This is a genomic window from Xanthomonas sp. WHRI 7945 (assembly GCF_035026585.1).
Map to the genome: position 1 here is coordinate 55126 of NZ_JAYIQP010000013.1, position 55918 is coordinate 111043.

The following is a 55918-nucleotide window of genomic DNA, read 5'->3' on the forward strand; positions in this document are numbered from 1 at the left end:
ACCGCCGTCTACAACAACCTGTTCGGCATTGATTGTTCCGTGGCATCGGCTGGCCCGGTTGTGGACAGCTACGCGCTGCGCGTCGTCTGCTATGCCAACCCGAATCAGACGGGCACGCGCTACGGCGTGAGCATCGTCGGCGTGGAGCGGAATTACTTCCAGGGCTACACCCTGTTTGATGATTTCACGTCGTCCACAAGTCCAAGCACAGGCGCAATTGTCACTAGCGGTGGACTCGGTGTCGGCGGCAACGTCAATGTCGGATTCAACATCATTGCAGGCGGTGAGATCCGATCAGGGAACTACATCATCCCGAACGCGCACAACGCCTATTCGCTCGGCCTGTCATTCCTTGCCTGGACGGAAGTCTTCGCGCAGAACCCGGTCATTAGCCCGTCGGACGCTCGGCTGAAAAGCGCCGTGCGCGAGCCGGCGCCGACAGAGATAGCCGCATTCGCCACGATCGCCCGGCTACCGTCGGTGTGGCAGTGGTTGCACCGAATCGACAGCGAAGGCGACGCCGCGCGGTTGCACTCCGGCCCCACGGTGCAGGCGGCCATGGCGGTGATGGAAGCGCACGGCCTGGACTGGAAGCGCTACAGCTGCTTTTGTTATGACCGGTGGGAAGACCAATACGACCAAGGGGGCGCCCTGCTGGCGGCAGCCGGCGATAGGTACAGCTTCCGCCGGGAGGAATTGCTGTGGTGGGTCATGCGCGCTCAGTTCGCGCAGCTGGACACGCTGGAAGGGCGCGTGGCCGCCCTGGAGGCAGCCCGCACGGTCTAAGCTTCTGCGACGGGCAGGCTATAGCGTTCCCGTCCCAGCTCAGGAGCGCGGCCCATGACGATCAGCATTCCCGTATTCAATGGTGGCCCGGCGAGTAAGGTACTCGACGCCGTGCGAGAGTTTGGATTAGTAGTGCTGGACACCACACGGCCTGACGCCGCCAGCATCTTCGCCAAGGTGCGGAGCGGCTTCGGGCTGGACTCGGGCCGAGAGCATAATGGGGTTCTACTGCACTTGGCCGCACGGGTGGACCATGAAGAAGGCCCCAGTTGGATCGACTACATCGTCTATTCCGGCGCATTCGACGGGGACCCGCTCAGGGTAGATGAGCTGGTGGCACGGGCGCATGCACAGTTTGTGGCCGCTCGCTGGCCGGATGGCTTTATCGCCAAGGTGCCAAAGCCAGTTTGAATCCGTGCCACTGGACGCCGGCATCATACCTGCCATGGCCAAGACTCGATGCAGCGGCAAAGCAAGTCTGGGCGCGCATCGGATTTTCTTACGTCTTGCGGCGGCTCCTTCCTATGCCGCCAAGCCGGCGCCGACGGCAATCTATGCATGCCGGACGGGGAACCATAGGTCGCCCATCCGGCCGCCCTTGAGCAGGCGCTGAATTTTCTATATATCCGAGCCGGGCGTTTTCGAGCCCCCAGTGAGGAGCCGTGCGCCTCGATGCCAGATCAGCATTCTAACTCACCATAATTGCTACTTGGCAGGCACACCAATTTTTAAAATTATCGCTTTGTGATCAGAAGGATTTGTATCACCTGTCGGCTGATAATCATCTTCATCTTTTGGTTTATTTGCGTCCCCCCTAGGGACATAGGCGTTGATTTCGGGGTCTAAACTTATGTCTACAATTGCCCAGTCGAGCGTGCCGCCTCTATGGGTTGCCATTTCAGGTATCGCGTGCTTTAGGCGTCGATTTGATGACGTCATCATGCGGGAAATAACACCTAAATTTTTATTCTCCCGCGCATCGATGTTCATGTCGCCAATTATTATGTGTGGCGGCGCACGGCTTTGGCCCAAAAAATTATCGAGGCCTGAGATGCACTCCTTAATCTGTTCCAGTTGCACCGAGATGTTGCCTGGATGTGAGTAGCAATGAAGTGCTGAAATAATATATGACTTGCCGCCATGCAATTTTATATTTACACGCAAGGGTGGTCTTAGGGATGTTGGCCTGATAGGCTTTTTCCGCAATGGTGGAGCGTGCTGGTCACTTTCTGTATGTTCCCCATGAGGGTACTTCAAATAGTCTTCGCGGCTTTTTTTATAGTCGGGTGGACTAACTGGTGAGCGGTATTCGGCAGATATATCCTCAATGCTTAATCGGTTGTAAAGTAGTGTAAAGCCTAGTTCGCTGTCTGTGGGGCGTGACGGAAGTCCGTGCATCGTGTATCCGTTTGGACAAGAATGGCTTAATGCCCTTTGCGCAAAATTCTGCGACTCACATATGATAAATACGTGAGGGGCGTGGTCAATTGCGATCTTCTGCAAATAATCGGATATGTTGTCCGTCTTTACGGCGTGGAGGCTTTTTGCAGCATGCTGTACATTCCAAAAGGCTACGCAGACCATGGTGGGATACATGAGATTTGGCAGCATAGATTTATGCGTGCCCTGATCACGATCCCGTCATTTCGTCTCACTGTCATTCATTCAATTGGAAAGTGTGATTGGCGACTCGGTTGAGTTGACTAAGGTGAATCTTCGGGTGTTCAGTGCATCCCGACCACGGTAGTTGCCACGTCGCAGCCTGGTAGCTGATGTGGCCAGCCGAGACAAGCCCCTCTGTCTGAGTGCTTAATTAGCGCGTCTCACTCTATGCGCGGCGCGGTCGTAGGATCGCCACCATGCGCTATGACTTGCCGCCCGATATCCAATGGGATCCTACAGACCAGTGGGGCCGGGACTGGCTAAAGTGCGGCCATAAGATCGTTGCCAGCGTGAGCCAGACCGCAATTCGCGGAATATGGATCGCCAACGTGAACAGGCATGACGAGGTTGCGTCGTGTCCCTACGCCTACTTCCGTACGCGCCGCGCCGCCATGCGCTCAGTTGAACGCTGGGCCTGCGCTCACGCGCAGCGCTTGCGCAACGAGATTGCCGCCGGTGCCCGAGAGAAGGCGCCGGTTGTGCCCACGCGCGAAGAGAAGAGGATGGCTAGGGCGATGCGGGGCTGACCACAACGCCCGAAGGCTCTAGCGGCTATGTAGCTTGGTGTACCACTTGTTTGGGTGCCATTCTTCTGATCGATAGCCGCTAGTGGGCTGGGGGGGATTGGTGCTCTGCGCTGGCTGCGTCTTCGGGGCTGTTTCGTCCCTGCCCTCGGTTGGCTCCGGCGCTTTGCCAAGAAACGCCTTGGATTTCACAGGGTCGATGGAGTCGGCCTGTTCCCGAGCCCAGGCGGCCCAACCCTGCAGGTCTTTGTCGGAAACGGGGTGTTCGTCGTTCTCGTTCGCGGAAAGCACTTCGTCTATATACCCGCGCAGGTCTTTTGCTAGTCGATATGCAGCGGCATCACTAAATAGCTTATCGAGTTGTGCTTTCCGGGAGCGCTCCAGGCGCAGCCTCTCTTCTCTTATCTTGGCTTCTTGCGCGGCTGCCTCTTGCTGACGACGGGTTTCCCGCTCTTCAATCATAAGTTCATGCTGCTGTATCTTCCAAGTTCGGAAGCTCATCTCTACGGCAATAACAATGCTTGCCACTATATCGCTAACGTCCTGTTCAATTTGATGATCTTTTTTGTCTTCCCATATTACTTGCAATCCCGGTGGGATCTCCCAGTACCACTTAATCTCAAGCCTAAGTTTTTCACTCGCAGCCCGGTTTTCCATAGCTGGTCGAATAAAGGTATCTCTGTCTTTGGTGGAGGGGTGGTCGAGCTGAAAGCTTACTTGGGACCCGTTGCGTGCAGCTACCGAAAAATCCATCGGATTTTGCCCTTTTGCATGCACTCGCAGGTTTGCCCTCTCTACCCCGTTGAAGATGGCATTGAGTATGCGAAATCTTCTCTTTTCAAAAGGAGATGAAAAGAGGTCGCCTCGTTCCCACGAGTATGGGGAGTCCTTTAACCTTTCTCGCCTTGCGTCGTCGCTCTTAAGTAGCGATTCAATTACACGGTGGGGTTTCGATAATGTCTTCGGCAAGGCAATGTTCCCGACCGCAGTTTTTGCGCGCTCGGCAAGTTCCGTGAAGCTTTCGCGGAATTCAGGCTTTGGTGGCAGCTCTTCTAGAATCGTGGGGCGTTCTTTGCGCACTGCCCAAGATTCTTGACCCACGGTCACCATGTCACTTTCCCCAAACCCTCGCGGTGGCAATTGAGGCTTGGGAGGTAGTCTTGTTCCTGCTTTTAGCTTGGCCCAATAGCCGCGCCCTGGCATTGCGATGCCAAGTTGCCGGCAAATCTTGCCAAGTGCAACGTCGGATATCCCAAAGTCTGGTGCCAGATCCTTGATCGGTTTTGACCAGATCAGGTCGTAGAACTCTTCGCGCGTGAACTGCTGTTCCATCTGCAATGTCCCGTAGCTCTAAGGGGGCGGGATGGCTTCATCCGTTGTCGGGATTCTATGCAAAGATTCCGGCCGCAGCTGGGTGTAGCGCTTGAGTTCGGTCCACGACTCATGCAGCGTCACTGAGGCGACCTCCGGGATGTCGTACCCCTGTTCAAACAGGCGGGACGTGCCTTCGTGTCGCAGATCGTGAAAGTGCAGATCCTCAATTCCCAGCTTGGCGCAGGCGCGCGTGAACGCGGTGCCGATTGACTTGGGGTTGTACGGAAAGATGCGGTCCTCGTCCTTCGTCCGCGGCTGCCGCTGCACAAGCTCCCAGGCAGCGCCCAGCAGGGCGAAGCGCTTGTGGTTGCCCTCCTTATGCCGCGGATGCTTCGCGTCGCGCAGCAGCGCCGTGCGCGTGCTGGCTTCTAGGTCGGGCCAGAGGAGTCGGGTAATCTCGCTTTCCCGCTTCGCCGTCATGATGGCGAAGTCGATGATGTCGGGCATGGGGATCTCGGAGCGCCAGGCCGCGGCCTCAAAATGAGCGCGCAGGCGCTCCAGTTCGTCCGCCGTCGGGCGTCGCTCGCGCCGTTTGGACTTGCCCACCAGCTTCAGCAGGCGCAAGACGGGGCGCGCTTCCGCGACCGGATCGACGGCCAAGCGCACTCCGAGCATAGGACCGGCCAGCTTCAGCAGCTCGGACAGGTAGCCGAGTTCCACGTTCATGGTCGCCGGGGCGCACGCCGGGATCAGCTGGCCGTTCTCCATGACGTGCCGTCCCTCGACGCGACGGCGCGCATGCTCGATCACGTCATTGGCAGTCAGGCGCTGGGCGACGATCGGCCCGAGCCCTTCGCGCAGCCTGGTCATGTTGCCGGCCTGGGTCTTGCTGATCGCCTTGACCCCGCCAAGCTCCTTGGTCCGCCAGTCGATCAGTTCCGCGATTGTCATGTCGCGGCCGGCCTTCTCGCCGCGCGCGTCCAGTTCCGCCAGCTCGCGCTCAATCCGGTCGGCCCAGGTCTTGGCCGCGGTCTTGGTAGGGAAGGTCTTGGTTTGGGCGGCGTGGCCCTTTCGGCGCACAATGGCGCGCCAGCGCTTGCCGCGGGGTTGCAGTGTAGCCATGGTGTACCGTCCGTTGTACCAGTCTGCAGGGTGGTACACCTATGGTACTCGCAGCAGGGAAAACGCAGGAATTGCGGTGTTCGTACAGGCAAAGGCGGGATAGGTAAGTGATTGAGTTGGAAGATAAATCGTTGATGCGCAAGGCTTCCCGTCTTTCCGTGGCCCCCATGATGGACTGGACCGATCGCCATTGCCGCGTGTTCCACCGGTTGCTGGCGCCGTCGGCGCGGCTGTATACCGAGATGGTGCATGCCAATGCGGTGGTGCTGGGCGATCGCGCGCGCTTGCTGGGCTTCGATGCGGTCGAGCATCCGCTGGCGCTGCAGCTGGGTGGCAGCGATCCGGCGCTGTTGGCGCAGGCGGCGCGGATCGGCCAGGAGTGGGGCTACGACGAGGTCAATCTCAATTGCGGCTGCCCGTCCGACCGGGTCCAAGCCGGGCGCTTCGGTGCCTGCCTGATGCGCGAGCCGGCGCTGGTCGCCGAGTGCGTGGCGGCGATGGTGCAGGCGGTGGACATCCCGGTCACGGTGAAGTGTCGGCTGGGCGTGGACCAGGACGACGACTACGCTGTCTTCCTCGCCTTCGTCGACCAGGTCGCCGCCGCCGGTTGCGGGCTGTTCGTGGTGCATGCGCGCAACGCGTGGCTGCAGGGGCTGTCGCCGAAGGAGAACCGCGAGGTGCCGCCGCTGCGCTACGACTGGGCTCACCGGCTCAAGCGCGAGCGCCCGCAGCTGCGGATCGTGCTCAACGGCGGGCTGGCCGACATGGACACGGCGCGGGCGCAGCTGGACGCGGTCGACGGGGTGATGCTGGGCCGGGCGGCCTACCACGATCCCTATGTGCTGCACCGGCTGGACGCGGCCCTGACCGGCACCACGCCGCGGCCGCGCGCCGAGCTGCTGCGCGCACTGCGGCCCTACGTCGAGGCGCGCCTGGCCGATGGAGTGGCGCTCAAGCACATCGCCCGCCACCTGCTCGGCCTGTTCCACGGCCAGCCGGGCGGCCGCGCGTTCCGCCAGGTGCTCAGCGAGGGCGCGCACCGGCCGGGCGCGGACTGGGCGCTGCTGGAACAGGCGCTGCAGCCGACCGAGGGTGGAGCGCGCGCCGCGGCGTAAGGGGCTTGGCAGGGTTGCGAGTGTCTGAGCCTGCCGGGACCTGTGCTTCCTCCCATACGGTCTGGGCGACTCCGCCGCGCCCCTTTTGACGCTTGTTCAGTTATTTTGTTCAGCTTGCTGCAAGGGCCAGCACCACCCTCCGAGAAGGCGGCAGACCGTGCACAACCGGGGCCGGGCACCGCCGGCGGCAGCCCGTCAGGAGCGCCGATGGGAGTTCATTTGCCTGAACGCCAACAGCCGCAAGCGGAAAAGTTCAGATCGGATTCACCCCGAAAAATCAAGAATTTGGCTCGATTTTGCAGAATCGTGCCGCTGTCGCCATGCGGCCCGTTTCACAACTTTTGAACGTTTCCGATCAGTCCGTTAGGATGCCTGTCGTGACCCTTGCCACTCTCCGCCGCTGCCGCACCGCTGTCGTGATCGCGTTCGCGCTCACGGCTGCCGGCCATGGCTGGGCGCAGCAGCGTGGTCCGGGTGCGGGTCCGGCCATGGCGCAGGCCCGCGAGGCTGCCCGGGCGCGCGACTACAACGGCAGTTCGCTGTCCGATGCGGTGCGCCGGGTCCAGCGGTCCACCGGTGGACAGATCCTCGGCGCCGAGCGCGTGCCGTTCGATGGACGCGACATCAACCGGGTCAAGTACATGGATGGCCGCGGACGCGTGCGCTACATGGACGATCCGCAACCGGGCGGCGTCGCGCCGCCGCGCGTTCCGCGCCCGATCGAGCCGCAGGAACCACCACGCGACGATAACCCCTGAGCCAGGATAGTTTGGTTCAGCTTGCAACATCCAATGCCCCGGCCGCCGGCCATCCGTAAGAAGTAACTAGGGAGAGTTCATGCGTATCCTTCTGGTCGAAGACGAAGCCCCGCTGCGTGAGACCCTGGCTGCTCGCCTGAAGCGCGAGGGGTTCGCGGTGGATGCGGCGCAGGACGGCGAGGAAGGCCTGTACATGGGCCGCGAAGTGCCCTTCGACGTGGGCATCATCGACCTCGGCCTGCCGAAGATGTCGGGCATGGAGCTGATCAAGGCGCTGCGCGACGAAGGCAAGAAGTTTCCGGTGCTGATCCTCACCGCGCGTTCGAGCTGGCAGGACAAGGTCGAGGGCCTGAAGCAGGGCGCCGACGATTATCTGGTCAAGCCGTTCCATGTCGAGGAGTTGCTGGCGCGGGTCAACGCGCTGCTGCGCCGCGCCGCGGGCTGGAGCAAGCCGACTCTGGAGTGCGGGCCGGTGGCGCTGGATCTGGCGGCGCAGACGGTCAGCGTCAGCGGCAGCAACGTCGACCTGACCAGCTACGAATACAAGGTGCTCGAGTACCTGATGATGCACGCCGGCGAACTGGTCTCCAAGGCCGACCTCACCGAGCACATCTACCAGCAGGATTTCGACCGCGACTCCAACGTGCTGGAAGTGTTCATCGGCCGCCTGCGCAAGAAGCTGGACCCGGACGGCGAACTGAAGCCGATCGAGACCGTGCGCGGCCGCGGCTACCGTTTCGCCATCCCGCGCACCGAAGGCTGATCCCACGCGCCTGCGATCCGCAAGCGAAGGAAGCGACGGCGTGCCGGCACGACCCAAGTGGTACAAGCGCTGGCGCCCGCGTTCGCTGCAGGCGCGCCAGTTGCTGGCCGCCAGCCTGAGCCTGGTGGCGTTCCTGGCTGCGGCCGGTTATGCGCTGGACCAGGCCTTCGCCGATACCGCGCTGAGCAACCTGCGCGAGCGCCTGAAGAGCTACGCCACCGCCTACGCCAACAACGTCGACGTGGCGCGCGACGGTTCGCTGTACATCAACAACGACAAGCCGCCGCCGGACCCGCACTTCGACCGGCCCGGCAGCGGCCTGTACGCGCAGATCGTGATGCCCAACGAACGCTGGATCTCGATGTCCAGCGAGGGCCCGCTGCCGCCCAAGGGCGGCATGCTCGAGCCGCGCCAGGAAACCTTCGACGGCCCCTGGCCGATGACCCAGATCGACGGCAGCGAAGGCGAGGTCTACCGCTACGGCATCGGCCTGGCCTATGTGCGCCGCGACAAGGAAACCCCGGTCACCATCTACGTCATGGAGGACACCCGCGCGCTGGGCGCGCAGCTGCGCGTGTTCCGCGGCCGGGTGTGGTTCAACCTCGGCGGCGCCGGGCTGATCCTGCTGCTGCTGCAGGCCTTCATCCTGCAATGGAGCCTGCGCCCGCTGCGGCGGGTGATCAACGAGCTGACCAAGGTGCAGCGCGGCGAAGCGGTGCGCATGGGCGATCGCCATCCGCGCGAGCTGGAGCCGCTGACCGACAGCATCAACGCCTTCATCGAGAGCGAGCGCGAGAACCTGGACCGCCAGCGCAACACCCTGGCCGACCTGGCGCACAGCCTGAAGACGCCGCTGGCGGTGCTGCGCACCCAACTGGACAGCGGCAACGACGGCCCCGAACTGCGCGAGGAACTGGACGCCCAGCTGCGGCGCATGAACAACCTGGTGACCTACCAGCTCAGCCGCGCCGCCTCCAGCGGCCACAAGCTGTTCTCCGCGCCGCTGCCGATCGAACCCAATGCCGAGGAGATCGTGCGCGGCCTGGAGAAGGTGTACGCGGCCAAGGGCGTGCTGTGCGAATTCGACATCGAGCCGAGCGCGCGCTTCCACGGCGAGCCCGGCGACCTGCAGGAACTGCTCGGCAACCTGCTCGAGAACGCCTTCAAGTGGGCGCGGCGGCGGGTGCTGCTGAGCGTGCATCCGGCGCCGGCCGCCGGCAGCCGCCGTGCCGGACTGGTGATGTCGGTGGAGGACGACGGTCCGGGCATCGCGCCGGAAGAGGTCGCGCACATCCTGCAGCGCGGCGTGCGCGGCGACGAGCGCGTGCACGGCCACGGCATCGGCCTGGCGATCGTGCAGGACCTGGTCAAGGGCTACCGCGGCGAACTGCAGGTGAGCCGCTCCGAGGAACTGGGCGGCGCGCGCTTCCTGGTGACGCTGCCGCCGGGCCTGTAGCCCGGCCTTCGGATGCGTGATCGCGAGGTGAATCCCGCGCAAACACCGCGGCGCGTTCCGACATTCGCTTAACGCCTGCGCTGGCCAGGCGCGGATACTGCGTGGATCGTCACGCCCGGTTTCCGGTCAAGGAGCGCCGCATGCCCGAGCCCCGGCCTCGCCCCGCATCGCGTCCGCGTTTGCGCGTGCATGGGCGTCGCGCATTGCGCAACGCGCAGCGGCTGCTGTTGTCGCTGCTGCTGGTGCTGTTCACCGTGGCGGCCATCGCCGGCAGCCAGAAGGTGCTCGAGCGCGACGATGCGCGCTGGCTGCAATCGATGACCACCGGCCTGGACAGCGCCAGCGTGGCGCAGCTGCAGCGCGACGGGCGCAAGCGCTTCCTGCGCGATCAGTTGCAGGCCTCCAGCGGCGACGCCGCCCTGCCCGCGGCCGTGCGCACGCAACTGGACGGCTACGAGGCGCTGCACACGCCGGTGCAGGAGCTGCTCAAGCAGCTCGATGCGCGGCAGCAGGACATCAAGGCGATGCCCGACGGCGAGGCCAAGGTCGCGGCGAGGAAGGCCTTGCAGCAGCGCGCCGATGCGCTGCTGGCGCAGGCGCGGCAGGCGCAGTTGCTGCGCGCGGTGTACTCGCGCGACCAGCTGCGCGAGCAGATGGTGTGGTTCTGGCTCAACCACTTCAGCGTGTTCGCCGACAAGGGCCGCCTGCGCTGGACCGTCGCCGACTACACCGACAACGCGATCCGCCCGCACGCGCTGGGCAAGTTCTCCGACCTAGTGATGGCGACGCTGCAGAGCCCGGCCATGCTCGAGTATCTGGACAACGCGCAGAACGCCAAGGGCAAGGTCAACGAGAACTACGCGCGCGAACTGATGGAGCTGCACACGCTGGGCGTGGACAGCGGCTACAGCCAGCACGACGTGCAGCAGCTGGCGCTGATCCTCACCGGCGCCGGTATCACCCCGCCCAATCGCGACGCGCCGCCGAAGCTGCCGCCGCCGCAGCAGGCGCAGTACCTGCGCCGTGGCGCATTTGAATTCAATCCGGCGCGGCACCAGCCCGGCGACAAGAGCCTGCTCGGCCAGCGCATCGCCGGCGGCGGTTTCGACGAGGTCGAACGCGCGGTGCAGTTGATCGTGCGCCAGCCGGCCTGCGCGCACTTCGTGTCGCGGCGGCTGGCCGAGTATTTCGTCGCCGACGACCCGCCGCCGGCGCTGGTGGAAAAGATGGCGCGCACCTTCCAGCGCAGCGACGGCGACATCGCAGCCGTGCTGCAGGTGCTGTTCGCCGCGCCAGAACTGGCCGCCGGCGCGCCGCACAAGTTCAAGGACCCGTACCGCTTCCTGGTGTCGTCGCTGCGCCTGGCCTACGACGGCCAGACCATCGCCAATCCGCAGCCGCTGCTGGGCTGGCTGAGCCAGATGGGCGAGCCGACCTATGGCCGCATCACCCCCGACGGCTGGCCGCTGCAGTCCAGCGCCTGGAACAGTTCCGGGCAGATGGCGCAGCGCTTCGAGATCGCGCGCGCGATCGGCGGCGGCACCACCCAGTTGTTCAACAGCGGCGGACAGCAGCGCGGCGGCTTTCCGCAGCTGACTACGCCGCTGTACTACCAGGCGATCGAACCGCAGCTCGGCGACGCCACCCGCCAGGCGCTGGCGCAGGCGCGCTCGCAGCAGGAATGGAACGCGTTCCTGCTGTCCTCGCCCGACTTCAACTACCGCTGACCCGGCTCATAGCGCCGGGCGCCGCGCTTGTCGCCGCGCCCGGCGATCACGGAGGTCCCCCATGCACCGTCGCCATTTCCTGTTCGCCTCCGCCGCCGCGGCGGCCAGCCTGCCGTTCGCCGGGCGCCTGTTCGCCGCGCCGGCGCCATCGCCGCGGCTGCTGGTGGTGTTCCTGCGCGGCGGCTACGACAGCAACAACCTGCTGATTCCCTACGCCAGCGATTTCTACTACGCGTCGCGGCCGACCCTGGCGATCGCGCGGCCGGATCCGGCCAACCCGAACAGCGCGATCGCGCTGGACACGCAGTGGGGGCTGAACCCGCGGCTGCGCGACACCTTGCAGCCGTTGTGGAACGACAAGCAGCTGGCGTTCGTGCCGTTCGCCGGCACCGACGATCTGTCGCGCAGCCACTTCGAGACCCAGGACAATATCGAAGCTGGGCAGCCGGCCGGACAACGCAGCGACTACCGCTCCGGGTTCCTGGCGCGGCTGTCGCAGGTGGCCACCGGCACCCCTTCGATCGCCTTCACCGATTCGCTGCCGTTGAGCTTCCAGGGCGGTGGCGACATTCCCAACCTGTCGCTCAAGCGCAATCCCACCCCGGCCTTCGACCAGCGGCAGGCCGATATCCTGGCGCAGATGTACCAGGGCACGTCCCTGGCCAGCGCCGCGCACGAAGGCCTGGCGCTGCGCCAGCAGGTGTCCCAGGCGTTGCAGGACGAAATGCAACAGGCCAACCGCGGTGCCGCCAGCGCCCGCACCTTCGCCGACGAGACCCGGCGCATCGCCACGCTGATGCGCGAGCGCTACCGGCTCGGCTTCGTCGATGTCGGCGGCTGGGACACGCACGTCAACCAGGGCAGCACCGACGGCCCGCTGGCGACCAATCTCGGCAACCTGTCCGAGGGCTTGGCCGCCTATGCCGAGGCGCTGGGGCCGGAATGGCGCAACACCGTGGTGGTGGTGCTGTCCGAGTTCGGTCGCACCTTCCGCGAGAACGGCGACAAGGGCACCGACCACGGCCACGGCACCACGTACTGGGTGATGGGCGGCGCGGTCAACGGCGGGCGCATCGCCGGCGAGCAGGTCGCGGTGAGCAAGGAGAAGCTGTTCCAGGATCGCGACTACCCGGTGCTGACCAACTACCGCGACCTGTTCGCCGGCTTGTTGCGGCGCATGTGGGGTTTATCGCCATCGCAGTTGCAGCAGGTGTTTCCGCAGGCGCATGCGCGGGATCTGCAGTTGGTGTGAGATGCGCGCTGTGGCATTGCTGCACGAACGACGGCGCGCCGGCTGGGTGCAGTGGGGGATGGACTTCGCCGATGCCGTTCGCCGCCGCCAGGTCTACTGCTCCGTTCGTCGCGACTGAAGTCGCTCCCACAGGACTTGCGGCGAGATAGCTGGGTGCGCTGTAGGAGGGGCTTCAGCCCCGACAGGCAGCGTCCGAAGCCGGTGCAGTTCCCGTCTTCGTTTGTCGCGGCTGAAGCCGCTCCTACAAGAAGCTATGGTGGCCGATTAGGTGCATTATGGGAGGGGCTTCAGCCCCGACAGGCAGTGTCCGAAGCCGGTGCAGTTCACGACTTCGTTCGTCGCGGCTGAAGCCGCTCCTACAGGGAACTGCGGTGGCCGGCTGGGTGCATTGTGGGATGGACTTCAGCCCCGACGGTATCCGTAGCCGGGAAGCTCATCGCTGCGATTGTCGGCCGCCGTTGAAACCGCTCCTAGAGGAGGCTTGCCGGCGCTTCGATCGTAGCCTGCCCTTACGCGCCGGCGAACGGCGAAGGGCCGTAGAACCGCGCCAGGTGCGCGGCGACGTCCGGCATCTCGCGCTGCAGCCGCTCCGGTGCGGAGAAGTGATATTCGCTGACCACGGCGAAGAACTCTTCGGGTGCCTCGGCGGCGTAGGCATCGATCTCGCTGGCGCGGCCGCGGTCCACGCGCTTGCAGAATGCGTCGTAGCTGCGCTGGAAGTCGGTAGCCCAGCGCCGCTGCCAGTCGCGCGGCAGGGGAGGGGTGCCGTCCAGCGCGCCGTCGAGCACGTCGAGTTTGTGCGCCATCTCGTGCACCGCCACGCAGTAACCGGCGCGCGGGTCGTCCAGGTCGGCCTGCACGTCGGCCCAGGACAGGATCAGCGGGCCGCTGTCCCAGGATTCGCCGATCAGTTCGTCTTCCCATTCGTGCAGCACGCCGGCCGCGTCGACGTGGCTGCGCTGCACCCGGAACGCGTCCGGATACACCAGCAGCTGCGACCAGCCGCGCAGGCCGTCGGCGCCGAATTCCAGCAGCGGCAGGCAGCACAACGCGGCCAGCAAGGTGCGCTGTACCGCATCCAGGTGCAGCTCGGCCAATGGGGAAATGGTCTTGCTGTGCAGGAACTGCGCCGCCAGTGCGCGCAGTGTCTGCTCGCGCGCCGCATCCAGCGCCGACACCCACGCGCAGCGCTGCCGCACCGCTTGCCAGGTCGTCTCGTCGATCGGAACAGGCGCCGGCGACAGCCAGCGCAACCAGCGTGGGATCAGCGGAACATCCCCGGCAGGAAGCTGTGCCATTTGGGCATGCGCAGGCGCGGCACCAGATCGCTGTCGCCGCCGCCGCCGCTCGGCGCTGCGCCGGGCTTGGCGGAGGCGGGCGGGTGCGCCGGTGCCGGACGTGCCTGGGCGGCGTCCGTGTCGGTCGCGTCGGTGTAGACGCAGTCGTTGCGCTGCTTGCTCGCCAGCGCGTCGGACGCGTGGGCGGCCGCCAGCGGGAGCAGCAGCAGGATCAGGCACGGCAGGAAGCGGCGCATCGTCGGCATCCAGGGCGAGCGGCGGTGAATCCCGATTCTAACGCGGTTTTTACCCGGCGCAGGGCCGCAGCTGGGCGCAGGCACGGCGCTTCCCGCATACTTTTCCGCTTCGAGGTCACGTCTTCAGGGGCGTGTGGATTGAAACGAGGCGATGGAACCGGCGTGGACGAGCGCGAACTACTGGCCCGGCTCAGCCAGGGCCGCCTTTCCGGCGACGCCCTGGCGCGCTCCTTCGGGCTGACCCGGGCCGCGGTGTGGAAGCGCATCCAGGCGCTGCGCGCGGCCGGGGTGGAGATCGACGGCCGCGCCGGCGAGGGTTACGGGCTGGCACGGCCGCTGGAGTTGCTCGAGGCCGAGCGCATCGGCGCGGCGCTGGCGCCGGCGGCGCGCGCCGAACTGGCCGGGCTGGAGATCGCCTGGAGCCTGGCCTCCAGCAACAGCACGCTGCTGGCGCGGCCGGCGCCGGCGCGCGGCAGCGAGGTGCTGCTGGCCGAGCGCCAGACCGGCGGGCGCGGCCGCCGCGGCCGGGTCTGGGCCTCGCCGCTGGCGGCGCACCTGTACCTGTCGGTGGCGCGCGGCTTCGGTGGCGGGCTGGGGCGCCTGGGCGGGCTGAGCCTGGCCGCCGGCGTGGCCGTGGCCGAGGCGCTGCGCGCGGCCGGGTTCGCCACGGTCGGGCTGAAATGGCCGAACGACCTGCTCGCCGACGGACACAAGCTCGGCGGGCTGCTGGTCGAAGGCGGCGGCGAGTTCGCCGGGCCGGCGCGGGCGGTGATCGGCCTGGGCCTCAACGTGCGCATGCCGGCGGCCAGCGCCGCGAGCATCGGCCAGCCGTGGACCGACCTGGCCACGCTGGCCGGCGCCGAGGTCTCGCGCAACGCGATCGCGGCCATGGTGCTGTCGCATCTGCTGCCGGCGCTGGCCTTGTTCGACACGCAGGGCCTGGCGCCGTTCCTGCCGCGCTATGCCGCGCTGGACCTGCTCGCCGGACGCGCGATCCGCATCGACGAGGGCGGCATCGCGCGCGAGGGCGTGGCCCTGGGCCTGGCCGACGACGGCGCGCTGCGGGTGGCGTTCGCCGACGGCGAGCGGCCACTGCATGCCGGCGAAGTCAGCGTGAGGCCGGCATGAGCGACTGGCTGTTCGACCTGGGCAATTCGCGCTTCAAGTTCGCCGCGCTGGAACGCGGCCGTGCCGGTGCGGTGCAGGCCTGGGCGCATGGCGCCGAAGCGATGGACGCGGCCGCGGTGGCGGCGTTGCCGCGCGGCGACACCGCCTACGTCGCCAGCGTCGCCGCGCCGGCCTTGACCGCGGCGGTGCTGGACGCGCTGCGTACCCGCTTCGCGCAGGTGCAGGTGGCGCGCACCGAGGCCGCCTGCGCCGGCGTGCGCATCGCCTATGCGCAGCCGCAGCGGTTCGGCGTGGACCGCTTCCTGGCGCTGCTCGCCGCGCACGGCGGCGGCGATGTCCTGGTGGTCGGGGTCGGCACCGCGCTGACCCTGGACCTGCTCGATCGCGACGGCCTGCACCATGGCGGACGCATCGCGCCGTCGCCGACCACGATGCGCCAGGCCCTGCAGCAGCGCGCCGCGCAGCTGCCGGCCGAGGGCGGCGATTACCGCGAGTTCGCCACCGACACCGCCGATGCGCTGGCGTCCGGGTGCGACGGTGCGGCGCTGGCGCTGATCGAACGCAGCCTGCAGCAGGGCGAGGCGCTGCTGACGCGGCGGCCGCGGCTGCTGCTGCACGGCGGCGGCGCGCCGCCGTTGCTGCACGGACTGCCGGCGGCCGAGCAATGCCCGTCGCTGGTGCTGGACGGGCTGGCGCTGTGGGCGCAGGCGCACGCCGCGGCCGGGCGTGCCGGGTAGAATCCGCGCATGCTCGTCCGCGCCCTGCTCGTCGTCCTGACCATCCTCAATCTCGGCGTCGCGCTGTGGTGGGCGACGCAGCCGCAGACCCCCGCGCCGGCACCGCTGCCGACCCCGCCCGCCGGGGTGGCGACGCTGCAGCTGGTTCCGGCCTCGCAGGCCGTGCCGCAAACAGCGCCGGCGCCGGCCCCCTCGCCGCCGCCTGCCGCCGCCACGCCGGTCACTGCCGCCCCGCCGGCTGCCGACGCGCCAGCGGCCACCGCAGTGCCGGCAACCGCAGCGCCCGCCGCTGTCGCCGCTGCCGCGCCGCCACCGCCCAAAGCGCCCAGCGACACCGCGGCCGCCGCCGTGGAGCCTGCCGCGGCCCCCGTCTGCCTGAGCCTGGGCCCGTATCCGGACCGCGCCGCCGCCGAAGCCGCCGTCGCCACACTCGGCGCCGCCGCCACCCGCCCGCGCCTGCGCGAGGTCGGCGACGACGACGCCACCAGCTTCCGCGTGCTGCTGCCGACCATCGGCGGCGAGGACGGGGTCAAGGCCGCGGTCGAGCGTATCGTCGCCGCCGGCATCCGCGACTACTACCCGATCCGCCAGGGCGAGGAAGCCGGCGCGATCGCGCTCGGCCAGTACCGCAGCCGCGAAGGCGCCGAACGCCGCCGCGCCGAGCTGGCCAAGGCCGGCTTCAACGTCGACCTGGTCCCCAGCGGCGGCAGCGGCCAGTCGCGCTGGTGGCTGGACCTGCGCACGGCTTCCGCGGCACAGGCCGCGTCGCTGCGACGGCAGCTCGGTGCGCAGCGGCAGCGCGCGCTGGACTGCGCCACGCTGCGCTAGAATGCCGCGCTGCGCATCGCTTCGGCCTTTCCGGGCCGGTGCGGATCGCGGCCCGGCAACGCCGCCGCGATCTGCCGCGGCGGCCTGCCAGCGGGTAGACTGCGACGGCCCGCAGCGCGGGCACTGCAGTCCTCGTGCCGCTTTAGCTCAGTCGGTAGAGCAACTGATTTGTAATCAGTAGGTCGTCCGTTCGATTCGGACAAGCGGCACCATTCTCCTCGCTTCGTTCAGTGTGCGCCCGGCAGGCGCCGGCGCAATGCTCGCGCGTACGTGTTTGCCGCCGTGCGCCGTTCCCATGGATTTCCGGCAATGCGTCGCCGCACGCCTGCGTATCGTCGGCGTTCGCCCTGCTGCGCCGCGGCGGGTCGCGCCGCGGGCGGCTCGCTAGACTGGCGCACATTTTTTGCTGGAGCACGTCCGCATGAGTTCCTCTTTTCTGCCGGTGTCCCTGATCGGCGTTCCCACCGACATCGGCGCTGGTCACCGTGGCGCGCGCATGGGGCCGGAAGCGTTGCGCATCGCCGGCCTGCACGAGGCGCTGGCCGGTCGCGGCATCGAAGTGCGCGACCTGGGCAACCTCGACGGCCCGCGCAATCCATGGCAATCCCCGGTCGCCGGCTACCGGCACCTGGACGAAGTGGTGGCCTGGAACCGTGCACTGATGGAGGCCAGCTACGCCGAGCTGCGCGCCGGGCGCATGCCGATCATGCTGGGCGGCGACCATTGCCTGGGCATCGGCTCGATCACCGCGGTGGCGCGGCATTGCCGCGAGCAGGGCCGCAAGCTGCGGGTGCTGTGGCTGGACGCGCACTCGGACTTCAACACCAGCGAGGTGACGCCGTCGGGCAACGTGCATGGCATGCCGGTGGCCTGCCTGTGCGGGCTGGGGCCCAAGGCGCTGACCGAGCTCGGCGGCGACGCGCCGGCACTTCGCCCGGACCAGGTCCGCCAGATCGGCATCCGCTCGGTGGATCCGGACGAGAAGCGGCTGATCAAGCAGCACCGCATCGATGTGTACGACATGCGCTACATCGACGAGATGGGCATGAAGCGGACCATGGAAGCGGCGCTGGACGGACTCGATGCCGACACCCACCTTCACGTCAGCTTCGACGTGGACTTCCTCGACCCCAGCATCGCGCCGGGCGTGGGCACCACCGTGCCCGGCGGCCCCAACTACCGCGAAGCGCAGCTGGTGATGGAGATGATCGCCGACAGCGGGCGCATGGGCTCGCTGGACATCGTCGAACTCAATCCGGTGCTGGACCATCGCAATCTGACCGCCGAACTGGCGGTGGACCTGGTCGAAAGCCTGTTCGGCAAATCCACGCTGATGCGCGATTGAGTTGGGTTTCTGGAAGAAAACTGAACACCGGAGCGCTTCATTCACGTGAAATCCACAGTGGTGAAGTCAGATTCACCGCCAGACGGTAGCTCGGCAACGGCTATCGCCGCTGTCCCCTAGACCCGTCTTACTGCGAGGATTCCACGATGAAGCGACTGCTCACCTTGATGATGCTGACCCTGTTCTGTGCGGGCATGCTGACTGGCTGCAACACCATGGCCGGTGCCGGCAAAGACATGCAGAAGGCGGGCGAGAAGGTGGAAGACAAGGCGGGCGATTGCAGCGACGGCAAGTGCTGATCGATCGGCCGTAGTGGCTTCGCGTTTTCGATATCCAATGCGTTACCCAGACGCGGCTCGTGCCGCGTTCCCATGATCAACAAAGGAGTGAACCTATGAAGCGTACTTTTGCGTGGATGCTGCTGGCGATATTCTCGGTCGGCCTGCTGTCTGGCTGCAACACCGTTGCTGGTGCCGGCAAGGACGTGCAGAGCGCCGGCGAGAAGGTCGAAGACGCCGCCAAGAACTGAGCCCAGCGCTCGGTGACAAGAACGGGCCGGCTTTGCCGGCCCGTTTTTTTTGCGTCTCGTCATGCCATCGCCAGGTCCGGTAAATGGTTCACCGAACTCATGCGCCGTTGACGTCGTACCGACCGCATGGCAACGGCGCAGGCGCAATGCTCTGCGCGCGGTTCAATCGCCGCGGACACCAACGAGAGCGATGCTATGAACAAAGACATCATTTCCGGCAAGTGGACCCAGCTCAAAGGCAAGATCAAGGCCCAGTGGGGCGATCTGACCGACGACGATTTCGACGTGGCCGAAGGCAATGCCCAATACCTGTCGGGCAAGCTGCAGGAACGCTATGGCTGGGATCGCGACCGCGCCGAGAAAGAGGTGCGTACGTTCCAGGACAGCCTGGACAAGGAATACCGCAACTGAGGCGATCCATGCGCCTTGCACCGGAACGGGCCGCGAGTGCGGCCCGTTCCTTTTTCGCGCCTACATGTGCGCGGGCTTAGCGTACCGGCGGATCCGGCACGAAATCGCCGGGGAACGCATGCGGTGCATCGGCCACGCGCGGGTACGGCCGCGGCCGCGGGATCACCCCGCGTGCGATCAGCCGCGCGCGGCTGTCGTAACGTAGCTGCACGCGCTGCTGCGGCACCTCGCTGGCGCGTTCGAACTCGGTGACGCTGGACGGCGACCATTCGCGTTCGCCATGGCCGGTGCCCAGGCGCTGCACCGCGCCCAGCGCGGCATCGCTTTCCTGGGCGCGCGCCGCCACCGGTGCCGGTGCTTGCGCCGGCGCGGCAGCGCTTTCCCAGCGCTCCTCGATGCTTGCCTGCGGCACGATGCGTGGCGCTTCGTCGAACACCGCCATGCCGATCACGCCGACGTTGTCGGGGCGGCCGGTGCGCGCGGCGTAGCTGTCGGCCAGGTCGGTGAACACGAACTGCGCGATCTCGCGCTGCGACTTGCGCCAGCCGGCGATCTCGGTGCTCTGCCACGGCGCCAGCACATAGCCGCGCTGGTCGCTGGAGGCCGTTTCGCCGCTGACCGCGTTGACTCCGTCCACCGACAGCACCACCAGCACGCGGCGGCCGGTGAGGTTGCTCAGGCGCAGCGCATAGCGGTGGCCGGGCGTGGCGGCGACCCAGCGCTGGCCGCGCTGCACGTGCTGCGGCAGATCGGCGCCGTCGTCGCGGTCGATCACGCTCAGGGCGACCAGCGACGCGGACGGCGGCGGTGCAGGGTAGGGGCGGAAACCGCACAGCAGGCCGATACACAGCAGGGCGATCGAGATCGGGCCGATCGGGCGGGTTGGAAGCAGGCGGAAGAGCGTGCGCATCGGGGCGACTCCGGGAAGGGACCTGGCATTGAACGCGCCATGCGCCGGAACGGGGTTGCCGCGCAGCGGTTAAACTCGCCGGGTTTTCTTCGGCTTCGATTCCCCGCATGACCACCCGCGTCCTCACCGGCATCACCCCCTCCGGCACCCCGCACCTGGGCAACTACGTCGGCGCGATCCGCCCGGCGCTGCAGGCCAGCCTGCGTCCGGGTATCGAGAGCTTCTATTTCCTGGCCGACCTGCACAGCCTGATCAAGGCGCAGGACCCGGCGCGCACCCAGCGCTCGACCCTGGAGATCGCCGCGTCGTGGCTGGCGGCCGGGCTGGACCCGTCGAAGGTGTGGTTCTACCGCCAGTCCGACGTGCCGGAAACCAACGAGTTGACCTGGTTCCTGACCTGCGTCGCCAGCAAGGGCCTGCTCAACCGCGCCCATGCCTACAAGGCTGCGGTGGACAAGAACCGCGCCGACAGCGAGGACGACGATGCCGGGATCAGCGCCGGGCTGTTCATGTATCCGGTACTGATGGCCGCCGACATCCTGCTGTTCAACGCGCAGCAGGTGCCGGTGGGCCGCGACCAGATCCAGCACATCGAGATGGCGCGCGATATCGGCCAGCGTTTCAACCACGTCTACGGCCGCGATTACTTCACCCTGCCCGAAGCGCTGATCGACGAGCAGGTGGCCACCTTGCCCGGGCTGGACGGGCGCAAGATGAGCAAGAGCTACGACAACACGATTCCGTTGTTCGCCCCGCGCGAGGAACTGAAGAAGCACGTGTTCGCCATCGTCACCGATTCGCGCGCGCCCGGCGAGGCGAAGGACACCGAGGGTTCGGCGCTGTTCCAGCTGTACCAGGCCTTCGCCAGCGCCGAGGAGGCCGCCGCGTTCGCGCAGGCCTTCGCCGGCGGCATCGGCTGGGGCGAGGCCAAGCAGCAGTTGTTCGAACGCATCGACGCCGAGATCGCGCCGATGCGCGAGCGCTACGAGGCGCTGATGGCGCGCCCGGGCGAGATCGAGGCGATCCTGCGCGACAATGCGCAGCGCCTGCGCGCACGCTATGCCACGCCGTTCCTGGCCGAATTGCGCCATGCGGTGGGCCTGCGCGACCTGTCGCTGCGCGAGGCGGAGCAGGCCGATGCCGCGCAGGCCAAGCAGGCGCTGCCGAGCTTCAAGCAGTACCGTGAGGGCGACGGCCGCTTCTACTTCAAGCTGCTCGACGGCGAAGGCGCGTTGCTGCTGCAGAGCGGCGGCTTCGATTCGCCGCGCGAGGCCGGACGCGTGATCGGCGTGCTCAAGCAGGCCGTGCAGGCCGATGCGCTGCAGATTCCGGACCTCACCCTGTCGGTGCCGGTCGAGGTCGTGCTGGCCGCGCTGCAGCAGTTGCGCGACGCGGGCTGAGGACAGAAAACGGCCCAGGCCAGCAATGTTGTGGGAGGGACTTCAGTCCCGACGAGGCCTTGGCGATATGGCGTCGGGACTGAAGTCCCTCCCACAATGGACGAAGATCGCAGTTGACCGTCAGTGCAGGTCGTTTGCGCCGCAGTCCGCCAGGACCGCATGTCCGATGGCAACCGCGGGTGCCGTGGATTGCTCGGAGGCCGCGGCGTAGCCGCGCAGGGCTAGCAACAACCTCCATACGGCCTAGAATGGACCTTCGCCCAGCCACCGCCTTGCGCATGCCACGCGATCCCAGCATCCATCTCATCGACACCGGTTTCCAGCGCGCGCAGTTCGATGCGGCCTACCTGATCGTGGAGCACGGTCGCGGCGCGTTCGTCGATTGCGGCACCAGCCATTCGCTGCCGGCCATGCTGGCCGCGCTCGACGGCGCCGGCCTGGCGCCGGGCGATGTGGACTGGTTGATCCTGACCCATGTGCACCTGGACCATGCCGGCGGCGCCGGTGCGCTGCTGCAGCGGTTGCCGAACGCGCGCTTGCTGGTGCATCCGCGCGGCGCGCCGCACATGATCGATCCGACGCGGCTGATCGCCGGCGCCACCGCGGTGTACGGCGAAGCCGAGATCGCGCGCAGCTACGGCACGATCCTGCCGGTGGCGGCCGAACGCGTCGTCGTCGCCGAGGACGGCCATCGGCTGTGGCTGGGCGAGCGCGAGCTGCTGTGCATCGATACGCCCGGCCACGCGCGCCACCATCTGTGCGTGTGGGACGCACGCAGCCGCAGCTGGTTCAGCGGCGACACTTTCGGGCTGTCGTACCGCGAGCTGGACAGCGCGCAGGGCGCGTTCGTGATCCCGACCTCCTCGCCGGTGCAGTTCGATCCGGAGGCGATGCGCGCCTCGATCCAGCGCATGCTCGGCTATGCGCCGGACACGCTGTATCTGACCCATTACGGCGCGGTCGGCGCGGCAGAGACGTTGGCCGCGGATCTGCTCGAGCAACTCGAGGCGATGGTGGCGATCGCGCGCGGCTGCGACGGCCGTTCCGATCGCCATCGCTGCCTGGTCGCGGCGTTGACCGCGCTGTACCTGGAGCGCGCGCGACTGCATGGCTGTCCGCTCGACGACGCCGGCGTGGAGCGGGTGCTGCGGATGGACATCGAACTCAATGCGCAGGGCCTGGCCTGCTGGCTGGATCGCTGAAAGGCCGGGATTCGTGATTTGGGATTCGGGATTGGGAAAAGCGTGTGTTCGCGCTTCTCGTGTCTCGATCCACCTCATTGCTGTTTCGTGACGGCGTCACGCTCTACACTGTGCAACCATGTTTTTTCAGGTCCTCGCCGTGAATCCGATGCGCATGTTGCTGCTGTCCGCCTGTCTGTTCATGGGAGGCGCCGCGCAGGCGGCCAACGAGGCGCTGCCCGGCGGCGGCATCGATGCCGAAGCGCTGCAGCGGCATGTGCGCACGCTGGCCTCCGATGGGTTCGAGGGTCGCGCGCCGGCCACGCCGGGCGAGGACAAGACCATCGCCTATCTCAGCGAACAGTTCCGCCTGGCCGGGGTGCAACCGGCGGGCGACGACGGCGGCTGGACCCAGGCGGTGCCGCTGGTGCGCGCGCAGGTGGACGGACCGGTGACCGCGACGCTGCGCGTGGCCGGCGCGTCGCAGGCGCTGGTCAACGGCGAGGACGTGGTGCTGCAGAGCCTGCGGCCCGGTGCCAAGGTGGCGCTGAAGGACGCGCCGCTGGTGTTCGTCGGCTACGGCATCCACGCGCCCGAGCGCGGCTGGGACGACTACAAGGGCGTGGACCTGAAAGGCAAGATCGCGGTGATGCTGATCAACGATGCCGATTTCGAGACGCCGCAGCCCGGCGCCTTCGATGGCCGCGCGGTCACCTACTACGGGCGCTGGACCTACAAGTACGAGGAAGCCGCACGGCAGGGCGCGGCCGGCGTGCTGATCGTGCACGAGACCGCGCCGGCGGCGTACGGCTGGGCCACGGTGAAGAGTTCCGGGTTGTCGCCGCTGTTCGACATCGAGCGTAGCGACGCGCAGGCGCGCGCGCAGCACGTGCCGGTGCGCGGCTGGATGCAACGCGCGTTGGCGGTGTCGCTGTTCCAGCGCGCCGGGCTGGATTTCGAGGCGGAGAAGCGACGTGCGCAGCGCGCCGACTTCCGCCCGCAGGCGCTGGGCGATGCGGCGCTGTCGGTGCGTTTCGCGCTCAAGCGCGAGCGCGTGGTCACGCACAACGTGGTCGCCAAGCTGGAAGGCGCCACGCATCCGGAGGAGACCGTCATCTACTCGGCGCACTGGGATGCGTTCGGCCTCGGCGCGGCCGACGCCGGCGGCGACCGCATCCGCCGCGGCGCGGTCGACAACGCCACCGGCGTGGCCAGCGTGCTGGAACTGGCGCGGGTGTTCGCGGCCGGTCCGCGGCCGCAGCGCACGCTGTACTTCATCGCCCTGACCGCCGAGGAAAAGGGACTGCTCGGCGCGACCTACTACGCCGCGCATCCGCTGGCGCCGCTGGCGACCACCGTGGCGGTGATCAACAGCGAGATGTTCAGCCCCGATGGCGCCACCCGCGACATCGCCTCGTGGGGCCGCGGGCGCGTGTCGCTGGAGCGCGATCTGGCCGCGGCGGCGCAGGCGCGCGGCCGCGCCTATTCGCCGGATCCGAACCTGGAGGCGGGCTTCTTCTATCGCGCCGACCACTTCGCCTTCGCCCGCGCCGGGGTACCGGCGATCACGGTGGGGCCCGGCTTGGACAAGCTGGACGGTGGTGTGGCCGCCGGCAAGGCGATCCGCGACCGCTATTTCGCCGAGTGCTACCACCAGCCCTGCGATCGCTGGAGCGCATCCTGGGATCCGGCCGGGCATGCCGCCGACACGCTGCTGCTGTACGACCTGGGCCAGCGCCTGGCCGACAGCCGCGAGTGGCCGCGCTGGGACGACGGCTCGGAGTTCAAGCCGGCGCGCGATGCGAGCGAGGCGGCGCGGCGTTGAGGTGGTGACTGTGGCTGCGGGTGGGGTGTGTGTCGCGCGTCGCGACTGAAGTCGCTCCCACAGGCTGGAGCTTCGCGCTGGGTTTGCTGGAGTGCAGCGCAGAAGTGCTTCGGTCTCCACTGCTGCCGAAGCCGATCGATTGCTGATGCCTCCTGTCGCGGCTGAAGCCGCTCCTACAGGGAGCCTTGCGCTGAGTTGCTAGGTGCACTGTAGGAGGGGCTTCAGCCCCGACTGGTGCGAAGCCGATGGATTGCTGATGCCTCCTGTCGCGGCTGAAGCCGCTCCTACAGGAGGCCTTGCGCTGAGTTTGCTGGGTGCACTGTAGGAGCGGCTTCAGCCGCGACTGGTGCCGGAGTCGATGGAGCTGATGACTTCGTGCGTCGCGACTGAAGTCGCTCCCACAGGTGGAGCTTCGCACCGGGCCGGCCTCATTGCCGGCGAGCAGCGTTGCTGCCGTTTGCTGAGTGCACTGCAGGAGGGCTTCCGCCTCGACTGGTGCCGAAGCCGATGGATCGCTGATGCCTCCTGTCGCGGCTGAAGCCGCTCCTACAGGAAGCCTTGCGCAAGGTGCTGGGTGCATTGTGGGAGGGACTTCAGTCCCGACGCGGGGAGTCTGCCGCGCAGCGATTGCGGCTGATGGCCGAAGCCATCGGGGTTGCCTCTGCATGACGCACGCACGTGCTGTGCGCTCAAATCACGCTGGCTCAGCGCGGTGCGTATCGCCGATGGTTCGGCTGGACCAAACGCCTCGCGCAAAACAGCGTGCTGCCTGCGTCGCGCTGCAATGCTGTCGCTGGTCGTGGCCGCTGGCCTAGAATTCATGTCCACACCGCTCGGTCCTTCTGCGCATGTCGTCCTCGCCCTCTCCCGCCACCGCCGTTCCCGCGCGCGGTGGTTTCGTCGTCCTCGCGCTGCTGCTGGTCTACGTCGTCTGGGGTTCGACCTATCTGGCGATCCGCTTCGCGCTGGAGGGTGGGACGCCGCCGCTGACCATGGTCTCGGGGCTGCGCTTCGTGGTCGCCGGTTCGCTGCTGTACGCGGTGCTGCGCTGGCGCGGCGTGGCGGCGCCGACGCGCGCGCACTGGGGGTCGCTGACGGTGCTCGGCGCATTGCTGCTGCTGTGTGGCAACGGCATGGTGGTGCTGGCCGAGCGCCAGGTGTCCTCGGGCCTGGCCGCGGTCGCGGTGGCCTCGGTGCCGCTGTGGATGGCGCTGTTCGGTGCGTTGCGCGGGCAGCATGCCAGCCGCGGCGAATGGCTGGGCATCGTGGTCGGGTTCGCCGGGGTGCTGTGGCTCAACGCCGGCAGCAGCCTCAGCGCCAGCCCCAAGGGGCTGGTGCTGCTGTTGATCGCGCCGATCGGCTGGGCGTTCGGTTCGGTGTGGTCGCGCGGTCGCGACCTGCCGGCGCCGTTCATGGCCGCCGCCGGGCAGATGTTGTGCGGCGGCGTGCTGCTGGTCGCCGCGGGCCTGCTGAGCGGCGAGCGCCCGCACGCCTGGCCGACGCCGCATGCGCTGATGGCGGTTGCCTACCTGTGCGTGTTCGGCTCGATCGTGGCGTTCACCGCCTACGTGTGGCTGTTGCAGAACGTGCGTCCGGTGCTGGCCGGCAGCTATGCCTACGTCAATCCGGTGATCGCGGTGGCGCTGGGCAGCTGGCTCGGCGGCGAGCGCTTCACCGGCAGCGACCTGGGCGCGATGGCGGTGATCCTGGCCGGCGTGGTGGTCATCACCGTGGCGCGGACGCGGCGATGACCGCCGCCGAGCAGGAAACGCGGCGCGGGTTGCTGATCACCGCGTTGGCGTTCGCACTGTGGGGCGTGGTGCCGGTGTACTGGCATCTGCTCAAGGCGGTGCCGTCGTTCCAGATCATCGCCCACCGCATTGTCTGGAGCGCGGTGCTGGTGGTGGGCTGGCTGCTGTACCGCACGCGCCTGCAGTGGTGGCGCAGCATCGCCGCGCAGCCGCGCGCGCTGGCCATCCTGGCGCTGAGCAGCCTGGCGATCGCGTTCAACTGGGGCCTGTACATCTGGGCGATCAACGCCGGCCACGTGATCGAGGCCAGCCTGGGCTATTTCATCAATCCGCTGGTCAACGTGCTGCTCGGCGTGCTGGTGCTGAAGGAGCGGCTGCGCCCGCTGCAGTGGCTGGCGGTGGCGTGCGCGGCGCTCGGCGTGAGCTGGCTCACCGTCGATGCCGGCGCGCTGCCGTGGATCGCGCTGAGCCTGGCCGCCTCGTTCGGGCTGTACGGGTTGCTGCGCAAACTGGTGCAGGTGGATGCGGTGGCCGGGCTGGGGGTGGAGAGCCTGTACCTGTTCCTGCCGGCGCTGGGCTTCGTGCTGTGGAGCGAGAGCGGGCACGGCGGCGGTTTTGCCGGTAGTTGGGGCTGGCGCAACGATCTGCTGCTGGTGTTCGGCGGCGTGGTCACCGCGGTGCCGCTGATCGGCTTCGCCTATGGCGTGCGGCGCATCCCGCTGTCGCTGGTCGGGCTGCTGCAGTACATCGCGCCGAGCCTGCAACTGCTGCTTGGGGTGTGGTTCTTCCACGAGCCGTTCGACACCGGCAAGGCGATCGGCTTCGCCGCGATCTGGATCGGCCTGCTGCTGTTCGCCGGCGAGAGTCTGTGGCGGCGAGCCGGGATTAGGGATTAGGGATTAGCAAAGGCAGAACATCCCAGGTCGCCCGCGCAGACCGCTGTTGCGAATCCCCAATCCCCAATCCCCAATCCCTGCTCAACCCCGGCCGACGCTCGCAGCCGGGCTGCCCGTCAGCTGCTGCCCGGCGTCCACGCGCGGCGCCAGCGGCGACGGGCAGTGGCCGTCGTGGCGCTGCGCCGGCAGTTCGGCGAACCAGTCCTCCACGGTCGGCGCCAGCAGGTCCAGCCGCATCGGCAGGCTGATGTGGTTCTCGCCGGGCATCTCCAGGTAGTGCGCGCGCGGCGCGTCCAGCGCCAGCAGACGGCCGTGCGCGACCGGGATGTGCTGGTCGGCCCCGCCATGCAGCAGCAGCACGCAGGCCGGGGCGGCGCGCGCGGCGGCGGTCACGTCGACCTGGTCCAGGTTCAGCGCCAGGCGCTGGTTGGCGTTGGCGATGACCGCATCCAGGTTCTGCCCGGCGTAGCGCCAGCGTGCCAGGTCCATCGCCGCGCTGGCCATCAGGCCCTGCGGGCGGCTGGCGAGCATGTGCGGGATCATGTCGCGGATGCCGCGGCCTGCATTGGCGAAGGATTCCATCGCGACCACGCCGTCGACGTCGCCGCCCAGCTTCTGCGCGGTGAACAGCGCGGTGGCGGCGCCGTAGGACACGCCGAACAGGTACAGCGGACCCTGCACCTCGCCGCGCGCGCGCAGCGCGCGGATCACCGCAACCACGTCGTCGGACTCGCGGGTGCCGTAGCCGGCCGGGCCGCCGCCGGAGCGGCCGTGGTTGCGCAGGTCGATGCTGATGCTGCGGTAGCCGGCCTGGGCCAGGTCCAGCGACCACGGCAGCAGCGAGTCGCCGTCCATCATCCAGCCGTGCAGCAGCACCACGGTGCCGCGCGGTGCGGCGTGCGCGCCAGGCTGCGGCGCGGCCACGTCCATCGCGAAATCGGCGCGCTCGTGGCCGTTGGCGTCGCGGCCGGCGTGCTCGTAGCGGTAGCGCATGCGGTAGTCGCCCGGGTCGATCGCCCGCCAGAAGATCGGGATGCCGCCGGGGGTGAGCACGTGCCCGCTGCGGTTGGGCAGGGTCGACAGCAGGCCCTGGATGCGTTCCTCGTCCATCAGCGGCGACACGCCGCCCGGCGCGACCAGGCGGTCGCTGAGCGAGGTGGAGGTGCCCGCGGCCACGCAGCAGGCCGCCAGGCACAGGCTGGCGCAGAGGACGAGCAGGAGGCGCAGGCGCGACGACATGGCGGTAGGCGGTGGATGAACGGCCGCGCAGGCTACCGCCTTCGCCGGCGCGGCTCTACCGCAATTGGATGACGAAACGATGACGCGGGTTGGCAGGGTGCGCCGAGGCGGAACCGCCAGCCCGGTTTTTCCCGCTGCGGCCTGCGCTGTGGCGCATCCACCGTTCCCGGCCGGGCCGTGCCGGGGCTGGCCGGCACCCGGTCGGCGCCGCGCGGCAGCGCCTGGCGTTCAGGTCGGGCCGCGTGGCGCCGGCCCGCGACACGCCGGGCCAGACCCGCGGGTCGCATTTGCGCAGGTGGAGGCCGACCCGCGACCTCGCTTCCGTGCGCCAGGCAGGCGCCGCGGTGCCCGGAACGGCGGCCCTACAGCGCGCGCAAGGCAGTGGTGATCGGCAGTCGCGCCGCGCGCAGCGCCGGGAACAGCCCGCCGACCAGGCCGATGCCCAGCGCCCACTTCAGCCCGCTCCACAGCAGTTCCGGCGACACCTTGAACTGGAACACCACCTGGCTGAAGTTGCTGCCCAGCGTGGACACGCTGTAGCCGTTGAACACGACCCAGGCGATCAGCCCGCCGAGCAGCCCGCCGAGCAACGCCAGCAGCATCGTCTCCAGCATCACCGCGGTCACCACCGGCAATCCGCGGAAGCCGATCGCGCGCATCGTGGCGATCTCGCGCGCGCGGGTGGCCACCGCCGCGTACATGGTGTTGAGCGCGCCGAACACCGCGCCGACCGCCATGATCGCGCCGATCACCGTGCCGAGGATGCTGATCAGCTTGCTGAGGTTGCCGCCCTGCTTGGCGTAGTAGGCGCGGGTGGTTTCCACGTCGAGCTTGAGCCGCGGGTCGGCGGCCATCGCCGCCTTGAACTGGGCGTAGCCGTCCTTGCCGGCGGTGCGCACGTTGATCGACTGGTAGGCGCTGCGGTTGTAGGTGGAGGCCAGGGTCTGCGCGTCGGCCCACAGTTCCGAATCGTGCGCGTCGCCGGAGGCGAACACGCCGACCACGGTCCACTGCTCGCGGCCCAGGCTCAGCGTCTTGCCCACCTCCAGCCCGCGGAACTGCGCCTTGGCGCCCTGGCCGACCACGATCTCGCGCAGGCCGGCGGCGAAGCGGCGGCCTTCCACGATCCGGACCTTGTCGTGCACCATCCAGCCGGCGTCGCCGACGCCGCGGAACTGCACGTTGGTGTCGGTGCCCTCGGCCTTGCTCGGCAGGTTGATCACCTGCGACAGCTCCGGGGAGACCAGCGGCTTGCCGTCGGCGCCCTTGGCCACGCCGGCCAGGCTGGCGATCAGCGGCACCTGGTCGCGGGTGATCACCGAGTTGGTCTCGGCGCCGGAGCCGCCGCGCAGCACGATGGCGGTGGTGTCGTCGCCGGTGCTGCTGAGCGTGGCCTGGAAGCCCTCGCCCATCGCCAGCATCGCCACCAGCACGCCGACCACGCCGGCGATGCCGACCACGATCACCGACGAGGCGCCCCAGCGCTGCGGCAGGCTGGCCACGCCGATGCGGGTGGCGGCCAGCGCCAGGCGGCCGCTGCGGGTCAGCAGCAGCCACAGCGCCACGCAGACGGCCAGCGCCAGCACCCCGTACCAGGGCAGCGCGATCCACAGCGCCAGCCCGAGGGCCAGCAGCAGCAGCGAGAGCAGATTGCCCAACCATTGTTTGAGTTTCATCAGTGCGTCTTCCGAGAATGCGATAGGGAACGATGCGGCGGCGGGCTCAGCGCCCGGCCAGCGCGTCCACGATCTTCAGCCGCTGCGCGCGCAGCGCCGGCAGCAAGCCGACCACGATGCCGATGGCGACCATCAGCCCCAGCGCCACCAGCCAGGTCTGCGCCGGTACGCCGCGCATCGGCATCATGCCGCCGCTGGCTGCGGCCACGCCGGGGATGATCAGCGCCGCCAGGCCCATGCCGATCAGTCCGCCGAGCACGATCAGCAGCACCGACTCGACCATCACCAGGCTTAGCACGGTGCCGTCGCGGAAGCCGAGCGTCTTCAGCACCGCCAGCTCCGGGATGCGCTCGCGCACCGCCTGCGCCATGGTGTTGCCGGTGAGCAGCAGCAGGGTGAAGAACACCGCGCCCATGATCGCGGTGACGATCAGGCCGATGTCGGCGAACTGCTTGGCGAAGGCCTGCGAGAACGCGGCCTCGGTCTGGCTCTTGGTCTCGTGGTCGGAGTTCAGCGACAGCGCGTCGATCGCCTGCGCCACCCGCGAGGCCTGGTCGGCGCTGCCCAGCTGCACGGTGTACCAGCTGACCTTGTTCTTGATGTAGTCGTTGGACTCGTCGAAGTATTTCCAGTTCATCATCAACTGGTTCTCCGCCTGCGCGTTCTTGGCGTCCTTGACCTTGAAGATGGTGGTCAGGGTCAGCGGCCAGTCGTTGCTGCCGCCGCGCGGGAAGATGGTGGCCTGCAGCGGGATGGTGTCGCCGATCTTCCAGCCGTGCTTCTTGGCCAGCGCGGCACCCACTGCCGCGGCGGTGCGGGTCTCGCGGAACGCCTTGAGCTGCGCCGGCGGCACGTCATACTCGCTGTACACGTCGAAGAAGTTCGGCGCCACCGAGAAGTTGGGGAAGAAGTTCTTCGGATCCTGGTAGATGCCGCCGAACCACATCGCGTAGGTGACCTTCTTCACTCCGGGCACCGATTCGATCTGCGATTGCAGGCTGACCGGCAGCGACTGGGTGATCGACAGCCGCGAGGACACGATCAGCCGGTTGGCGCCTTCGACGCTGCCGCCGGAGTTGAACGCCACGCGTACCGAGTCGAGCATGCCGAACAGCAGGAACGCGGCGACCACCGACAGCAGGGTCAGCAGGGTGCGGGTCTTGCTGCGGAACAGCTGCGCCCAGACCAACGAAAAGTATTTCATGTTCGATTCTCCAGGGAACGGTACGCCGTGGCGCGGTACGCGCGCAGCGGCTGGCCGCGATGCGGCAGCGGCCGGTTCAATGCGCCACGAGCGGCGCGTCGGCCAGCTCGCCCTTGTCCAGGTGCACGGTATGGCTGGCGTACTCGGCGGCCTTGGGGTCGTGGGTGACCATGATGATGGTCTTGCCGTGTTCGCGGTTGAGTTGCTGCAGCAACTGCAGGATCTCTTCGGCGGCGTGGCGGTCCAGGTCGCCGGTGGGCTCGTCGCAGATCAGGAAGGTGGGATCGGAGACGATGGCGCGGGCGATCGCCACACGCTGCTGCTGGCCGCCGGACAGTTCGTTGGGGCGGTGGCTGCGGCGGTCGGCGAGGTTGACCAGGGTCAGGGCAATCTCGGCGTTGCGCTTGCGCTGGGCGGCGCTGAGGTTGGTCAGCAGCAGCGGCAGCTCGACGTTCTTCTGCGCAGTGAGCATGGGCATGAGGTTGTAGAACTGGAACACGAAGCCGACGTGCTGGCTGCGCCAGGTGGACAGTTGGCCGCCGCTCATGCGGTCGATGCGTTCGCCTTCGATCTCGATCTCGCCGCCGCTGGGGGTATCCAGGCCGCCGATCAGGTTCAGCAGGGTGGTCTTGCCGGAGCCGGAGGGTCCCATCAGGGCGACGAAGTCGCCGCGTTCGATCTCCAGGTCGATGCCGTGCAGGACTTGTACTTTCTCGGGCCCGCGCTGGTAGGTCTTGGTGACGTTGCGCAGTTTGACGAGGGTGGACATGGTGGTGTTCCTGGCAGTGGACGGAAGTAGATGTGCCGGTTGCGGTGAGGCAGTTTGCTGACGCTTGTGTTGTTTGCAGTTGCAGTTGCAGTTGCTTTGCTCTTCAGCTTTTTTGCTCTACCGGGTCCCTTACGCAGCGGCGAATAGGGCGGGAAAAACCCCGAAGGGGCGGCGCACAGGGATGTGCGCCGTTCGCGGCAGGGGCAGGATGCCCCTTCCGCGAATCCCGTCCTGTTCGCGAACCCGGAGCGCGAAGCGCGTAGGGCGCGGAGGCAGGGTGTGCTTTCTTTTGGTTACTTTTCTTTGCACAAGCAAAGAAAAGTAACTCGCCATAGGCGAAAGCTTTGCTTTTGCTCCTTCAGTGGTGGAGCTCTTGTAGGAGCGGCTTCAGCCGCGACACTTTCCTGGCAGAACCAGTCGCGGCTGAAGCCGCTCCTACAAAAGCAAACGTTTGAAGCAAACAAAGCAACGACAAAGCAAAGCAAAGGCTTCCGCCCTTGGCGGGTCACTTTTCTTTGCTCGCGCAAAGAAAAGTAACCAAAAGAAAGCGCGCCCTGCCTACGCGCCCTCCGCGCTGCGCGCTACGGGTCCGCGGATGTACCGGGGATTCGCGGAAGGGGCATCCTGCCCCTGCCGCGAACGGCGCACATCCCTGTGCGCCGCCCTTCGGGTTTTTCCCCGGTCCATCCGCCGCTGCGGAAGGGAACCCAGGAAGCCAACAGCAACAGCAACAGCAACAGCAAAGCCGAGCAACAACGGAGCCGAGCAGCAGCTAGAGCAACATCTAGAGCAAGAGCAAGAGCAAGAGCAAGAGCGGTATGGCGGTTGGAGCTTGTGCAGGCAATTGCAGGCTTGATGCATCACGGGCAAGAATCATGCGATGCGGTGAAACGACTGGTTTCAGCGACACTCGCTATGGCAATAACTGGAACGAAAACAAAGTAACGGCGCCGTCTTCATGGCGATGGAGCAAGGCGGTGGCGACAGGGGCGACACGGACGGCATGCAATGGTTCGCGCCAATGCGCGGTACCTCACACGCGGCCGCCGTTACTGCTCGGTCGCCTCCGCCATCTTCACCTTGACCCCGTCGCGCACCGTCTCCGGCGGGTCCAGCACCACCGTGTCGCCTGCCGCCAGGCCCGACAGCACCTGGCGGTCGTCGCCCAGGGCGATGCCGGTCTTCAGCGCGCGCCGCTCGACGGTGTTGTCCTCCTTCAGTGCGAACGCCACGTCCTGGCCGTCGCGCTTGACGATCGCCGCGCCCGGCACGCGCACGCCTTGCGGCTTGTCTTGCGCCTGCGCCTGCGGGGCTTCCAGGAAACTCACCCGCACGCCCATCTCCGGCACGATCCGCGGATCCTTCTGCTTCAGCGCCACGCGCACCTTCACCGTGGCCTTGCCGCGGTCGGCCGAGGGGATGATCGCGATCACTTCGGCCGGGATCTTCCACTCCGGGTAAGCGTTGAGCGTGGCTTCCACCGGCATGCCCGGCTTGACCCGGCCGATGAAGGCCTCGCCCACCTCGACCTCGATCTCCAGCGATTCCATGTCCACGATGGTGCCGATGCCGGTGCGGGTGAACCCGCCACCGGCCGACAGCGGCGACACGATCTCGCCCGGCTGCGCCGCCTTGGCGGTGACCACGCCGGAGAACGGTGCGCGCACGATGGTGTTGTCCACGTTGAGGTCGGAGATCGACAGCTGGTTGCCGGCCACCACCACGTTGCGCTGCGCGCTCTGCAGCTGCGCGCGCAGGGCGTCGCGCTGCGACAGCGCCTGCTCGTACTGCGAGCGCGACACCAACTGCTGCGTGGACAGGGTCTGCAGCCGCTGCGCATCGGCCTCGGCCTGGCGCAGCTGCGCCTGCATGTTCGCCACCTGGCTGCGCGCCGCGTCCAGCTGCGAGGCCGACAGCTGCCGTTGCGCGCCGGCGTCGATCGGGTCCAGCGTCGCCATCACCTGGCCCTGTTCCACGCGCATGCCTTCCTCGATCAGCACCTCGCGCACCTTGCCGGTGATCTTCGCCGACACCGTGGCCATGCGCCGCGCCACCACGTAGCCGCTGGCGTCCAGCACCGAGGCGCTGCTGCTGCCGGCGGCGATCGCCACCACCGGCGCGGTGGTCACCTCGATGGCCTTGCCGCGGCCGAACAGCAGCCAGCCGCCGACGCCGAGCGCGAGCAGCAGCACCAGGACCACGGCGATCCACAGCCCGCGCCGCGACGGTGGCGCGCTCGGCGGGGCCTTGCGGTCGATACGGAGTTCTTTGAGCAGGTCGGCGGAGGTACTCATCTTGTCCCTGGACGAATCGGTAGGCGCAGTGTGGACGGCGAGGGGTGCGCTTCCCAGTTGCCGGAAGTCACTTTCTGCGTTGCGCTGCGGCAGGTGCGGCGCCATTCCCCGTGGCGTGGAGCGCAGCATGCGGCAATCGCGTGGCCATCGCCAGTGACAGCTGTCACCCGCCGCGGCTGACGGGCCGCACTGGGATGGGCCGGCGCCGCGGCGCAGCATGGCCACTCCCGCCACGACCGGTTCCTGCCGATGCACGCCGCTCCCGACACTCTCCCGCTGGCGCAGCTGCGCGCCGTGCACAAGCGCTACGGCGCGGTGGTCGCGCTGGACGGCGTGGACCTGCAACTGCAGCGCGGCCGGCTGCTGGCCCTGCTCGGCGCCAACGGCGCGGGCAAGAGCACCGCGGTGGCGCTGCTGCTCGGGCTGCAGGTGGCCGATGCCGGCAGCGTGCAGCTGTGCGGGCAGGATCCGCGTGCGCTCGGCGCGCGGCGCCAGGCCGGGGTGATGCTGCAGTCCGCCGGCTTGCCGGACACGCTGCGCGTGGGCGAACTATTGGACCAGGCGCGCGGCTACTACCGGCGCCCGCGCAGCGTCGCCGATTGCGTGGCGCTGGCCGGGCTGGATGGCCTGCTGCCGCGCCGCTACGGCGGCTTGTCCGGCGGCCAGCAGCGGCGCGTGCAATTTGCGATGGCGATCTGCGGGCGTCCGCAGGTGCTGTTCCTGGACGAACCCAGCACCGGCCTGGACATCGAGGCGCGGCAGGGCCTGTGGCGGGCGATCCAGGAACTGGTCGCGGAGGGCTGCGCGGTGCTGCTGACCACCCATTACCTGGAGGAGGCCGAGGTATTGGCCGACCGGGTCGCGGTGCTGCAGCGCGGCACGCTGATCGCCGAAGGCAGCGTGCAGCAGCTGCGGGCGCGCTTCGAGCAACGCACGATCCGCTGCCGCAGCGCGCTGACTGCGGTGCAGGTGGCGGGCTGGCCGCAGGTGCGCCGCGTGGAAGCGCGCGACGGCGTGCTGGAGATCGTCGCCGAACCGGCCGAGCCGGTGGTGGCGCGACTGCTCGCCGCCGATCCGGCGCTGGGCGAACTGGAAGTCCGCCGCGCCGGCCTGGCCGACGCGTTCCTCGCCATCACCCGTGCGGAGGCCGCATGAGCACGCCCGATCCACGCCGTACCGAGCATGTCGCGTCCCCGGCGCACGGCACGGCGGCCGCGCGGCCGACCGGCGCCGCCGCGCCGCCGTTGTGCGACCACGCCACGTTGCTGCGGCGTGACCATGCCACGCTGCTGTTGCGTGACCATGCCGCGCTGCTGTTGCGCGAAATCCGCTACGAGTTATTACGCTGGCTGCGCACGCCGTCGTTCGCGCTGCCGACCTTGCTGTTCCCGCCCATGTTCTACGTCCTGTTCGGCGTGCTGCTCAATCGCGGCAATGCCGCCGCTGCGGTGTACCTGATGGCCAGCTACGGCGTGTTCGGGGTGATGGCGCCGGCGCTGTTCGGTTTCGGCGTGGGCCTGGCGCTGGACCGCGAGCGCGGCCTGCTCACCCTCAAGCGCGCCATGCCGGTGCCACCTGGGGCGATCCTGCTGGCGCGCACCGTGCTGGCGATGCTGTTCGCGCTGGCGATCGCATTGTTGTTGCAGCTGCTCGGCGGCATGCTCGGCGGGGTGCGCCTGGCGCCGTCGCAGCGCGCCTGGCTGTTGCTGATCGAAGTGCTGGGCACGCTGCCGTTCTGTGCGATCGGCCTGTACATCGGTGCCCGCGTCGGCGGCAGCGGCGCGCCGGCCGTGGTCAACCTGATCTACCTGCCGATGGCGTTCCTGTCGGGTCTGTGGATCCCGCTGCAGATGCTGCCGTCGCTGCTGACTACGCTGGCGCCGCTATGGCCGTCCTATCACCTGAGCCAGCTCGCGCTGCGCGTGGTCGGTCACGACGACGGCAGCGGAATCACCGGCCACATCGCCGCGCTGCTGGCGATGACCGTGGCGTTCTATTCGCTGGCGCATCGGCGCCTGCGCCGCGGCTGATGGCCGGCCTCCGCCGCGCCGGCGCCGCGCTGCCGGCATCGCCGCTTCCCGCCGCTTCGCGCGCCATCCCCATGCGCTCGCTATGCTATGCACCGCGGCGGCGCGTCCGCCCCTGGAGCCCGCCGTGATCGATCTGCTGCAAGCCTCGCCCGAATCGCTGGTCGCCCAGCGGATGAGCTGGACCACGGCCAAACGCAGCACGCAGTGGTTCGTGTGGCTGTCGCTGGTGTGGTCGATCTGGCTGTTCATCACGCCGCTGTACGAGCGGCACATCTTCCGCGACTGGTTCTGGCCGACGATGGTCAGCTACGCGGCGTTCCTTGCCCTGTACTACTGCGCCTACTACCGCGATCGCCGCTACCTGCGCTGGTGCGTGGCCGGCATGGCCGTGCTGGCGTTCGTGCTGCTGCCGTACAACCCCGGCGCGCAGTGCTACATGATCTATGCCTGTGCGTTCCTGGCGTTCTGTTTCCCGATCGGTCGCGCGCTGCTGGCGATGCTGTTGCTGCTCGGTGCGTTCGCGGCGGCGTGGATGCTGCAGGGCTGGTCGCTGCTGTACATGACCAGCGCGGTGGTGGTCGGCCTGTCGGTGGGGCTGATGAACATCAGCTTTGAACGCCGCGCCCGCGCCGACGCGCAGCTGCGCCTGAGCCACGAGGAAGTGCGGCGCCTGGCCGCGGTCGCCGAGCGCGAGCGCATCGGCCGCGACCTGCACGACCTGCTCGGCCACACCCTGTCGCTGGTGGCGCTGAAGTCGGACCTGGCCGCGCGCCTGCTCGCGCGCGATCCGGCCGCGGCGCGGCAGGAGATGGAGGACGTCGGCCAGGTCGCGCGCGAGGCGCTGGGCCAGGTGCGGCGCGCGGTCAGCGGCATCCGCGCCGCGCAGCTGGCGGCGGAAATGGCCTCGGCCAAGCTGCTGCTGGAATCCTCCGGGGTCACCTTCCGCTATCAGGTCGATGCCTTGCCGCAATGCGCGCAGCTGGAGACCGTGTTCGCGATGGTGTTGCGCGAGGCCGCGACCAACATCCAGCGCCACGCCGGTGCCGGCAACGCGCAGCTGCGGCTGTGGTGCGAACGCGGCCAGGCCTGGCTGGAGATCCGCGACGACGGCCGCGGCAGCGCGATGCAGCCGGGCACCGGCCTGGCCAGCATGCGCGAACGGCTGGAAGCGGTGGGCGGTTCGTTGCGGATCGACTCCGAACGCGGCCAGGGCACCCGCCTGCTGGCCGCCGCGCCGTTGCCGCGGACCGCCGAACCCGCGCCCGGCGTGCCGGTCGCGCCGCCGCATGCCGGGCAGGACGCCGCGCTGCACTGAGCGCCGCGCTGCCGCGCTCTACAATGCGCGCACAACATCGGGGGAAGGCGTGATTCGACTAGTGCTGGCGGAGGACCAGGCGATGGTGCGCGGTGCGCTCAGCGCGCTGCTGGGCCTGGAAGCGGATATCGCGGTGGTCGCCAGCGCCGCCGACGGCGAAGCCGCGTGGCGCGCGCTGCAGGCGCACACGCCGGACCTGCTGGTCACCGATATCGAGATGCCCGGCCTCAGCGGCCTGGAACTGGCGCAGCGGGTGCAACGCCAGCAACTGCCGGTGCGCGTGGTCATCGTCACCACCTTCGCCCGTCCTGGGTTCCTGCGCCGCGCGCTGGATGCCGGCGTCGGCGGGTATCTGTTGAAGGACGCGCCGCCCGAACGGCTGGTCGATGCGATCCGCCAGGTGCACCGCGGCGGCCGCGCGATCGATCCGGAGCTGGCGCTGGAGGCCTGGTCCGAGGCCGACCCGCTCAACGACCGCGAACGCCAGGTGCTGCGCCTGGCCGGCGAGGGCGCCTCGGCCGGCGACATCGCCGCCCGGCTCGGGCTGTCGCACGGCACCGTGCGCAATTACCTGTCCGAGGCGATCGGCAAGCTCGGCGTCGGCAACCGCATCGAGGCGGCGCGGCTGGCGCGGCAGAAGGGCTGGCTGTAGCGCGGCCGCCAAACGCGAAGGCCGGTGACGCGGCCGCCGGCATTCGGGTCCCACCCAGGTTCGTCCGCTGCGTCACGACGGATGGCAGATCGGACGACCAGGTGAAGCGCAGCGAGCCGCTGCGCGGTTCGCCCGATGCCCGTAACCGTAGATCCGACCGGTTGCCAGCTCACTCACGTCTGCGTTGGATCTGCGGCTCGGGCTTCACCACACGATGGGCAACGCCGAGGCCGCATGGCGCCTTGCCGTACGATCAGCGTCGTGCCGCCCGACGTGCGCCGACGCCGGCTCGCGCCGCAACCGCCGCTGCCGAGGATCGCCGGGTATGCCGGTTCGGCAAGCGCCTATGAAATTGTGCGCAGCCGCGCGGAAGCGGCGCCGCCAGTGACTATGCTCGCCTGCATCGGTCGACGGGAGTGCGGGATGAAGTGGATGCGTGCGCTGTGCTTTGGGTGGTCGCTGCTGTTGGCGTGGTCGTTGCCGGCCGGTGCCGCGCTGGCGGCCGACGGGCAGTTCAAGGTGCTGGTCGCGGCGATTCCCAACAAGTACCACCACGACTACATCCCGGTGGCCAAGCCGCAGTTCGAGGCGCTGGCGCGGCAGCACTACTTCGAGCTGGTATGGGCCTGGAACGCCGAGGCGTTCGACGGCGACCTGTCGCAGTACGCGGCGATCGTGCTGCTCAATACGCCGGCCACCGACCTCAATCCGGCGCAGCGCGCCAATTTCCAGAAGTACGTGCGCGACGGCGGCGGCGTGGTCGCGGTGCACAAGGCGTTCGCGATCGCGCGCGGGCAGTGGGACTGGTACGACCGCCTGATCGGCCGCTCGTTCCGCACCCATCCTTACCTGCAGACCGCGATGGTCGACGTGGTCGACCGCAACTTCCCCGCCACCGCCGGCCTGCCGCAGCGCTGGCTGTGGTCGGACGAATGGTACGAATACGACCCGCCGTACAGCGACGACCTGATCACGCTGATGACGGTGGACGAGACCAGCTACGACCCCACGCTGATCTGGCCCGGCCAGGTCGCCAAGGGCATGGGCAAACAGCACCCGGTGGCGTGGTACCACCACTTCGAAGGCGGCCGCGTGTTCGCCACCGCGCTCGGCCACCAGGCCGAGGCCTACAACGACCCGCGCTACCTCGAGCACCTGTATGGCGGCATCTACTGGGCCGCCACCGGCCACGGCATCGCCGGCGAGAAGAAAGCGGCAACGCCGCGCCCACGCTGAATCCGCAGGCGCCACGCTTTGCTTTTCTGTAGGAGCGGCTTCAGCCGCGACAGAAACCGGACCTTCGCCGGCACCCTGTCGGGGCTGAAGCCCCCCCTACAGCACACCCGGCCAACACGTCCCGCGATTTTTGTAGGAGCGGCTTCAGCCGCGACAGGAGCTGGACCTTCGCCGGGCACCCTGTCGGGGCTGAAGCCCCTCCCACAGGAGCGCCCGGCCGGCACGCCACGCGCCTTTTGTGGGAGCGACTTCAGTCGCGACGCGCATCACCGACCAAGCCCATCGCGACCGACGGGCCAGGTCCACCCAACGTCGTAGCAGAGAACAACCCCTTAGACCTGTTCCCTAAGCGCTGCCTGGTCCGCCACCACCGGCGCCGCCCCACCCCGCGCCATGCTCGAAAACACCCCGTCGCGGCGCACCCAGGCATGGAACAGCGCCGCGCACAGATGCCCCAGCACCGTGGCGAACAGCAAATACGCCAGCCAGCCATGCGCGCTGCGCAGCCACGCGTACAGCGCCGGGCTGTGCGGCGCGATCGGCGGCAGCTGCGCGCCCGGCCACAGCACGATCGGATAGCCGCCGGCCGACAGCAGCGACCAGCCCAGCAACGGCATCGCCAGCATCAACGCATACAACAACCAGTGCGAGGCCAGCGCCGCCGTCTTCTGCCACCACGGCAGGTCCGCCGGCAGCGGTGGTGGGCGGTGACGCAGGCGGTTGCCCAGGCGCACGATCGCCAGCACCAGGATCGCGATACCGAGCGGACGATGCAGGTCGAGCAGCCATGGCCGCTGCGACACCGAAGCGACCATGCCCACGCCGACGAACAGCATGGTCAGGATCATCGCCGCCATCAGCCAGTGCAGCACTCGCGCCGTCAGGTTGAAATGTCCGGAGACGTTGGCGCGGCTCATTGCGCACCTCCCTTTGCCTGGCCTGTGGCCTCGGGCGCCTGGCCGCGGCCGATCTCGCGCTCGCGGCGGTTGAACGAGTGCGAATACACCGCCGAGCGCGCGGCCAGGATCGGGTCGTCGGAGCCGGCGATGCCGCGCGGCAGGATCAGCGGGTCGTAGTTGAGGTCGCGGCACGGGCCGGTGGCCTGCGGCTCGGCATGGTCGAGCACCAGGGTGCCGGCGACCATCTGCTGCCGGTCCTGCGGCCAAGGTTGAGATGGATCGTTCACCGGGTCGCCGGGCGCGGCCACGGTCAGCACCAGGTCCCAGCGCAACGGGCCGCGCGCCAGCCGCGCCTGCAGGTCCTCGCCGAGGAAGTCGGCATCGGCCTGCGCACGCTGCGCCGCGGACAGTTCTTTGAACGGCGTTTGCGGCCGCATCGACCAGCGCACGAAACGGCTGCTGCCGTCGGCGGCGATGAAGCGGAAGCTGTTGACCCCGTTGTACTGGGTGTTGGCCCAGCTGTCCGACCACGGCGCGGTCTTGGCCCACTGCTGGAACTTCTTCGCTTCCGGATAGCGCTGCACGAACGCGGCCATCTTCGCCGGGTCCGGCTTGCCGGTGGCCGGGTCCGGCTGCGCGGCCAGGGTCTGCGCCATGAAGCCCTCCGGCGTGGCCACCACGAAGAACGGGAAACTGTTCATCGCCGTGCGCCATTGCTGGCCGTCGTCGCTGCGCAGCAGCAGCGCCATGCTGCGCACCCGCGCGCTGGCATCGGCGCCATGCGGATCGCCGCCGCCGATCGACATCCGCCCCAGCACCGGCACCGAGGCCTGGGCGAACACCCGCGCCGAGGACAGCGCACTGGCCTGGCCGTTGCCTTCGAAATGCCCGCTCACGCACATGCCCTTGCTGTGCGCGCGGCGAAAGCCTGGGTGCGGCGGCCCGCCGGCCTCGATGGCGTCGGTCATGCGCTGCGCGGTCAGCCGCTGCGGCCCGCCCAGCCAGCCGGCGCTCCAGGCGAAGGCGGCGGCGAGCACGGCGGCGATCGCGGCGATGGCCGCCAGCGGCAGCCAGGGCTGCGGGCGTGGTGGCGAGGGCGGGGCGGGGTCGGGATGGGACATGGGGAAACTCCTGTGGCGGCGGCGATTGGCAGTGAGACGTGCGGCGCCGCGGTCTATTCCCGGCGCAGGCGCTTTTTTTGCGTTGCCGGCAGGGAACCGCTGCCTCGCCGGCAGCCGTTCCCTGCCGGCCGGCCTGCGGCACGGGCGCGTGGTGGGGCGATCGCGACGGGCGCCTAACCCGGGCTTGGGGAATAATCCGTCTCGCCGCGCGTCCTACCTGCGACCACCCTCACTCCGAACGCTGCCGAGCCCAGCCATGCATGACCTCGACGACGAATCCCTGCGTGCGCTGATGCCGCGGTTGCGGCGTTTCGCGCAGTCGCTGAGCGGCGATGCGGCCAGTGCCGACGACCTGGTGCAGGCGGCGCTGGAGCGCGCGCTGCGGCGCTGGTCCACCCGCCGCGATGCCGATGCGCTGCAGCCATGGCTGTTCGCGATCGTGTACCGGCAATTCGTCGACACGCGCCGCCGCGCGCAGCGCTGGCAGCGGGTGCTGGCGCTGTTCGCGCCGCAGCAGCCGACCCAGGCGCCGTCGGCCGAACAGGTGCACGACGGCCGCGCGATGCTGGCCGCCTTCGCGCAGTTGCCGGCCGAGCAGCGCGCCTTGCTGTTGCTGGTCAGTGTCGAGGGTTTCAGCTACCGCGACGCCGCCACCGCGCTGGACCTGCCGATCGGCACGGTGATGTCGCGGCTGTCGCGCGCGCGCGAGAAACTGCGCCAGATCGGCGAAGGCCGCAGCGGCCCCGGCCCTGCCTTGCGAGTGCTCAAATGACCGTGCTGCGCCCCGACGACGAAACCCTGCACGCCTATGTCGATGGCCGCCTGGACCCGGCGCGCCGCGCGCAGGTGGCCGCCTGGCTGCAGGCCCATCCCGCCCATGCCGCGCGCGTGGCCGGCTGGAAGCAGGACGCCGACGCGCTGCGCGCGGCCTGGGCCGGCGCCGAAGCGCTGCCGGCCAATCCCGCGTTGAGCGCATCGGCGCTGCGCGGCCGCGTGCGCCAGCGTCGCCGCACGCTGGCGGCGATGGCCGCCAGCTGCGCACTGATGCTCGGCCTGGGCACCGGACTGGGCTGGCAATTGCGCGACAGCCGCCTCGGTGGCGAACGCCTGCCGATGGCCGACGCGGTGGCCGCGTATCGCCTGTTCGCCGATGGCGAGCAACCGCTGGAATTCGATCCGGCGCGGCGGGTGGCCTTGCAGGGCTGGCTGCGCACCCATTTCGGCGAGGCCGGCGTGGTGCCGGACCTGCAGGCGCAGGGCTTCGCGCTGCGCGGCGGACGCCTGCTGTCCACGCCCGAGGGTGCCGCCGCGATGCTGGTCTACCAGGACGCCGACGGCGCACGCATCGGCCTGTACCTGCGCCCGGGCAGCGCCCGCCTGCGCGACGGCGAACGCCGCGACGGCCGCCTGCTGGCGCAGTACTGGTCCGAAGGCGGCACCGCCTTCGCCCTGGTCGGCCCGGCCACCCAGACCCGCATGCGCCAGATCGCCCCGCTGCTGCGCGAGCAGGGCTGAGCCGGCGCGGCGCGAACCGCACTCGCAGCGAAGAATGCATGCGCTCCCTGGAGGAGCGGCTTCAGCCGCGACGAACGCAGCGGTGGACTTGCCGCACCCGTATCGCGTCGGGACTGAAGTCCCTCCCACAGTGTTCTCAACGAGCGTGCGGAGAGGCTTCTTGTAGGAGCGGCTTCAGCCGCGACGAGCGAAGCGGTGGAGCTGCCGCGCCCGGACAGCGTCGGGACTGAACTGCCTCCCACAGTGCAACCAGCGAGCAAGCCGCAAGGCTCCTTGTGGGAGCGACTTCAGTCGCGACGAGTGAAGCGATGAGTTACTGATACCAGGACAGTGTCGGGATTGAAGCACCTTCTATGGCGCATCCAGCGAAGAGGCTGCAAGGCCCCTGTAGGAGCGGCTTCAGCCGCGACGAACGAAGCTAGGAACCTTGACGGTTCCGGTTGTCTGTCGCGGCTGAAGCCGCTCCTACAGGGAGTTCGTGCGCTCCGGCGAGCTGGTCCGCGCCTCCGCCACGACAATGCCTGCCACAAGCGGAGCGGCCGAGCTTCCGTGACCGGACAGCGTCGGGATTGAAGTTCCTTCCACAGTGCACTCAGCAAGCATTCGCAAGGCTCTTGTGGGAGCGACTTCAGTCGCGACGAGTGAAGCGGTGGAGTGCTGCACCGTATCGGTCGGGACTGAAGTCCCTCTTGCAGTGCACCCAGCAAGTGGGACCGTGAACCCCCCTGAGGACTGCGAATTTCTGTAGGAGCGCCTTCAGCCGCGACGAGCGGCGTCAGCAATCACGGCGGTTTGGGTGTCTGTCGCGGCTGAAGCCGCTCCTACAGGAGCTGCGCCGCAGCAACTCCGACCACACCAATACGACACCCACCAGGCCTCACCCGGCGTAGCGCGCCTTCAGCATCGCGTAGGCCGAGCGCAGCGCCAGTGCTTCGCCGCCGGCGGGGCGGCCAGGGCGGTCGCTGTCGTTCCAGGCGTACACGTCCAGGTGCGCCCAGGCCTGCCGTGCGGGCACGAAGCGCTCCAGGTACAGCGCCGCGGTCACCGCGCCGGCCATGCGCGAGCCGGCATTGGCCAGGTCGGCGATCGAACTGGTCAGGTAGCGCAGGTACGGGCGCCACAGCGGCATGCGCCAGACCGGGTCGCGGTGGCGTTCGCCGGCGGCGATCCAGGCCTGCGCCAGCGCGTCGTCGTTCGAGAACAGCGCCGGCAGGTCCGGGCCCAGCGCGATGCGCGCCGCGCCGGTCAGCGTGGCGAAATCTAGGATCGCGTCCGGCGCCTGTTCGCTGGCGTAGGTCAGCGCGTCGCACAGCACCAGCCGGCCCTCGGCGTCGGTGTTGTCGATCTCCACGCTGATGCCCTGGCGGGTGGCGATGACGTCGCCGGGGCGGAACGCGTCCGGGCCGACCGCGTTCTCCACCGCCGCGATCAGCACGGTCAGCCGCAACGGCAGCCGCTGCGCCATCACCAGACCGGCCAACGCCAGCGCATGCGCCGCGCCGCCCATGTCCTTCTTCATGTGGCGCATGCCGTCGGCCGGCTTCAGGTCCAGCCCGCCGGTGTCGAAGCACACGCCCTTGCCGGCCAGCGCCACGTGCGGGTGCGTCTCCTCGCCCCAGCGCAGCACGATCAGCCGCGGCGCGCGGTGCGAGGCGCGGCCGACCGCGTGGATCGCCGGGAAGTTCTGCGCCAGCAGTTCCTCGCCGACGATGCTCTCGCACTGCGCGCCGTGCGCCTGCGCCAGTTCGCGCGCGAGCGCCTCCAGCTGCTCCGGGCCCATGTCCTCGGCGGGCGTATTGACCCAGTCGCGCACGCGCACGCAGGCCTGCAGCAGGTCGCGCACTTCCGCGTTCGGCGTGGCCAGCAGGCGTGCCGGCAGCCGCGCCGGCTGCTTGTAGCGCGCGTAGCGGTAGCTGCCCAGGCCCCAGCCCAGCTGCAGCGCGGCCTGCTCCTCCTCGCTCAGCTCGCTGGCCAGCCGCCAGCTGCTGCCGGCCGGCAGCGCCAGCGGCGCGTGCGCGTAGGCGTAGGCATCGCCGCGGTCGCCCACGCCCAGCACCGCCGCGGCCACGCCGTCGGCGCCCGGCAGCAGCAGCGCGGTGCCGGGCGCGGCCGCGAACTGCTGCGCGTCCAGCCACGCCACCCACGCCGGGGACTGCGCGGCGCGCCAATCGGCCAGGCGTTCGCGGTCCAGCACATGCAGCGGCAACGCGGAGGTGGAGGCGTCGGTGAAGCCGGAAGGCAGGGACATCAGCGGGTCCTTGTGGGTCGGGCGCGGCCGTCGGCCGGCGCGCTGGGAACGGATTAGTGGTGGCGGGCGGCCGTGCGGGCGCGGCTTATGCGTCCGCTCCGGCGGTCGGCTGGGTGGCGTCGAGCCAGTCGGCCAGGCCGGTGAGGGTGTCGAAGTGCAGGTCCGGCGGCGTGGCCGGATGCCAGGCCTGCGCGTCGCGGTTGATCCAGCAGCCGCGCAGGCCGGCCTGCATCGCGCCGAGCACGTCCATCTCGATGTGGTCGCCGACGTGCAGCACCTGCGCGCACGGCACGCCCAGGCGTGCGCAGGCGGCGTGGAAGATGCTCGGGTCGGGCTTGGCCGCGCCGTGCTCGCGCGCGCTGAGCTGGAACGCGAAATGCGGCGCCAGGCCGATCGTGGCCAGGTCGGCGTTGCCGTTGCTCAGCGCCGCCACCGGCACGCGCGCGGCGATCCGCGCCAGCGCCGCGAGGCTGTCCGGATAGCACTCCACCTGGTTGCGCGCGGCGTAGAACACCGCGTAGGCCGGCTCCACCAGCGCCTCGTCGGCGCCGCTGTCGCGCAGCGCGCGGCGCAGGGTCAGGCGCCGCATCTCGCTCAGGTCGTGGACCAGGTGCGGATGCGCGGCGAACACCTCGTCGCGCAGCTGCCGCATCGCCGCGATCGGGAAGCGCTCGGCGGTGCGCGGACTGTGCTGCAGCAGCCAGTCGTGCAGCACCTGCTCGATGCGCGCACCGATCGGCGCGAACGGCCACAGCGTGTCGTCCAGGTCCAGCGTGATCGCGCGAACGGAGAAGGAAGGCAAGGAAGTCACCTGGCGCATTTTACGCCAACCGGCCGCCACGGCCGTCGCCCCAGGTAGACGCGCGCCGACCCCGGCGCCGCGCCACCCGCTTTTCCGAGTCGCGAGTCCCCAGTCCCCGGTCCCGGCCTCATTCCAACAACCTGGCCCAGCGCTGCATGCCTTCCACCCGCGCCAGCACCATCTTGATGCACACCAGCAGCGGCACCGCCAGCAATAGCCCGACCATGCCCCACAGCCAGCCGAACAGCATCAGCGCCAGGATCAGCATCAGCGGCGAGATCGCCATGCGCCGGCCGAGCACGATCGGCGTCACCACCTGGCCTTCGAGCACGTGCAGCGCCAGGTACACGATCGCCGGCAGCGCCGCGCTCAGCGGGTCGCGGAATTCCACGAAGCCCATCAGCAGCATCAGGATCGCGCCGATCAGCGGCCCCACGTACGGGGCGAAGTTCAGCAGCGCCACCACCGTGCCCCACAGCAGCGCCTCCTGCAGCGGGATCTTCAGCAGCACCAGGATGCCGGCGAAGATCAGCCCGACCAGGGTGTTGATGACGCTGATGGTCAGCACGTAGCGCGACACCTCGCGCTCGATCGAACGCAGGATGTCGGTGGTGAACTTCTGCTGCTGGCGGTTCGGCAGCAGTGCGATCGCATGCCGCTGCAGGTTCTCGCCGAACACCATGAAGAAGAACGTCAGCAGCACCACCGCCAGCGCCGAGGCGGCCAGCCGCGGGGTGCGCACCAGCGCCTTGTACGGGTCGTCCATCTGCGTGCGGATCACCTGCACGCGGCGTCCGCTCTCGCCGCCGGCGGCACGCGCGAAGTTCTCCGCGGCCTGGTTGGCCTGCTGCATCGGTTTGGTCAGGTCGCGCACCTGGGTGGCGATGTGGCGCATCTGCCCGGGCGCCTGCTGCACCCACTCGGCGGCCGGGCCGGCCAGCTGCACGGCTAGCGTCGCGGTCACCGCCATGCCCGACAGCAGCACCAGCAGCGCGCCGAGGAAGCGCGGCAGGTACAGCCGCTGCAGCCCGCGGATGATGGGGTTACCGACCAGGGCGAAGAACGCGGCCAGCAGCACCGGCAGGACCACTTCCTGCGCCGCCCACAGGGTGTAGCCCACCGCCAGCGTCGCCAGCACCACCAACGACACCGGTCCGCGCGGGCGCGGTGCCGGCGGCGGCGGGAGGGTGTCCGCGTGGGGCGGTGCCACGTCGCCGGCGTCGGCCACGGATTCGGAGAGTGTGCTCATCGGACCTGCGCTGCGTACGTGGCCCCGGCGCGCGTCCTGCGGACGCACGCTGTTCGGCGCAAAAAGAAGGTGGCGGAGTGTAGGCCGATCCTGGCCTGCGCGGTATGAAGACGGCGTGGCGACAGGCGCCGGCCGGCCGCGGCGGCGCTCAGCGCTCGGACACGTCGGTGGCCGCTTCGGCCGGCTGCGGCTGCGCCTGGTCGCGCGGCGCCGCGGGCGCTGCGTAGGACGCGGTCGGTTCCTGTCGCGGCGGCACGCCCGCAGCAGCGGCCGCGGCCGGATCGACCGCAGCGGCGGCATCCTGCGCGGTGTCCGCCGCGCGCTCGGCGTGGTCGGAGGCTTCCTTAGCCCGGGTCGCGGTCAGCAGGCTGGAGATCGCGCTGATCATCTGCAGCCAGCGTGCGCCGCCGATCTTGCCGATCGCCGCCGCCGGTTCGGCGCGGCCGGCCAGGAAGCCGGCGCCCAGTCCTACCGCGACGATGCGCAGCGGCGTCCAGCCTTCGCGCCAGACCCGCTGCAGCGTGGTCCACTGTGTCCGCATCTGCTGCTGGCGGCCTTCCAGCACGGTCTCGGCGCGGGCGATGCGGTGCTGCAGTTGGTCGAATTTCATCGGTGCGTCTCGCTCGCCGCGGCTGTGCTGCCGCCGGCATGGTCCTCGTCGTCGTCGCCGCCGATGCCCAGCTTGGCCAGCTGGCGGCGGGTGGCGTCGAGCTTGCTCATCTCGAAATAGCGCAAGGCCTGCCAGGCGCCAAGCGCGGTGACCACCAGGCTGAACGCCGCGGTCGCCGAGATCGACGCCAGCCACGACCAGCCCAGCCGCTGCAGCACCGCGATCAGCGCGCCCATCAGCAGCATCCACGCCGAGGCGCCGAACGCCACCGCCACGGTCAGCCACACCAGCGCGCGCGCCAGGGCGGCGCGTGCCAGCGCCAGGTCCGCCGCCATCAGCTTGCGCAGCGCGCGGCTGGCCTCCAGCGTGGCGGCCAAACCCTCGCGGCCAGCGTTGCCGAATTCGCGGAACGATTCCTCCAGCGACGGCCGTTCGGCCGCCGCGGGATCGGGCGCGGCAGCGGCGCTGTCGCGGGCCTGCTCGTCGCTCACGTGGCTTACTTGTCGCTGCTGCGCGCCAGCTTGGCGATGATCCAGCCGGTGGCGAAGGCCACGCCGAACGAAGCCAGCGGACGCTCGCGGATCAGCTCGGCGGCGCTGTCGACCAGGTCGCGGCCCTTGTCCAGCAGCACGTCGACCTGCTCCTTCGCCGCGGCACCGCCGAACTCGGCAGCGGCCAGGCCGGACAGCGCGCTGTCGGACAGCTCGGACTTGATGTTGGCCTTGCCCAGCTTCAACTCCTCGCCCGCCGCGCCGGCGGCGCCCTTGATCGCGTCGCCCGCGTAGCTGGCGGCCGACTTCAGGTGCGAACCGGCTTCGCTGAGGTTGTCCTTGAGGTTTTCGGTATTGGTGGGGCTGGTATTCATCGGGTATCTCCTGAGGGATGTGGGGCTACCGTCCGCTGCGCACGGACGCTTCGCGGATCGCGGGCGACAGCAATACCATCGGCGTGGTGTACGGCTTGTTAGGCTTGGCCGGTCCACAGTGTCGCCGCTCGCACGGCGCGCGACCAGAGGAGGAACGCAATGCGTGCTTACGGCAGGAAGGGCGGCCGCTCGGGCGTGGTCGCCTACGACATCGGCCCGGACTGGATCGTGCTGCGCTTCGTCGACGGCGGCACCTATCGCTACGACCATCGCCACCCCGGGCCCTACCACGTGGCCGAGATGCAGCGCCTGGCCGAGGCCGGGCGCGGCCTCAGCACCTATCTCAACCAGCACGTGCGCGACGACTACGCCGCGCGCCTGGAGTGAGCGCGGCCCGCGCCGGCGGCGCGCCTCACTGCATCAACAGGTCGGCCTGCGCGCCGCCGCGGATCACCCGCAGCACCAGCTGCGCCGGCTTGCGCGCGAAGTTGGCGCGGTAGCTGGCCAGGTCGGCGAACTCGCCGGTGGACGCGGCCACCACGATGTCGCCGCCGGCCAGGCCGTTGCGCGCCGCGCGGCTGCCGCGCGCCACGCTGCCGACCAGCACGCCGTTGATGCCGGACTGGCGCAGCGACTCGGGCAGGTCGGTGAAGGTGGCGCCGGTCAGGCGCGGGTCCAGCGACTCGCCGCTCACCGCGCGCGGCTGCTCCTTCAGCGTGGCCTTGATCTGCAGCGGCTTGCCGTCGCGGCGCACGTCCAGCGTCACCGTGCTGCCCACCGGCTGCAGGCCTTCGTAGTTGTGCAGCGCCTCGGCGCTGTCCAGCCGCTCGCCGTTGGCGCCGACCACCACGTCGCCGGGCTGCAGGCCTGCACTCGCCGCGGTCGAGCCGGCCAGCACCCGCGTCACCAGCGCGCCGCGCGCCGCGTCCAGGCCCAGCCCCTGCGCCATCTGCGCGGTCAGGTTCTGGGTCTCGATGCCGAAGGTGCCGCGGATCATCACCCCGTTGTTCTTCAGCAGCTGATCGACCACCGCCCGCGCCAGGTTCGACGGGATCGCCAGGCCCAGGCCGATGTTGCCGGCCATGCTGCCCTGCGGGTTGAAGCTGGCGGTGTTGATGCCGACCAGCTCGCCGTGCAGGTCGACCAGCGCGCCGCCGGAGTTGCCCGGGTTGATCGAGGCGTCGGTCTGGATGAAGTTCTGGTAGCCCAGGCCGCGGATGCCGTTGCGGCCCATCGCCGAGACGATGCCCGAGGTCACCGTCTGGGTGAAGCCGAACGGGTTGCCGATCGCCACCACGAAGTCGCCCACCCGCAGCTTGCTGCTGTCGCCCAGGCGGATCTCGGTGAGCTTGTCGGCCTTGATCCGGATCAGCGCCACGTCGGTGTCCGCGTCCGAGCCCATGAACTCGGCCTTGAAGCTGCGCCCGTCGGCCAGGGTCACCTGCACGTCGTCGGCGTTCTCCACCACGTGGTGGTTGGTCAGCACGTAGCCGTTCTTGGCGTCGATGATCACCCCCGAGCCCAGCGACTCGTTGATGCGCTCCTGCGGGATGTCCGGGAACAGGCGGCGGAAGAACGGGTCGTTGAAGTACGGATTGCGCACCCGCACCACCTGCTTGGTGTTGATGCTGACCACCGCCGGCATGGTCTGCTGCAGCATCGGCGCCAGCGACGGCAGCGGCTGCCCGGCCACCGAGGCCGGCAATGCCGCGCTGCCGGCCAGGGTCTGCGCCACCGGCGCGGCGGGGGCCGGTGCCGCCTCGGCGCGGTTGTCCAGGTGAGCGTTGATCGCGGTGGCGGCGAAACCGCCGAAAGCGGCGGCGGCGGTCAGGGTCAGCAGCGTGGGCAGCGGGCGCATGGGTCGGGTTCCGGATGACGCGGCGGGAGACGCAGGGCAGATGGGCGCCAGGGCGCATAAATCAAGATGAACGAGCGGCGTTTAACCGCCAGTGAAAGGGCGGCGCGGGCGAACCCCGCGGCAGGTACGGCGATGCCGCCCGGCCCCGGTTCCGACGTTGACAGCGGGCCGGCCCAGGGTTAGCGTGGGCACTTCGTTTTGCCACTACATGTAGCGGTGAGGCGGGAAAGCAACCCAACTACTGGGGTTTTCGCTGGGGTGCAACCCCAGGGGGCGCAGGCAGTGACGCAGGGCGCGAACGTGAGACGGGCCGAGCAAGGCCCTACGCATTCCCATTCGGCCGAAGGGCGGCGCCGCGCGCGCTGCCGCGGCTGTCGTCGTCGCGCAGCGCAAACCGCATACAAATAAGAGACACGGCGGACGGCCACCCCCATCCGCCCCATCGGGACAGGTTCGAGGAGAACAGAAAAGAATGAGCACGGTGCGCCTGGAAGTCGTCCAGACCGAGTCCAAGCAGAACCCCATCCCGATGCAGCCCGCGTCGCAGGATATCTGGGACAAGAAATACCGCCTGAAGACCAAGCAGGGCGAACCGCTGGATGCCGACATCGACGGCACCTACCAGCGCGTGGCGCGCGCGCTGGCCGATGCCGAGGCCACCGAGGAAAAGCGCGCCTACTGGTTCGAACGCTTCGCCTGGGCGCTGCGCCGCGGCGCGATCCCGGCCGGGCGCATCACCTCCAACGCCGGCGCGCTGGAACACAAGCCGGCCACCAGCACCATCAACTGCACCGTGTCGGGCACCATCACCGACTCGATGGACGGCATCCTGGAGAAGGTCCACGAAGCCGGCCTGACCCTCAAGGCCGGCTGCGGCATCGGCTACGAATTCAGCACGCTGCGCCCGCGCGGCGCGTTCGTGGCCGGCGCCGGCGCCTACACCTCCGGGCCGATGTCGTTCATGGATATCTTCGACAAGATGTGCTTCACCGTGTCCTCGGCCGGCGGCCGCCGCGGCGCGCAGATGGGCACCTTCGACGTGTCGCACCCGGACGTGAAGGACTTCATCCGCGCCAAGCGCGAGGACGGGCGCCTGCGCCAGTTCAACCTGTCGCTGCTGATCACCGACGGCTTCATGCAGGCGGTGGAGAACGACGCCGACTGGCCGCTGGTGTTCCCGGTCAACCGCAAGGAAGAGGGCGACATCGACCTGGCCGACGCCAACGCCGTGGTCTGGCGCGACTGGCCCACCCACAGCAACTACATCGTCCGCGACGACGGCCTGGTCGCGTGCAAGGTGTACGGGCAGATCCGCGCCCGCCACCTGTGGGACATGATCATGGTCTCCACCTACGACTACGCCGAGCCGGGCTTCATCCTGATCGACCGCGTCAACGAGATGAACAACAACTGGTGGTGCGAGAACATCCGCGCCACCAACCCCTGCGGCGAGCAGCCGCTGCCGCCGTACGGCGCCTGCCTGCTGGGTTCGATCAACCTCACCAACTTCGTGCGCGACCCGTTCACCGCGCAGGCGCGCTTCGACTGGGAGGAATACAAGGAAGTGGTGCGCGTGTTCACCCGCATGCTCGACAACGTGGTCGAGGTCAACGGCCTGCCGCTGCAGCAGCAGCGCGACGAGATCCTGCGCAAGCGCCGCCACGGCATGGGCTTCCTCGGCCTGGGCTCGACCATGACCATGCTGCAGATGAAGTACGGCAGCCCGGCCTCGTGCGAGTTCACCGAAGCCATCTCCCGCGAGATGGCCGTGGCCGGCTGGGAAACCGCGCTGACCCTGGCCAAGGAAAAGGGCCCGGCTCCGATCATGCAGGAGACCTTCGAGGTCACCGCCGCGATGCTGCGCCAGCGCCCGGAAATGGCCAAGGACGGCTGGCGCGTGGGCCAGCAGATCGAAGGCAGGCTGCTGCACGCCAAGTACAGCCGCTACATGCAGCGCATCGCCGAAGTGGCGCCGGAACTGGTGGACGAGCTGGCCGAAGTGGGCGCGCGCTTCACCCACCACAGCTCCATCGCCCCCACCGGCACCATCTCGCTGAGCCTGGCCAACAACGCCTCCAACGGCATCGAGCCCAGCTTCGCCCACCACTACAGCCGCAACGTGATCCGCGAAGGCAAGAAGTCCAAGGAGAAGGTGGACGTGTTCTCCTTCGAGCTGCTGGCCTACCGCCACCTGGTCAACGCCAGGGCGATGCCGTTCGCCGAGGCCGCCGACGCGCAGCTGCCGGACTACTTCATCTCCGCCGACGACATCCACCCAAAGGAACACGTGGACGTGCAGGCCGCGGCGCAGAAGTGGGTGGACAGCTCCATCTCCAAGACCGCCAACGTCCCCACCGACTACCCCTACGAGCAGTTCAAGGACATCTACCGCTACGCGCACCAGCAGGGGTTGAAGGGCTGCACCACGTTCCGTTTCAACCCGGCCGCCTTCCAGGGCGTGCTGGTCAAGGAAGCGGACCTGGAGAACACCACCTACCGCTTCGAACTGGAAGACGGCAGCGTGGTCGAGGTGAAGGGCAACGAGCAGATCGAGTACGACGGCGAGATGCACACCGCCGCCAACCTGTTCGACGCGCTGAAAGAAGGGTATTACGGCAAGTTCTGATGCCGCGTTTTTCGTCCCTGCGTGCCGGCGCAGGGGCAGGCCGCGTTAGGCGAAACCGGGGAGGCCGCATGCCGGCCTTCCCCCAACGCTTGCCTACCGCCCGTCATTTGTCGCCGCATCCGGTTCCACGCTTCGCTGCAATCGGTATAGCATCGCCCGCGTTACATAAACACTGACACCCTGAGGAGGGTTTTTTATGAGCAACGGTAATGGTGTGACGGCGACGCTGACGCAAGTCGCCGAGAACGTGAAAGAAACCGCCAGCAACATGGGCGAAGCGATCGCCGCCACCGCCAGCGACGCCGTCGCCAGCGTCAAGCAGACCGCCGAGAACGTGCAAAAGCGCGTGCAGGACCAGGTCGCCAAGACCCGCAAGGCGGTCAAGAAGGCCGAGAAGGCCGTCGCCAAGCGCGCGGAGAAGGCCGGCAAGTCGGTGAAGAAGACCGTCGCCAACGCGCGCAAGAAGCTGGAAGCGGCCAAGGCCAACGCCCAGTCCGAAGCCGCCGCGCTGAAGAAGGCCGGCAAGAAGACCGCCAAGAAGGCCACCGCCAAGAAGGCCGCGGGCAAGACCGCCGCCAAGAAGACTGCGACCAAGAAGACCGCGACCAAGAAGGCCGTCGGCAAGAAGACCGCCGTCAAGAAGGCGGCAGTGAAGAAGGCCGCAGTGAAGAAGGCCCCGGCCAAGAAGGCTGCGCCGAAGAAGGCCGCCAAGAAGGTCGCCGCGAAGAAGACCGTCGCCAAGAAGTCGGTGGTTGCCAAGAAGGCCCCGGCCAAGAAGAGCGTCGGCGCCCGCAAGGCCGTCGCCAAGAAGAGCGTCGGCAAGGTCGCCAAGGCCGCCAAGAAGAGTACCGCCAAGGTCGCCAAGAAGACCGGCGCGGTGAAGAAGACCGCCGTGCGCAAGAGCGCCGGCAAGAAGGCCGCGGCCACCCGCGCCAAGAAGTAAGCCGTCCCACGCTGCATCCTCTCTCCCGTGCGCGGGAGAGGGGCAGGGCGAGGGACGCGCGCCCCATTACGACACGCACACCAGGAACCGCATCATGGCCGTCAAGATCGACAAGAAAATCAAGGGCTACGCCGTCGTCACCGCCGAAGACAAAGCGCGCGACGCCGCACCGCCCGTGCCCGCCGCGTCGATCGACCGCGCCACCGCCGAGGCCGAAGTGCCGGTGGACAACATCATCCACATGCACGAGCGCATCGAGCGCCCGGATGTGCTGATCGGCAGCACCTACAAGATCAAATCGCCGTTGGTGGAACACGCCATGTACGTGACCCTCAACGACATCGTGCTCAACGCCGGCACCGAGCACGAACTGCGCCGCCCGTTCGAGATCTTCGTCAACTCCAAGTCCATGGAACATTTCCAGTGGATCGTGGCGCTGACCCGCATCATGTCCGCCGTGTTCCGCAAGGGCGGCGACGTCACCTTCCTGGTCGACGAGATGAAGGCCGTCTTCGACCCCAAGGGCGGCTACTTCAAGGCCGGCGGCGTGTACATGCCCTCGCTGGTCGCCGAACTGGGCAGCATCGTCGAAGAGCACATGAAGTCCATCGGCCTGCTGCACGACCCGGAGATGAGCGACCACCAGCGCGCGCTGATCAACGAAAAGCGCAAGCAGTACGAAGAGCGCTCAAAAAAAAACAGTGAAGTGAAGCCCGCTGTTCCTTCTCCTGCAGGAGAAGGTGCCCGAAGGGCGGATGAGGGGACGGTTGTCGCGAACTCCACCGCCGACCACGAGGAAGACATCGCCGTCACCGGCGACGGCGCGAGCTTCCCGCCGTCGGCCACGATGTGCCACAAGTGCAACACCAAGGCCCTGGTGATCATGGACGGGTGTGCTACTTGTTTGAATTGTGGGTATTCGAAGTGCGGGTGAGTAGCAAGTAAGCCGCGGACATTGATATATGAAGGGTCGGCTCTAGATAGCCGGCCCTTCTAGTTTCTGGCCCAGAAAAATGGATATAGGGGGAGATATGGATGTGCAGCAGTTGCTAGTTCTCTGGGGTGAGATTGGCCATAGCCAGATTTTTAAACTTATATCTGCGCTGGCCGCTGTCGCTGGACTGGTTTTGGTGTTCATTAGGCTCTGGAACGCGGCGTCTACATTTAATAAAAACTCTAAAGCAGCAAGGCTTGAAAAAAGCATCGCTGCAATGACAGGCGTGTCAGCATTCACTGAGGCGGATGTTGCGAATGCATGTCGTGGGTACATTGAGCCTAACTGCACCTCCACTGATCCATCTGACGAGGACGACCTCAGGAATGTCGTCGCTCTCGCTCCGCTCTTTAAGACAATTGATGAGCACCTCGCTAAAGGTGGAGAGAGAAGGCACGTAATTATTCTGGCTGACTCTGGGATGGGAAAGACCAGTTTCTGCATAAATTACTACGCGCGAGAGAAGAAAAAGAAAAAAGCTAATAGAGGGCGGGTAGCAATTGTCCCGCTAGGAACTGGTGATCCTGTTAAGCAAATAACATCCCTGGAGAGGCAGAATGAAACTATTCTCTTCTTGGATGCTTTGGATGAGGATCCACTGGCGGCTTCAGATCCTCAAGGTAGGCTGCACCAATTAATGCAATCGGCGGCGCACTTCAAGAACGTAGTGATCACATGTCGATCTCAGTTCTTTGAAAACGACGATCGTATCCCCAAGGGGAGTGGGATAATGTTTGCGGGCGCGCGTCGCGCTGGCCTATCCAGAGAACTGCCATTGCATAAGGTATTTTTGGCGCCGTTCAACTCGGATCAGGTTAA

General features: G+C 68.3%; 53 protein-coding genes and 1 tRNA gene (2 of these 54 running past the window's edge). 34 read left to right on the top strand and 20 right to left on the bottom strand.

From position 1 onward, the window contains the following. Together VDQ83_RS12330 and VDQ83_RS12335 are read left to right on the top strand one after the other, a co-directional pair. On the top strand, nt 1–786 hold the 3' end of the coding sequence (locus VDQ83_RS12330) for a tail fiber domain-containing protein (protein WP_455435161.1). Its footprint begins 1431 nt before the window's first position; only the last 786 of its 2217 coding nucleotides appear in the window; the start codon falls outside the window, past its left edge; its stop codon occupies nt 784–786. 54 nt (nt 787–840) lie between these two features. Beyond that, nucleotides 841–1197, top strand: coding sequence for a hypothetical protein (locus VDQ83_RS12335; protein WP_455435162.1), 357 nt, complete (start codon nt 841–843; stop codon nt 1195–1197). Nucleotides 1198–1491: 294 nt separating this feature from the next. Here the strand turns inward: VDQ83_RS12335 and VDQ83_RS12340 are convergent, their stop codons facing one another. Beyond that, nucleotides 1492–2184, bottom strand: a complete 693-nt coding sequence (locus tag VDQ83_RS12340) for a hypothetical protein (protein WP_455435163.1) — start codon at nt 2182–2184, stop codon at nt 1492–1494. A 461-nt stretch (nt 2185–2645) separates the two neighbouring features. Here VDQ83_RS12340 and VDQ83_RS12345 point away from each other — a divergent pair, with 461 nt between their 5' ends. Further along, the gene (locus VDQ83_RS12345) at nt 2646–2975 is read left to right on the top strand and encodes a hypothetical protein (protein WP_455435164.1); all 330 of its coding nucleotides are present in this window, start codon (nt 2646–2648) and stop codon (nt 2973–2975) included. 18 nt (nt 2976–2993) lie between these two features. Here the strand turns inward: VDQ83_RS12345 and VDQ83_RS12350 are convergent, their stop codons facing one another. Together VDQ83_RS12350 and VDQ83_RS12355 are read right to left on the bottom strand one after the other, a co-directional pair. After that, on the bottom strand, nt 2994–4304 hold the full coding sequence (locus VDQ83_RS12350) for a hypothetical protein (protein WP_455435165.1): 1311 nt from the start codon (nt 4302–4304) through the stop codon (nt 2994–2996). Between the two features lie 18 nt (nt 4305–4322). Beyond that, nucleotides 4323–5408 (bottom strand): tyrosine-type recombinase/integrase, encoded by a 1086-nt coding sequence (locus VDQ83_RS12355; protein ID WP_455435166.1) that lies wholly within the window; start codon nt 5406–5408, stop codon nt 4323–4325. Nucleotides 5409–5542: 134 nt separating this feature from the next. On the opposite strand from VDQ83_RS12355, the gene dusA reads away from it, so the two are divergent. From dusA to VDQ83_RS12385, 6 genes are all read left to right on the top strand, one after another. Further along, a complete protein-coding gene (gene dusA, locus VDQ83_RS12360; protein ID WP_455435167.1) occupies nt 5543–6523 on the top strand; it encodes a tRNA dihydrouridine(20/20a) synthase DusA in 981 nt (326 codons plus the stop codon). 368 nt (nt 6524–6891) lie between these two features. Further along, entirely contained in the window at nt 6892–7281 is a 390-nt protein-coding gene (locus tag VDQ83_RS12365) for a hypothetical protein (protein ID WP_455435168.1), read from the top strand. Between the two features lie 79 nt (nt 7282–7360). Beyond that, the gene (locus tag VDQ83_RS12370; RefSeq protein ID WP_003469280.1) at nt 7361–8044 is read left to right on the top strand and encodes a response regulator transcription factor; all 684 of its coding nucleotides are present in this window, start codon (nt 7361–7363) and stop codon (nt 8042–8044) included. A gap of 85 nt (nt 8045–8129) precedes the next feature. Further along, nucleotides 8130–9500 (top strand): ATP-binding protein, encoded by a 1371-nt coding sequence (locus tag VDQ83_RS12375; protein WP_455435219.1) that lies wholly within the window; start codon nt 8130–8132, stop codon nt 9498–9500. A gap of 140 nt (nt 9501–9640) precedes the next feature. Continuing rightward, complete coding sequence (locus tag VDQ83_RS12380) at nt 9641–11227, top strand: DUF1800 domain-containing protein (protein WP_455435169.1); 1587 nt, start codon at nt 9641–9643, stop codon at nt 11225–11227. A 61-nt stretch (nt 11228–11288) separates the two neighbouring features. Then, nucleotides 11289–12479, top strand: coding sequence for a DUF1501 domain-containing protein (locus tag VDQ83_RS12385; protein WP_455435170.1), 1191 nt, complete (start codon nt 11289–11291; stop codon nt 12477–12479). A 509-nt stretch (nt 12480–12988) separates the two neighbouring features. Here VDQ83_RS12385 and VDQ83_RS12390 read toward each other — a convergent pair. Together VDQ83_RS12390 and VDQ83_RS12395 are read right to left on the bottom strand one after the other, a co-directional pair. Continuing rightward, the gene (locus tag VDQ83_RS12390) at nt 12989–13777 is read right to left on the bottom strand and encodes a M90 family metallopeptidase (protein WP_455435171.1); all 789 of its coding nucleotides are present in this window, start codon (nt 13775–13777) and stop codon (nt 12989–12991) included. After that, nucleotides 13744–14013 carry a hypothetical protein gene (locus tag VDQ83_RS12395; protein WP_455435172.1) on the bottom strand — a complete coding sequence of 90 codons (270 nt, stop codon included), beginning with the start codon at nt 14011–14013 and terminating at the stop codon, nt 13744–13746. Before VDQ83_RS12395 ends, VDQ83_RS12390 begins: the two co-directional genes overlap by 34 nt. Nucleotides 14014–14175: 162 nt before the next feature. Here VDQ83_RS12395 and birA point away from each other — a divergent pair, with 162 nt between their 5' ends. From birA to VDQ83_RS12435, 8 genes are all read left to right on the top strand, one after another. Beyond that, nucleotides 14176–15141, top strand: a complete 966-nt coding sequence (gene birA, locus VDQ83_RS12400) for a bifunctional biotin--[acetyl-CoA-carboxylase] ligase/biotin operon repressor BirA (protein WP_455435173.1) — start codon at nt 14176–14178, stop codon at nt 15139–15141. Continuing rightward, nucleotides 15138–15878, top strand: a complete 741-nt coding sequence (locus VDQ83_RS12405; protein ID WP_455435174.1) for a type III pantothenate kinase — start codon at nt 15138–15140, stop codon at nt 15876–15878. The genes birA and VDQ83_RS12405 overlap by 4 nt, the downstream gene beginning before the upstream one ends. Before the next feature lie 9 nt (nt 15879–15887). Beyond that, nucleotides 15888–16706 (top strand): SPOR domain-containing protein, encoded by an 819-nt coding sequence (locus VDQ83_RS12410; RefSeq protein WP_455435175.1) that lies wholly within the window; start codon nt 15888–15890, stop codon nt 16704–16706. 136 nt (nt 16707–16842) lie between these two features. Continuing rightward, nucleotides 16843–16918, top strand: a tRNA-Thr gene (locus VDQ83_RS12415). Between the two features lie 209 nt (nt 16919–17127). After that, complete coding sequence (rocF, locus tag VDQ83_RS12420) at nt 17128–18051, top strand: arginase (RefSeq protein ID WP_309921586.1); 924 nt, start codon at nt 17128–17130, stop codon at nt 18049–18051. A gap of 146 nt (nt 18052–18197) precedes the next feature. Continuing rightward, nucleotides 18198–18350: an entericidin A/B family lipoprotein gene (locus VDQ83_RS12425; protein WP_263111363.1), complete on the top strand. Its 153-nt coding sequence runs from the start codon at nt 18198–18200 to the stop codon at nt 18348–18350. Nucleotides 18351–18445: 95 nt separating this feature from the next. Beyond that, complete coding sequence (locus VDQ83_RS12430) at nt 18446–18580, top strand: entericidin A/B family lipoprotein (RefSeq protein ID WP_455435176.1); 135 nt, start codon at nt 18446–18448, stop codon at nt 18578–18580. A gap of 195 nt (nt 18581–18775) precedes the next feature. Then, a complete protein-coding gene (locus tag VDQ83_RS12435) occupies nt 18776–18991 on the top strand; it encodes a CsbD family protein (RefSeq protein WP_263396757.1) in 216 nt (71 codons plus the stop codon). A 76-nt stretch (nt 18992–19067) separates the two neighbouring features. Here the strand turns inward: VDQ83_RS12435 and VDQ83_RS12440 are convergent, their stop codons facing one another. Next, on the bottom strand, nt 19068–19901 hold the full coding sequence (locus VDQ83_RS12440; RefSeq protein ID WP_455435177.1) for a hypothetical protein: 834 nt from the start codon (nt 19899–19901) through the stop codon (nt 19068–19070). A gap of 107 nt (nt 19902–20008) precedes the next feature. Between VDQ83_RS12440 and VDQ83_RS12445 the strand changes: the two genes are divergently transcribed. The 5 genes from VDQ83_RS12445 to rarD all read left to right on the top strand — a co-directional run bounded on the left by VDQ83_RS12445 (nt 20009) and on the right by rarD (nt 26954). Beyond that, nucleotides 20009–21301, top strand: coding sequence for a tryptophan--tRNA ligase (locus VDQ83_RS12445; RefSeq protein WP_455435178.1), 1293 nt, complete (start codon nt 20009–20011; stop codon nt 21299–21301). 278 nt (nt 21302–21579) lie between these two features. Next, on the top strand, nt 21580–22503 hold the full coding sequence (locus VDQ83_RS12450; RefSeq protein ID WP_455435179.1) for an MBL fold metallo-hydrolase: 924 nt from the start codon (nt 21580–21582) through the stop codon (nt 22501–22503). Between the two features lie 148 nt (nt 22504–22651). Further along, complete coding sequence (locus VDQ83_RS12455; RefSeq protein ID WP_455435220.1) at nt 22652–24307, top strand: M28 family metallopeptidase; 1656 nt, start codon at nt 22652–22654, stop codon at nt 24305–24307. Nucleotides 24308–25155: 848 nt separating this feature from the next. Then, on the top strand, nt 25156–26058 hold the full coding sequence (gene yedA / locus VDQ83_RS12460) for a drug/metabolite exporter YedA (RefSeq protein ID WP_455435180.1): 903 nt from the start codon (nt 25156–25158) through the stop codon (nt 26056–26058). Further along, nucleotides 26055–26954 carry an EamA family transporter RarD gene (rarD, locus tag VDQ83_RS12465; protein ID WP_455435181.1) on the top strand — a complete coding sequence of 300 codons (900 nt, stop codon included), beginning with the start codon at nt 26055–26057 and terminating at the stop codon, nt 26952–26954. The genes yedA and rarD overlap by 4 nt, the downstream gene beginning before the upstream one ends. Before the next feature lie 81 nt (nt 26955–27035). Here rarD and VDQ83_RS12470 read toward each other — a convergent pair whose 3' ends face one another. From VDQ83_RS12470 to VDQ83_RS12490, 5 genes are all read right to left on the bottom strand, one after another. Then, entirely contained in the window at nt 27036–28193 is a 1158-nt protein-coding gene (locus tag VDQ83_RS12470) for an alpha/beta hydrolase (protein WP_309921607.1), read from the bottom strand. A gap of 362 nt (nt 28194–28555) precedes the next feature. Further along, complete coding sequence (locus tag VDQ83_RS12475; protein ID WP_455435182.1) at nt 28556–29869, bottom strand: ABC transporter permease; 1314 nt, start codon at nt 29867–29869, stop codon at nt 28556–28558. A 46-nt stretch (nt 29870–29915) separates the two neighbouring features. Continuing rightward, a complete protein-coding gene (locus VDQ83_RS12480; protein ID WP_309921612.1) occupies nt 29916–31073 on the bottom strand; it encodes an ABC transporter permease in 1158 nt (385 codons plus the stop codon). Nucleotides 31074–31149: 76 nt separating this feature from the next. After that, nucleotides 31150–31842 (bottom strand): ABC transporter ATP-binding protein, encoded by a 693-nt coding sequence (locus VDQ83_RS12485; RefSeq protein WP_263396766.1) that lies wholly within the window; start codon nt 31840–31842, stop codon nt 31150–31152. Between the two features lie 1049 nt (nt 31843–32891). Then, nucleotides 32892–34136, bottom strand: a complete 1245-nt coding sequence (locus VDQ83_RS12490; RefSeq protein WP_455435183.1) for an efflux RND transporter periplasmic adaptor subunit — start codon at nt 34134–34136, stop codon at nt 32892–32894. A 249-nt stretch (nt 34137–34385) separates the two neighbouring features. Between VDQ83_RS12490 and VDQ83_RS12495 the strand changes: the two genes are divergently transcribed. The 5 genes from VDQ83_RS12495 (at nt 34386) to VDQ83_RS12515 (ending at nt 39369) form a co-directional block, all read left to right on the top strand. After that, entirely contained in the window at nt 34386–35291 is a 906-nt protein-coding gene (locus VDQ83_RS12495) for an ABC transporter ATP-binding protein (RefSeq protein ID WP_455435184.1), read from the top strand. After that, a complete protein-coding gene (locus VDQ83_RS12500) occupies nt 35288–36166 on the top strand; it encodes an ABC transporter permease (protein WP_455435185.1) in 879 nt (292 codons plus the stop codon). The genes VDQ83_RS12495 and VDQ83_RS12500 overlap by 4 nt, the downstream gene beginning before the upstream one ends. A gap of 124 nt (nt 36167–36290) precedes the next feature. Continuing rightward, entirely contained in the window at nt 36291–37481 is a 1191-nt protein-coding gene (locus VDQ83_RS12505) for a sensor histidine kinase (protein ID WP_263396770.1), read from the top strand. A 49-nt stretch (nt 37482–37530) separates the two neighbouring features. Beyond that, complete coding sequence (locus tag VDQ83_RS12510) at nt 37531–38133, top strand: response regulator transcription factor (protein WP_263396771.1); 603 nt, start codon at nt 37531–37533, stop codon at nt 38131–38133. Between the two features lie 423 nt (nt 38134–38556). After that, entirely contained in the window at nt 38557–39369 is an 813-nt protein-coding gene (locus VDQ83_RS12515) for a ThuA domain-containing protein (protein ID WP_455435186.1), read from the top strand. A 332-nt stretch (nt 39370–39701) separates the two neighbouring features. Here the strand turns inward: VDQ83_RS12515 and VDQ83_RS12520 are convergent, their stop codons facing one another. Together VDQ83_RS12520 and VDQ83_RS12525 are read right to left on the bottom strand one after the other, a co-directional pair. Beyond that, nucleotides 39702–40286, bottom strand: a complete 585-nt coding sequence (locus tag VDQ83_RS12520) for a cytochrome b (protein WP_455435187.1) — start codon at nt 40284–40286, stop codon at nt 39702–39704. Beyond that, a complete protein-coding gene (locus VDQ83_RS12525) occupies nt 40283–41389 on the bottom strand; it encodes a catalase family peroxidase (protein ID WP_455435188.1) in 1107 nt (368 codons plus the stop codon). Before VDQ83_RS12525 ends, VDQ83_RS12520 begins: the two co-directional genes overlap by 4 nt. Nucleotides 41390–41645: 256 nt before the next feature. Between VDQ83_RS12525 and VDQ83_RS12530 the strand changes: the two genes are divergently transcribed. Beyond that, on the top strand, nt 41646–42161 hold the full coding sequence (locus VDQ83_RS12530; RefSeq protein ID WP_263396775.1) for an RNA polymerase sigma factor: 516 nt from the start codon (nt 41646–41648) through the stop codon (nt 42159–42161). Further along, nucleotides 42158–42904 (top strand): anti-sigma factor family protein, encoded by a 747-nt coding sequence (locus tag VDQ83_RS12535; protein WP_455435189.1) that lies wholly within the window; start codon nt 42158–42160, stop codon nt 42902–42904. Before VDQ83_RS12530 ends, VDQ83_RS12535 begins: the two co-directional genes overlap by 4 nt. 877 nt (nt 42905–43781) lie before the next feature. On the opposite strand, the gene VDQ83_RS12540 is transcribed toward VDQ83_RS12535, so the two are convergent. From VDQ83_RS12540 to VDQ83_RS12565, 6 genes are all read right to left on the bottom strand, one after another. Continuing rightward, nucleotides 43782–45152 carry a leucyl aminopeptidase family protein gene (locus tag VDQ83_RS12540; RefSeq protein ID WP_455435190.1) on the bottom strand — a complete coding sequence of 457 codons (1371 nt, stop codon included), beginning with the start codon at nt 45150–45152 and terminating at the stop codon, nt 43782–43784. Nucleotides 45153–45237: 85 nt separating this feature from the next. Next, on the bottom strand, nt 45238–45954 hold the full coding sequence (locus VDQ83_RS12545; RefSeq protein ID WP_455435191.1) for an HAD family hydrolase: 717 nt from the start codon (nt 45952–45954) through the stop codon (nt 45238–45240). A 127-nt stretch (nt 45955–46081) separates the two neighbouring features. Next, nucleotides 46082–47203, bottom strand: coding sequence for an AI-2E family transporter (locus VDQ83_RS12550; RefSeq protein WP_263396779.1), 1122 nt, complete (start codon nt 47201–47203; stop codon nt 46082–46084). Between the two features lie 148 nt (nt 47204–47351). Beyond that, nucleotides 47352–47813: a hypothetical protein gene (locus tag VDQ83_RS12555; RefSeq protein WP_263396780.1), complete on the bottom strand. Its 462-nt coding sequence runs from the start codon at nt 47811–47813 to the stop codon at nt 47352–47354. After that, entirely contained in the window at nt 47810–48304 is a 495-nt protein-coding gene (locus VDQ83_RS12560) for a phage holin family protein (RefSeq protein WP_455435192.1), read from the bottom strand. The genes VDQ83_RS12555 and VDQ83_RS12560 overlap by 4 nt, the downstream gene beginning before the upstream one ends. A gap of 5 nt (nt 48305–48309) precedes the next feature. After that, complete coding sequence (locus tag VDQ83_RS12565) at nt 48310–48678, bottom strand: hypothetical protein (RefSeq protein ID WP_263396782.1); 369 nt, start codon at nt 48676–48678, stop codon at nt 48310–48312. A 159-nt stretch (nt 48679–48837) separates the two neighbouring features. On the opposite strand from VDQ83_RS12565, the gene VDQ83_RS12570 reads away from it, so the two are divergent. Continuing rightward, a complete protein-coding gene (locus VDQ83_RS12570; RefSeq protein WP_263396783.1) occupies nt 48838–49065 on the top strand; it encodes a hypothetical protein in 228 nt (75 codons plus the stop codon). A 25-nt stretch (nt 49066–49090) separates the two neighbouring features. Here VDQ83_RS12570 and VDQ83_RS12575 read toward each other — a convergent pair whose 3' ends face one another. After that, nucleotides 49091–50536, bottom strand: coding sequence for a Do family serine endopeptidase (locus tag VDQ83_RS12575; protein ID WP_455435193.1), 1446 nt, complete (start codon nt 50534–50536; stop codon nt 49091–49093). A gap of 472 nt (nt 50537–51008) precedes the next feature. Between VDQ83_RS12575 and VDQ83_RS12580 the strand changes: the two genes are divergently transcribed. The 4 genes from VDQ83_RS12580 to VDQ83_RS12595 all read left to right on the top strand — a co-directional run. Then, nucleotides 51009–53162, top strand: coding sequence for an adenosylcobalamin-dependent ribonucleoside-diphosphate reductase (locus tag VDQ83_RS12580; RefSeq protein ID WP_455435194.1), 2154 nt, complete (start codon nt 51009–51011; stop codon nt 53160–53162). A 196-nt stretch (nt 53163–53358) separates the two neighbouring features. Further along, the gene (locus VDQ83_RS12585; RefSeq protein WP_455435195.1) at nt 53359–54105 is read left to right on the top strand and encodes a hypothetical protein; all 747 of its coding nucleotides are present in this window, start codon (nt 53359–53361) and stop codon (nt 54103–54105) included. A gap of 94 nt (nt 54106–54199) precedes the next feature. After that, nucleotides 54200–55039, top strand: a complete 840-nt coding sequence (locus tag VDQ83_RS12590; RefSeq protein ID WP_455435196.1) for a TSCPD domain-containing protein — start codon at nt 54200–54202, stop codon at nt 55037–55039. Nucleotides 55040–55118: 79 nt separating this feature from the next. Then, nucleotides 55119–55918: the start of an NACHT domain-containing protein gene (locus VDQ83_RS12595; protein WP_455435197.1), read on the top strand. Its footprint extends 1255 nt past the window's final position; 800 of the gene's 2055 nt are visible here — the first part of the coding sequence; its start codon is at nt 55119–55121; its stop codon lies off the right edge, out of view.

Bases quoted from the DNA above. Each gene is read 5' to 3' on its own strand.
- VDQ83_RS12335 (WP_455435162.1), top strand. From the start codon at position 841: ATGACGATCAGCATTCCCGTATTCAATGGTGGCCCGGCGAGTAAGGTA.
- VDQ83_RS12340 (WP_455435163.1), bottom strand. From the start codon at position 2,184: ATGCACGGACTTCCGTCACGCCCCACAGACAGCGAACTAGGCTTTACA.
- VDQ83_RS12345 (WP_455435164.1), top strand. From the start codon at position 2,646: ATGCGCTATGACTTGCCGCCCGATATCCAATGGGATCCTACAGACCAG.
- VDQ83_RS12350 (WP_455435165.1), bottom strand. From the start codon at position 4,304: ATGGAACAGCAGTTCACGCGCGAAGAGTTCTACGACCTGATCTGGTCA.
- VDQ83_RS12355 (WP_455435166.1), bottom strand. From the start codon at position 5,408: ATGGCTACACTGCAACCCCGCGGCAAGCGCTGGCGCGCCATTGTGCGC.
- dusA (WP_455435167.1), top strand. From the start codon at position 5,543: ATGCGCAAGGCTTCCCGTCTTTCCGTGGCCCCCATGATGGACTGGACC.
- VDQ83_RS12365 (WP_455435168.1), top strand. From the start codon at position 6,892: ATGCCTGTCGTGACCCTTGCCACTCTCCGCCGCTGCCGCACCGCTGTC.
- VDQ83_RS12370 (WP_003469280.1), top strand. From the start codon at position 7,361: ATGCGTATCCTTCTGGTCGAAGACGAAGCCCCGCTGCGTGAGACCCTG.
- VDQ83_RS12380 (WP_455435169.1), top strand. From the start codon at position 9,641: ATGCCCGAGCCCCGGCCTCGCCCCGCATCGCGTCCGCGTTTGCGCGTG.
- VDQ83_RS12385 (WP_455435170.1), top strand. From the start codon at position 11,289: ATGCACCGTCGCCATTTCCTGTTCGCCTCCGCCGCCGCGGCGGCCAGC.
- VDQ83_RS12390 (WP_455435171.1), bottom strand. From the start codon at position 13,777: ATGGCACAGCTTCCTGCCGGGGATGTTCCGCTGATCCCACGCTGGTTG.
- VDQ83_RS12395 (WP_455435172.1), bottom strand. From the start codon at position 14,013: ATGCGCCGCTTCCTGCCGTGCCTGATCCTGCTGCTGCTCCCGCTGGCG.
- VDQ83_RS12405 (WP_455435174.1), top strand. From the start codon at position 15,138: ATGAGCGACTGGCTGTTCGACCTGGGCAATTCGCGCTTCAAGTTCGCC.
- VDQ83_RS12410 (WP_455435175.1), top strand. From the start codon at position 15,888: ATGCTCGTCCGCGCCCTGCTCGTCGTCCTGACCATCCTCAATCTCGGC.
- rocF (WP_309921586.1), top strand. From the start codon at position 17,128: ATGAGTTCCTCTTTTCTGCCGGTGTCCCTGATCGGCGTTCCCACCGAC.
- VDQ83_RS12425 (WP_263111363.1), top strand. From the start codon at position 18,198: ATGAAGCGACTGCTCACCTTGATGATGCTGACCCTGTTCTGTGCGGGC.
- VDQ83_RS12430 (WP_455435176.1), top strand. From the start codon at position 18,446: ATGAAGCGTACTTTTGCGTGGATGCTGCTGGCGATATTCTCGGTCGGC.
- VDQ83_RS12435 (WP_263396757.1), top strand. From the start codon at position 18,776: ATGAACAAAGACATCATTTCCGGCAAGTGGACCCAGCTCAAAGGCAAG.
- VDQ83_RS12440 (WP_455435177.1), bottom strand. From the start codon at position 19,901: ATGCGCACGCTCTTCCGCCTGCTTCCAACCCGCCCGATCGGCCCGATC.
- VDQ83_RS12445 (WP_455435178.1), top strand. From the start codon at position 20,009: ATGACCACCCGCGTCCTCACCGGCATCACCCCCTCCGGCACCCCGCAC.
- VDQ83_RS12450 (WP_455435179.1), top strand. From the start codon at position 21,580: ATGCCACGCGATCCCAGCATCCATCTCATCGACACCGGTTTCCAGCGC.
- VDQ83_RS12455 (WP_455435220.1), top strand. From the start codon at position 22,652: ATGCGCATGTTGCTGCTGTCCGCCTGTCTGTTCATGGGAGGCGCCGCG.
- yedA (WP_455435180.1), top strand. From the start codon at position 25,156: ATGTCGTCCTCGCCCTCTCCCGCCACCGCCGTTCCCGCGCGCGGTGGT.
- rarD (WP_455435181.1), top strand. From the start codon at position 26,055: ATGACCGCCGCCGAGCAGGAAACGCGGCGCGGGTTGCTGATCACCGCG.
- VDQ83_RS12470 (WP_309921607.1), bottom strand. From the start codon at position 28,193: ATGTCGTCGCGCCTGCGCCTCCTGCTCGTCCTCTGCGCCAGCCTGTGC.
- VDQ83_RS12475 (WP_455435182.1), bottom strand. From the start codon at position 29,869: ATGAAACTCAAACAATGGTTGGGCAATCTGCTCTCGCTGCTGCTGCTG.
- VDQ83_RS12480 (WP_309921612.1), bottom strand. From the start codon at position 31,073: ATGAAATACTTTTCGTTGGTCTGGGCGCAGCTGTTCCGCAGCAAGACC.
- VDQ83_RS12485 (WP_263396766.1), bottom strand. From the start codon at position 31,842: ATGTCCACCCTCGTCAAACTGCGCAACGTCACCAAGACCTACCAGCGC.
- VDQ83_RS12490 (WP_455435183.1), bottom strand. From the start codon at position 34,136: ATGAGTACCTCCGCCGACCTGCTCAAAGAACTCCGTATCGACCGCAAG.
- VDQ83_RS12495 (WP_455435184.1), top strand. From the start codon at position 34,386: ATGCACGCCGCTCCCGACACTCTCCCGCTGGCGCAGCTGCGCGCCGTG.
- VDQ83_RS12500 (WP_455435185.1), top strand. From the start codon at position 35,288: ATGAGCACGCCCGATCCACGCCGTACCGAGCATGTCGCGTCCCCGGCG.
- VDQ83_RS12515 (WP_455435186.1), top strand. From the start codon at position 38,557: ATGAAGTGGATGCGTGCGCTGTGCTTTGGGTGGTCGCTGCTGTTGGCG.
- VDQ83_RS12520 (WP_455435187.1), bottom strand. From the start codon at position 40,286: ATGAGCCGCGCCAACGTCTCCGGACATTTCAACCTGACGGCGCGAGTG.
- VDQ83_RS12525 (WP_455435188.1), bottom strand. From the start codon at position 41,389: ATGTCCCATCCCGACCCCGCCCCGCCCTCGCCACCACGCCCGCAGCCC.
- VDQ83_RS12530 (WP_263396775.1), top strand. From the start codon at position 41,646: ATGCATGACCTCGACGACGAATCCCTGCGTGCGCTGATGCCGCGGTTG.
- VDQ83_RS12535 (WP_455435189.1), top strand. From the start codon at position 42,158: ATGACCGTGCTGCGCCCCGACGACGAAACCCTGCACGCCTATGTCGAT.
- VDQ83_RS12540 (WP_455435190.1), bottom strand. From the start codon at position 45,152: ATGTCCCTGCCTTCCGGCTTCACCGACGCCTCCACCTCCGCGTTGCCG.
- VDQ83_RS12550 (WP_263396779.1), bottom strand. From the start codon at position 47,203: ATGAGCACACTCTCCGAATCCGTGGCCGACGCCGGCGACGTGGCACCG.
- VDQ83_RS12555 (WP_263396780.1), bottom strand. From the start codon at position 47,813: ATGAAATTCGACCAACTGCAGCACCGCATCGCCCGCGCCGAGACCGTG.
- VDQ83_RS12565 (WP_263396782.1), bottom strand. From the start codon at position 48,678: ATGAATACCAGCCCCACCAATACCGAAAACCTCAAGGACAACCTCAGC.
- VDQ83_RS12570 (WP_263396783.1), top strand. From the start codon at position 48,838: ATGCGTGCTTACGGCAGGAAGGGCGGCCGCTCGGGCGTGGTCGCCTAC.
- VDQ83_RS12575 (WP_455435193.1), bottom strand. From the start codon at position 50,536: ATGCGCCCGCTGCCCACGCTGCTGACCCTGACCGCCGCCGCCGCTTTC.
- VDQ83_RS12580 (WP_455435194.1), top strand. From the start codon at position 51,009: ATGAGCACGGTGCGCCTGGAAGTCGTCCAGACCGAGTCCAAGCAGAAC.
- VDQ83_RS12585 (WP_455435195.1), top strand. From the start codon at position 53,359: ATGAGCAACGGTAATGGTGTGACGGCGACGCTGACGCAAGTCGCCGAG.
- VDQ83_RS12590 (WP_455435196.1), top strand. From the start codon at position 54,200: ATGGCCGTCAAGATCGACAAGAAAATCAAGGGCTACGCCGTCGTCACC.